At 46.6% G+C, this 57,671-nt stretch carries 49 protein-coding genes, 1 tRNA gene, 4 pseudogenes and 1 riboswitch (2 of these 55 running past the window's edge); of the genes and pseudogenes, 26 read left to right on the top strand and 28 right to left on the bottom strand.

Going from position 1 to position 57,671, the window contains the following annotated elements:
• The 11 genes from rpoN to DYC63_RS12035 form a co-directional block, all read right to left on the bottom strand.
• Positions 1-1,324, bottom strand: the 5' portion of a protein-coding gene (gene rpoN / locus DYC63_RS12085) for an RNA polymerase factor sigma-54 (RefSeq protein WP_115219427.1). It extends 95 nt beyond the left edge of the window; 1,324 of the gene's 1,419 nt are visible here — the first part of the coding sequence; the start codon lies at positions 1,322-1,324; the stop codon falls past the left edge of the window.
• A 7-nt stretch (positions 1,325-1,331) separates the two neighbouring features.
• Entirely contained in the window at positions 1,332-2,060 is a 729-nt protein-coding gene (gene lptB / locus DYC63_RS12080; RefSeq protein WP_115219426.1) for an LPS export ABC transporter ATP-binding protein, read from the bottom strand.
• Positions 2,061-2,537 (bottom strand): lipopolysaccharide transport periplasmic protein LptA, encoded by a 477-nt coding sequence (gene lptA / locus DYC63_RS12075; protein WP_172459508.1) that lies wholly within the window; start codon positions 2,535-2,537, stop codon positions 2,061-2,063.
• Positions 2,515-3,090, bottom strand: a complete 576-nt coding sequence (gene lptC / locus DYC63_RS12070) for an LPS export ABC transporter periplasmic protein LptC (RefSeq protein WP_115219424.1) — start codon at positions 3,088-3,090, stop codon at positions 2,515-2,517. Before lptC ends, lptA begins: the two co-directional genes overlap by 23 nt.
• Positions 3,090-4,070, bottom strand: coding sequence for a KpsF/GutQ family sugar-phosphate isomerase (locus DYC63_RS12065; protein ID WP_115219423.1), 981 nt, complete (start codon positions 4,068-4,070; stop codon positions 3,090-3,092). Before DYC63_RS12065 ends, lptC begins: the two co-directional genes overlap by 1 nt.
• Positions 4,057-4,746, bottom strand: coding sequence for an SDR family oxidoreductase (locus DYC63_RS12060; RefSeq protein ID WP_115219422.1), 690 nt, complete (start codon positions 4,744-4,746; stop codon positions 4,057-4,059). The genes DYC63_RS12065 and DYC63_RS12060 overlap by 14 nt, the downstream gene beginning before the upstream one ends.
• Before the next feature lie 4 nt (positions 4,747-4,750).
• The gene (locus tag DYC63_RS12055; protein ID WP_115219421.1) at positions 4,751-5,413 is read right to left on the bottom strand and encodes an HAD-IA family hydrolase; all 663 of its coding nucleotides are present in this window, start codon (positions 5,411-5,413) and stop codon (positions 4,751-4,753) included.
• Positions 5,410-6,087, bottom strand: a complete 678-nt coding sequence (gene ubiG, locus DYC63_RS12050) for a bifunctional 2-polyprenyl-6-hydroxyphenol methylase/3-demethylubiquinol 3-O-methyltransferase UbiG (protein WP_115219420.1) — start codon at positions 6,085-6,087, stop codon at positions 5,410-5,412. Before ubiG ends, DYC63_RS12055 begins: the two co-directional genes overlap by 4 nt.
• 12 nt (positions 6,088-6,099) lie before the next feature.
• Positions 6,100-6,552, bottom strand: a complete 453-nt coding sequence (locus DYC63_RS12045) for a CopD family protein (RefSeq protein ID WP_115219419.1) — start codon at positions 6,550-6,552, stop codon at positions 6,100-6,102.
• Between the two features lie 329 nt (positions 6,553-6,881).
• Entirely contained in the window at positions 6,882-8,510 is a 1,629-nt protein-coding gene (locus DYC63_RS12040; RefSeq protein WP_115219418.1) for a ShlB/FhaC/HecB family hemolysin secretion/activation protein, read from the bottom strand.
• Positions 8,511-8,601: 91 nt separating this feature from the next.
• Positions 8,602-14,469, bottom strand: coding sequence for a two-partner secretion domain-containing protein (locus DYC63_RS12035; protein ID WP_115219417.1), 5,868 nt, complete (start codon positions 14,467-14,469; stop codon positions 8,602-8,604).
• A 1,015-nt stretch (positions 14,470-15,484) separates the two neighbouring features.
• Between DYC63_RS12035 and mnmA the strand changes: the two genes are divergently transcribed.
• Positions 15,485-16,597: a tRNA 2-thiouridine(34) synthase MnmA gene (mnmA, locus tag DYC63_RS12025; RefSeq protein ID WP_115219416.1), complete on the top strand. Its 1,113-nt coding sequence runs from the start codon at positions 15,485-15,487 to the stop codon at positions 16,595-16,597.
• The gene (locus tag DYC63_RS12020) at positions 16,594-17,241 is read left to right on the top strand and encodes a lysogenization protein HflD (protein WP_115219415.1); all 648 of its coding nucleotides are present in this window, start codon (positions 16,594-16,596) and stop codon (positions 17,239-17,241) included. The genes mnmA and DYC63_RS12020 overlap by 4 nt, the downstream gene beginning before the upstream one ends.
• Positions 17,242-17,244: 3 nt before the next feature.
• Here DYC63_RS12020 and DYC63_RS13880 read toward each other — a convergent pair.
• Positions 17,245-17,358 (bottom strand): annotated as a pseudogene (locus DYC63_RS13880) (IS30 family transposase); the annotation flags it as partial.
• Positions 17,359-17,597: 239 nt separating this feature from the next.
• Here DYC63_RS13880 and DYC63_RS12015 point away from each other — a divergent pair.
• Positions 17,598-18,272: a class I SAM-dependent methyltransferase gene (locus DYC63_RS12015; protein ID WP_218564630.1), complete on the top strand. Its 675-nt coding sequence runs from the start codon at positions 17,598-17,600 to the stop codon at positions 18,270-18,272.
• A 35-nt stretch (positions 18,273-18,307) separates the two neighbouring features.
• Here the strand turns inward: DYC63_RS12015 and tnpA are convergent, their stop codons facing one another.
• Positions 18,308-18,718, bottom strand: a complete 411-nt coding sequence (tnpA, locus tag DYC63_RS12010) for an IS200/IS605 family transposase (protein ID WP_115217511.1) — start codon at positions 18,716-18,718, stop codon at positions 18,308-18,310.
• A 60-nt stretch (positions 18,719-18,778) separates the two neighbouring features.
• On the opposite strand from tnpA, the gene DYC63_RS12005 reads away from it, so the two are divergent.
• Positions 18,779-19,906, top strand: a complete 1,128-nt coding sequence (locus DYC63_RS12005) for an RNA-guided endonuclease TnpB family protein (protein ID WP_115219413.1) — start codon at positions 18,779-18,781, stop codon at positions 19,904-19,906.
• A gap of 342 nt (positions 19,907-20,248) precedes the next feature.
• Here DYC63_RS12005 and leuA read toward each other — a convergent pair whose 3' ends face one another.
• A complete protein-coding gene (gene leuA / locus DYC63_RS12000; RefSeq protein ID WP_115219412.1) occupies positions 20,249-21,907 on the bottom strand; it encodes a 2-isopropylmalate synthase in 1,659 nt (552 codons plus the stop codon).
• 116 nt (positions 21,908-22,023) lie between these two features.
• Here leuA and DYC63_RS11995 point away from each other — a divergent pair, with 116 nt between their 5' ends.
• The 3 genes from DYC63_RS11995 to DYC63_RS11985 all read left to right on the top strand — a co-directional run bounded on the left by DYC63_RS11995 (position 22,024) and on the right by DYC63_RS11985 (position 24,392).
• Positions 22,024-22,497, top strand: coding sequence for an Lrp/AsnC family transcriptional regulator (locus tag DYC63_RS11995; RefSeq protein ID WP_115219411.1), 474 nt, complete (start codon positions 22,024-22,026; stop codon positions 22,495-22,497).
• Between the two features lie 136 nt (positions 22,498-22,633).
• Positions 22,634-23,404 (top strand): hypothetical protein, encoded by a 771-nt coding sequence (locus DYC63_RS11990; protein WP_115219410.1) that lies wholly within the window; start codon positions 22,634-22,636, stop codon positions 23,402-23,404.
• Between the two features lie 193 nt (positions 23,405-23,597).
• Entirely contained in the window at positions 23,598-24,392 is a 795-nt protein-coding gene (locus DYC63_RS11985) for an enoyl-ACP reductase FabI (protein ID WP_115219409.1), read from the top strand.
• An 85-nt stretch (positions 24,393-24,477) separates the two neighbouring features.
• Here the strand turns inward: DYC63_RS11985 and DYC63_RS13875 are convergent.
• Both DYC63_RS13875 and DYC63_RS13870 read right to left on the bottom strand, forming a co-directional pair.
• Positions 24,478-25,253, bottom strand: a pseudogene (locus tag DYC63_RS13875) (IS30 family transposase).
• Positions 25,250-25,360, bottom strand: a pseudogene (locus tag DYC63_RS13870) (helix-turn-helix domain-containing protein); the annotation flags it as partial. The pseudogenes DYC63_RS13870 and DYC63_RS13875, both read right to left, overlap by 4 nt.
• Positions 25,361-25,505: 145 nt before the next feature.
• Here DYC63_RS13870 and DYC63_RS11965 point away from each other — a divergent pair.
• The 4 genes from DYC63_RS11965 (at position 25,506) to DYC63_RS11950 (ending at position 30,471) form a co-directional block, all read left to right on the top strand.
• Positions 25,506-26,579 (top strand): hypothetical protein, encoded by a 1,074-nt coding sequence (locus DYC63_RS11965; RefSeq protein WP_115219405.1) that lies wholly within the window; start codon positions 25,506-25,508, stop codon positions 26,577-26,579.
• Between the two features lie 258 nt (positions 26,580-26,837).
• Positions 26,838-27,296, top strand: a complete 459-nt coding sequence (locus tag DYC63_RS11960; protein ID WP_115219404.1) for a hypothetical protein — start codon at positions 26,838-26,840, stop codon at positions 27,294-27,296.
• A 51-nt stretch (positions 27,297-27,347) separates the two neighbouring features.
• Entirely contained in the window at positions 27,348-30,368 is a 3,021-nt protein-coding gene (locus DYC63_RS11955; RefSeq protein ID WP_115219403.1) for a VWA domain-containing protein, read from the top strand.
• A 29-nt stretch (positions 30,369-30,397) separates the two neighbouring features.
• Positions 30,398-30,471: transfer RNA gene (locus DYC63_RS11950), tRNA-Ala, on the top strand.
• A gap of 66 nt (positions 30,472-30,537) precedes the next feature.
• Here the strand turns inward: DYC63_RS11950 and DYC63_RS13865 are convergent.
• Positions 30,538-30,707 (bottom strand): annotated as a pseudogene (locus tag DYC63_RS13865) (IS30 family transposase); the annotation flags it as partial.
• 249 nt (positions 30,708-30,956) lie between these two features.
• On the opposite strand from DYC63_RS13865, the gene DYC63_RS11945 reads away from it, so the two are divergent.
• Positions 30,957-32,219, top strand: coding sequence for a hypothetical protein (locus DYC63_RS11945; RefSeq protein ID WP_115219402.1), 1,263 nt, complete (start codon positions 30,957-30,959; stop codon positions 32,217-32,219).
• A gap of 215 nt (positions 32,220-32,434) precedes the next feature.
• On the opposite strand, the gene DYC63_RS11940 is transcribed toward DYC63_RS11945, so the two are convergent.
• Positions 32,435-32,893, bottom strand: coding sequence for a hypothetical protein (locus DYC63_RS11940; RefSeq protein WP_115219401.1), 459 nt, complete (start codon positions 32,891-32,893; stop codon positions 32,435-32,437).
• 403 nt (positions 32,894-33,296) lie between these two features.
• On the opposite strand from DYC63_RS11940, the gene DYC63_RS11935 reads away from it, so the two are divergent.
• Complete coding sequence (locus DYC63_RS11935) at positions 33,297-35,654, top strand: TonB-dependent receptor plug domain-containing protein (protein WP_218564629.1); 2,358 nt, start codon at positions 33,297-33,299, stop codon at positions 35,652-35,654.
• A 165-nt stretch (positions 35,655-35,819) separates the two neighbouring features.
• Here DYC63_RS11935 and DYC63_RS11930 read toward each other — a convergent pair whose 3' ends face one another.
• The 4 genes from DYC63_RS11930 to thiD all read right to left on the bottom strand — a co-directional run bounded on the left by DYC63_RS11930 (position 35,820) and on the right by thiD (position 39,121).
• Positions 35,820-36,746 (bottom strand): ABC transporter substrate-binding protein, encoded by a 927-nt coding sequence (locus tag DYC63_RS11930; protein ID WP_115219400.1) that lies wholly within the window; start codon positions 36,744-36,746, stop codon positions 35,820-35,822.
• A gap of 15 nt (positions 36,747-36,761) precedes the next feature.
• The gene (locus tag DYC63_RS11925; RefSeq protein ID WP_115219399.1) at positions 36,762-37,496 is read right to left on the bottom strand and encodes an ABC transporter permease; all 735 of its coding nucleotides are present in this window, start codon (positions 37,494-37,496) and stop codon (positions 36,762-36,764) included.
• The gene (locus tag DYC63_RS11920; protein ID WP_115219398.1) at positions 37,489-38,208 is read right to left on the bottom strand and encodes an ABC transporter ATP-binding protein; all 720 of its coding nucleotides are present in this window, start codon (positions 38,206-38,208) and stop codon (positions 37,489-37,491) included. Before DYC63_RS11920 ends, DYC63_RS11925 begins: the two co-directional genes overlap by 8 nt.
• Before the next feature lie 85 nt (positions 38,209-38,293).
• Positions 38,294-39,121 carry a bifunctional hydroxymethylpyrimidine kinase/phosphomethylpyrimidine kinase gene (gene thiD / locus DYC63_RS11915; RefSeq protein ID WP_115219397.1) on the bottom strand — a complete coding sequence of 276 codons (828 nt, stop codon included), beginning with the start codon at positions 39,119-39,121 and terminating at the stop codon, positions 38,294-38,296.
• A 14-nt stretch (positions 39,122-39,135) separates the two neighbouring features.
• Positions 39,136-39,223: riboswitch (TPP riboswitch) on the bottom strand.
• 103 nt (positions 39,224-39,326) lie between these two features.
• Between thiD and DYC63_RS11910 the strand changes: the two genes are divergently transcribed.
• From DYC63_RS11910 to DYC63_RS11855, 12 genes are all read left to right on the top strand, one after another.
• A complete protein-coding gene (locus DYC63_RS11910; RefSeq protein WP_115219537.1) occupies positions 39,327-40,457 on the top strand; it encodes an MFS transporter in 1,131 nt (376 codons plus the stop codon).
• A 27-nt stretch (positions 40,458-40,484) separates the two neighbouring features.
• A complete protein-coding gene (ssb, locus tag DYC63_RS11905) occupies positions 40,485-41,078 on the top strand; it encodes a single-stranded DNA-binding protein (RefSeq protein ID WP_115219396.1) in 594 nt (197 codons plus the stop codon).
• A gap of 30 nt (positions 41,079-41,108) precedes the next feature.
• The gene (locus DYC63_RS11900; protein WP_115219395.1) at positions 41,109-41,870 is read left to right on the top strand and encodes a hypothetical protein; all 762 of its coding nucleotides are present in this window, start codon (positions 41,109-41,111) and stop codon (positions 41,868-41,870) included.
• The gene (locus DYC63_RS11895) at positions 41,863-42,903 is read left to right on the top strand and encodes a bifunctional nicotinamide-nucleotide adenylyltransferase/Nudix hydroxylase (protein WP_115219394.1); all 1,041 of its coding nucleotides are present in this window, start codon (positions 41,863-41,865) and stop codon (positions 42,901-42,903) included. Before DYC63_RS11900 ends, DYC63_RS11895 begins: the two co-directional genes overlap by 8 nt.
• 30 nt (positions 42,904-42,933) lie before the next feature.
• Positions 42,934-43,575: a metallophosphoesterase family protein gene (locus DYC63_RS11890; protein WP_245888198.1), complete on the top strand. Its 642-nt coding sequence runs from the start codon at positions 42,934-42,936 to the stop codon at positions 43,573-43,575.
• A complete protein-coding gene (locus DYC63_RS11885) occupies positions 43,569-46,922 on the top strand; it encodes an exodeoxyribonuclease V subunit gamma (protein WP_115219393.1) in 3,354 nt (1,117 codons plus the stop codon). The genes DYC63_RS11890 and DYC63_RS11885 overlap by 7 nt, the downstream gene beginning before the upstream one ends.
• A 22-nt stretch (positions 46,923-46,944) precedes the next feature.
• Positions 46,945-47,343: a hypothetical protein gene (locus DYC63_RS11880; RefSeq protein ID WP_218564628.1), complete on the top strand. Its 399-nt coding sequence runs from the start codon at positions 46,945-46,947 to the stop codon at positions 47,341-47,343.
• An 83-nt stretch (positions 47,344-47,426) separates the two neighbouring features.
• The gene (fbaA, locus tag DYC63_RS11875; RefSeq protein ID WP_115219391.1) at positions 47,427-48,506 is read left to right on the top strand and encodes a class II fructose-bisphosphate aldolase; all 1,080 of its coding nucleotides are present in this window, start codon (positions 47,427-47,429) and stop codon (positions 48,504-48,506) included.
• Between the two features lie 199 nt (positions 48,507-48,705).
• Positions 48,706-49,872 (top strand): IS256 family transposase, encoded by a 1,167-nt coding sequence (locus DYC63_RS11870; protein WP_115219390.1) that lies wholly within the window; start codon positions 48,706-48,708, stop codon positions 49,870-49,872.
• A 7-nt stretch (positions 49,873-49,879) separates the two neighbouring features.
• Positions 49,880-50,209, top strand: a complete 330-nt coding sequence (locus DYC63_RS11865) for a cupin domain-containing protein (protein WP_115219535.1) — start codon at positions 49,880-49,882, stop codon at positions 50,207-50,209.
• Between the two features lie 251 nt (positions 50,210-50,460).
• Positions 50,461-51,600: an AAA family ATPase gene (locus DYC63_RS11860; RefSeq protein ID WP_115219389.1), complete on the top strand. Its 1,140-nt coding sequence runs from the start codon at positions 50,461-50,463 to the stop codon at positions 51,598-51,600.
• Complete coding sequence (locus DYC63_RS11855) at positions 51,597-51,932, top strand: type II toxin-antitoxin system VapC family toxin (protein WP_218564627.1); 336 nt, start codon at positions 51,597-51,599, stop codon at positions 51,930-51,932. The genes DYC63_RS11860 and DYC63_RS11855 overlap by 4 nt, the downstream gene beginning before the upstream one ends.
• 235 nt (positions 51,933-52,167) lie before the next feature.
• Here DYC63_RS11855 and DYC63_RS11850 read toward each other — a convergent pair whose 3' ends face one another.
• From DYC63_RS11850 to DYC63_RS11835, 4 genes are all read right to left on the bottom strand, one after another.
• Positions 52,168-52,407 (bottom strand): FitA-like ribbon-helix-helix domain-containing protein, encoded by a 240-nt coding sequence (locus tag DYC63_RS11850; RefSeq protein WP_115219388.1) that lies wholly within the window; start codon positions 52,405-52,407, stop codon positions 52,168-52,170.
• A gap of 75 nt (positions 52,408-52,482) precedes the next feature.
• Positions 52,483-52,869 carry a diacylglycerol kinase gene (locus tag DYC63_RS11845; RefSeq protein ID WP_115219387.1) on the bottom strand — a complete coding sequence of 129 codons (387 nt, stop codon included), beginning with the start codon at positions 52,867-52,869 and terminating at the stop codon, positions 52,483-52,485.
• 17 nt (positions 52,870-52,886) lie between these two features.
• The gene (argA, locus tag DYC63_RS11840; protein ID WP_115219386.1) at positions 52,887-54,179 is read right to left on the bottom strand and encodes an amino-acid N-acetyltransferase; all 1,293 of its coding nucleotides are present in this window, start codon (positions 54,177-54,179) and stop codon (positions 52,887-52,889) included.
• Positions 54,172-54,897: an endonuclease/exonuclease/phosphatase family protein gene (locus DYC63_RS11835; protein ID WP_115219385.1), complete on the bottom strand. Its 726-nt coding sequence runs from the start codon at positions 54,895-54,897 to the stop codon at positions 54,172-54,174. Before DYC63_RS11835 ends, argA begins: the two co-directional genes overlap by 8 nt.
• 114 nt (positions 54,898-55,011) lie before the next feature.
• On the opposite strand from DYC63_RS11835, the gene DYC63_RS11830 reads away from it, so the two are divergent.
• Positions 55,012-56,100, top strand: a complete 1,089-nt coding sequence (locus DYC63_RS11830) for a lipid A deacylase LpxR family protein (protein ID WP_115219384.1) — start codon at positions 55,012-55,014, stop codon at positions 56,098-56,100.
• A 16-nt stretch (positions 56,101-56,116) separates the two neighbouring features.
• Here DYC63_RS11830 and DYC63_RS11825 read toward each other — a convergent pair whose 3' ends face one another.
• Together DYC63_RS11825 and azu are read right to left on the bottom strand one after the other, a co-directional pair.
• Entirely contained in the window at positions 56,117-57,118 is a 1,002-nt protein-coding gene (locus DYC63_RS11825; RefSeq protein ID WP_115219383.1) for an MBL fold metallo-hydrolase, read from the bottom strand.
• 69 nt (positions 57,119-57,187) lie between these two features.
• Positions 57,188-57,671 carry the 3' portion of an azurin gene (gene azu / locus DYC63_RS11820; RefSeq protein WP_115219382.1) on the bottom strand. It continues 8 nt past the right edge of the window, so the window shows 484 of its 492 coding nt (coding positions 9-492); its start codon lies off the right edge, out of view; its stop codon occupies positions 57,188-57,190.

The following is a 57,671-nucleotide window of genomic DNA, read 5'->3' as shown; positions in this document are numbered from 1 at the left end:
CCAAACGATCGGCGATATTTTGATCGGACAAAGGTTTTTTCGGATTCTCCGCCGCAATCATTTCGGTGATAGTGGCTTTAATGGCGGTGGTGGATTGGTCTTCGCCGCCGTCGGTGCTTTCGAGCTGGGTGGAGAAGAAATAGCGCAATTCGTAAACACCGCGTTTGCAGCTGAGGTATTTGCCGTTGACGGCACGCGAGACGGTGCTTTCATGAATATCCAACATATCGGCGATTTTCTGCCGCGTCATCGGACGCATGGCTTTTTCGCCTTCTTGGAAAAACTCTTGCTGCAGAGCGACGATGACGCCTGCTACGCGGCGGATGATGTCGGCGCGTTTGTCAATCGCACTTAAAAACCAACGCGCTTCATTCAGCTGCGCCTGCAAAAGCGTTTTTTCTTGCTCATTGGCATGTTTAATCATCGCGGCGTATTCTTCATTGATGCTCAGCGAAGGGCTGAGCGAAGGATCGATTTCAATATAGCTGATATTGTTTTTCTCGCGTACGATGATTTCGGGTTGGATAAAATTGCCGTTTGAAGGGGTAAATCCCTGTCCGGGCTGCGGATTCAAACTTTCTAATAAAGCAATTGCCTGACGGTATTCCTGTTCGCTCAGGTTGAGGCGCTGCTGGATCAGCTGCGGATTTTTGCCGATAAACAGAAAATGCCGCGCCATAATGCGCTTGAGCGTGCCTAGATGCGGGGTTTTAGGTGGTAGCTGCTCTAATTGCAAGTGTATACATTCTTCTAAATCCGCTGCGCCGACGCCGGTGGGTTGGCAGTTCTTAATCAAGGCAATGGCTTTATTAACGGCATTGAGTTCGAGTTGATAGAGTTTGGCGAGTTTTTGAGGCGGCTCGCGCAGATAGCCGTCTTCGTCTAAATGATAAAGCAGCAGTTCTGCCGTACGGCGTAATTCCTCGCTAATCGGCATTTGTTCCAATTGCTCGAGCAGATAGCTTTCAAGACTATGGCTGTGGCTGATAAACTCTTCTAAATTGCTGTTTTCTTCCCGACGCGAGCCATGGTCCTGCCAGTCTTCGTAAACATCTTCCCATTCGCCGTCATAGGGCAGGTCTTCGCCGAGTTCCTTAAGCAGTCCGTCGTCAATGTCTTCGCTTTCTTCCTGCTCGCTGCGCTCTTCGCGCAGACCGTCGTCTTCAAAATTGAGCATAAAGTTTTGTGAGAGCATTTGCGAGACTTCCAGCGAAAGCTCTTGGGCATTCATGTTCAAAATCTTAATCGCCTGCTGGAATTGCGGGGTCAGGGCAATTCGCTGTTTGAGTTTTACGTCAAGATTTTGCTGTTGCGAGAATGCCATACGCTGCTCAGTTCAAACTAAAATCATCACCAAGATAGATTTGCCGCGCGCGTTCATTATTGACAATCGCCTGTGCATCGCCTTCGGCGATGACTTCGCCGCCGCCTAAAATATAAGCGCGGTCGCAGCTTTTCAGCGTTTCGCGCACGTTATGGTCAGTAATCAGCACGCCGATATTACGTTCGGTCAGATGGGTGATGATGTTGCGGATGTCGCCGACGGCTATCGGGTCGACGCCGGCAAAGGGTTCGTCCAATAAAATATAGCGCGGGTTACTGGCTAGGGCGCGGGCGATTTCGCAGCGGCGGCGTTCGCCGCCCGAAAGGGAGATGCCCAAAGTATTGGCGAGATGGGCGATGCCTAAGTCTTGCATCAGTTCTTCTGCACGCGCTTGGCGGGCGGCACGTTTGAGCGGGCTGCTGAGTTCTAATATCGCCAAGATATTGTCGCGCACGCTGAGTTTGCGAAAGACACTGGCTTCCTGCGGCAGGTAAGAAATGCCGCGTTTGGCGCGTTCATGAATGGGTAGGCGGGTAATTTCCTGTTCGTCAAGGAGAATTTTTCCGCCGTCGGGTTTGATGAGTCCGACAATCATATAAAAGCTGGTGGTTTTGCCGGCGCCGTTGGGTCCTAATAAGCCGACGACTTCGCCTTGCCGAATGTGCAGGGAGAAGTCGCTTAAGACGGTGCGCGCTTTATAGCGTTTTTGCAGACTGACCGCTTGCAATCCGCTCATTTAGCCGCCTGATTTCGGAGTTAGGGTCATCTTGACGCGTTTGCCGCTGACTTGCTCTTTGGCGAGGTTATAGGTGAGGGTTTCGCCGTGCGTTTCGTTTTTTTCTTGTTTGACATAGGCTTGTCCATTGATTTCCACGGTCGAGCTGGCGATGGTATATTTCATGTATTGTCCGCGTCCGTCAATCGGCGGTTCGTTTTTAGCCACATAGTGGAAGGTGGCGAGTTTGCCCCATGCTTCGATTAGGGTAACTTCGCCTTCGCTGATGTGAATGACGACTTTATCGCCTTTGAGGTTCATCTCGCCTTGGGTGATGTCCACATTGCCGGTATAGGTGGCGCGTCCTGCAATAGCATCGTATTCGCCTTGGTCGGCGCTCAGATTGATGGGGATTTCTTTGTAGTTGTCGCTGTTTTGTGCGATGGCGCTGTGCATGAATAGGGCAGCGCTAAGGCTAAAAATTGTGATGAGGCGCATAATAACTCCGTACATTTTGTTTTAGTATAAATAAATTCTGATTTAAATGCCATATTGTGCCGATGGCATGAGTTGTGCTGTCGGCGCTGCGAATCAAAACGGGTGCATCGCTTTCCGCTTGGTTTTTATCGATGCGATACAACATCTTATCTGTTGAAAATTCAAAGCGCGTGGCGCTGTCTTCTCCGTTTTGCCGCTCGGCAAAGACATTGTTTTCCAAATGCAATTCCGTGCCGGCTTCGTTTTGCTGTGCGTAATCGGCGCGGATATGGGTATGCATCTCGCCTTGCTGATGATGTAGGCGCGGTTGGGTAAATTCCGTGCCGCGTGCGTCTTGATAATAATGGGTAAGCGGCGCGCTGAGTTTCATATGGCTATTGCCCTGTTCGTCATAGCGATAGCTGATGCCTTCATGCACGACTAAGAGCGGCGGCGCCTGCGGCGATTCGTCTTTTTCCGCATGCTCGATTGTCTGATGGCGCAGCCAAATGCCGACAATGACGGCGCTGAGGGCTATCCATACGATATGGCGTTTTTGAAACCATGCTTGCATTAGGCGACTCCCGCTTGCAGGAGGTCGTGAATATGCACGACGCCGCAGAGTTTGCCATTTTCTACCACGGGCAGGGCGGTGATGTGGCGGTTTTGCATCAGCATCAGGGCTTGTGCGGCTAATGCCGCGCTATGGGTGGTTAACGGCGCATGGGTCATGACTTCAGACAGCGGCAGGGAGAGGGCGTCGGGATATTTGCCCAGACTGCGGCGCAGATCGCCGTCGGTGTAGATGCCGAGCAGTTGCTGCGCTTCGTCGCAGATAAGCGTAAGCCCCAAGCGTTTGTCGGTAATTTGAAAGAGGGCGGTTTGCACGCTGTCCTCGGCGCGATTAAGCGGCAGTTCCGCGCCTTTGCGCATCACATCGCCGATTTTGGTAATTAGGCGTCTGCCCAAGCGTCCGAAGGGGTGGGAGCGGGCGAAATCGGCACTGGAGAAATCGCGCGCCTGCATAATGGCGACGGCTAGGGCGTCGCAGAGCGCCAATGTGGCGGTGGAACTGGAGGTAGGCGCCAATCCCAGCGGGCAGGCTTCTTTTTCCACGCGCAGATGCAGATGAATATCGGCGGCTTGCGCCATTGCCGATTGCGTCCGTCCCGTGATGGCAATGACGCTTAGTCCCATGGCTTGTGCCAGCGGTATCATGGTCATGAGTTCGCCGCTTTCGCCCGAAAAAGAGATGGCGATGAGGGTGTCGGCGGCGGTCAGCATGCCCATGTCGCCGTGTCCGGCTTCGGTGGGGTGGACGAAAAAGGCGGGTGTGCCGGTACTGGCGAGGGTGGCGGCGATTTTCGCGCCGATATGTCCTGATTTGCCCAGTCCGCTGACGATGACGTGTCCGCGGGTGTTTAAGATGGCTTCGCAGGCTTGCACAAAAGCAGGCTCGACAATCAGGGCTTGCTGGGCAAGCACGGCTTCGGCTTCGATGCTTAAGACTTGTCGGGCATGGGCCTGCATTTGCTCGGGATTAGCATTGCTCATGGCTGATCTCCGTGAGTTGTCCTGCGGGGGCGTCGAGTATGCGGTCAAACAGCGGCATGATGTCTTCGGCTTGCCGCCAATGCGGGCGCCCGTCGGGAAAAATGTTGCGGCTTAGGCTGCTTTCGATCCAGCCGGTGTCGATGCGGCAGACTGCGAGATTCGGATAGCTGCCGTTTTCTTCGCTGATGTCGCGGATCATGCGATTTAGGGCGGCTTGGGCGATGCCGAAGCCGTGCCAGTAATGGGCTTGTTCTTCAAGGGTGTTGAAGACGCTGAAAGCGAGCTTGGGCGCGGCGGATTGCTGCAAGAGCGGCAGCAGATATTGGCTGAGCCAGAGCGGCGCGGTGAGATTGACTTGCAGGGCTTTCAGCCAGTCTTCGGCTTCGGTATTGAAGAGGGGGCGCAGATTGCCGCAGTAGGCGGCAAGATGGATGAGGCTGTCAAGACGGCCGTAGTCTTCGCGAATCATATCGGCAAGGCGTTGATAGTGTTGCGGCGGCGACAGCCATAAATCGAAGGGAATCAGCGTGTGGTCGCCGCCCAGTTCTTCGTCTAAGCGTTGCAAGGCAAGAGGGTCGGCGTCTAGCAGCAGCAGATGGGCTTTTGTATCCCAATGGCGGGCGAGGGTGCTGCCGATTCTGCCGCAGGCGCCTGTGATTAAACGAATGTCTTGCATAGTTTCATACTCCGATAATGTCAGCTAATTCGCTTGCTTGCTCAATGATGTAATCCGCCTGCCATGTCTCGATGCGGCTGTTGGGCGGCAAATAGCCGTAGCGACAGGCAACGCCGGGCATACCCGCCGCGCGCGCCGCCTGTATGTCGCTTTCGTTGTCGCCTACATAAAGACAGTCCGCAGGATTGGCATTGATATGGGCGCAGGCAAAGCGCAGCGGCGCCGGATGGGGTTTGTTCTGCGGCAGGGTGTCGCCGCAGACGAGGGCGGCAATGCGTCTGTCCAATTGCGCTTGGCTGACGACGGCTTGGGCAAAGGCGGTGTTTTTATTGGTAATGATGCCCCAAGGGATTTGCGCCGCTTCTATTTTGGCGAGCAGCGTTTCCATGCCGTCAAAATAGCGGTTAAGCAGGCGGCGTTGCAGATAGTGCTGATGAAAACTTGTTACCAGTCCGTCAAGGCGCGCGTCATCGGCGGCAAGGTTGGCGGCGTAGGCAATCATGGCGCGGCTGCCTTGCGAAATGCTGCCGCGAATGTCGGCAAAATCGGCGCAGGGCAATCCGGCGGCTTGCACGGTGGCGATAATCGCCGGAATGAGGTCGTGCGCGCTGTCGAATAAAGTGCCGTCTAAATCAAACCACACGGCGGCAAAGCGGGGATTGCTCATGATTGTTTTTGCAGGGCGAGAAGGTAATTGATGCGCAGATTGCGGCTTAAAAATGCCGTTTTGGCAAAGGGATGATAATCCATGCCCGAGAGCGCAATAGGCGTTAATCCCGCTTGTTCCGCCATTGCGACCAATTCTTGCGGACGAATGAAGTCGCTGTGGCGGTGCGTGCCTTTAGGCACGAGTTTGCACAAATATTCCGCCGCCACAATTGCGCCGAAAAAGGAAGTCAGGTTGCGGTTAAGCGTGGAAATAAAGGCATAGCCATTGGGTTTGAGCAGGGCGTGAATGTCGCGCAAAATGGCGGCGGGCGAGGGCACGTGTTCCAGCATTTCCATGCAGGTGATGTGGTCGTATTGCTCGCCTTGCGCCACGCATTCTTGGCTGCTGATGCGGCGGTAATCCATGTGCAGATTGCTGCCGTCGGCGTGCTGATTGGCGGCATTTAATACCGCCTCGCTTAAATCGATGCCGCTGACAATCGCGCCTTTATGCGCCATCGCTTCGCTTAAAATGCCGCCGCCGCAGCCGATATCCAGTATTTTCTGTCCGCGCAAATCGATAAAGCGCTCGATAAACTGCAAACGCGCGGGATTGATGTGGTGCAAACTGCGGTAAGGACCTTGAGGATTCCAAAAGTCTTCGCCGTGTAAATCGAATGAAGTGGCGCTCATAACTGCTCCTGATTAAAAAGGTTTGAGACTGGCGAGAAGGGCGATGATGATAAGAAGAACCGCAGGAAACTCATTGAAAAAGCGGTAAAAAGTTTCGCTGTAGCGGTTTTCGCCGCGCGCAAAGGCTTTCATGATGCGACCGCAGAAAATGTAATAAGCGATGAGCAGCGCAACAAGCAGCGCCTTGGCATGTAACCAGCCTTGCCCCTTAAACCAAGCAAATTGATTGGCGGCGATTAAGAACAGGGCGAATATCAGCATCAAGCCCATGCCGATGTGTCCGATAATATAGAGTTTTTTCTCCATAACGCGGAAATACGCCATCGCTTGCGCATCATTTCTTTGCAAAGCCTGCGTGTGGTAAACAAAAAAGCGCGGCAGATAAAAAAGCGCGGCGAACCAAGCAACCATAAAAATCAAATGCAGGGATTTCCAAAGAAGATAATGCGAAGCGATGAAGCTCATGATGATGTCCTATTGTAATGCAGCTGCACATCATACCGCTAAGCGCGATAAGTTTCAGCCTTTGCGCTCGAAGGTTTATAAAATTTTAGCAGGGGTTTTATCATTCAAGGATTAGAAAAACGGGCTTTTATTATCTTCGATTAATAGTTTATAACTATAGTCGGAGAAGTGAAAAAGTAGTACAAGGCGGCGAGCCGCAGACAGTACAGATAGTACGGCAAGGCGAGCCAACGCCGTAATACTTTTTCAATTCTTCGACTATAGAGTAAATTTCATGGCTGAAGGGCAAATCACATTCACCCTTCAGAATTTGTCGGATTGCTTTAAGATTAAAAATTATAACCCACTTTCAGCCAAGCCCGCGGATTCCTATCATTGCTAAATTGCCGATTGCTTGCGCGCCATGCAATTTTTCCTTGCAAATAAAAATCCTTATATTGGCTATAAAGCCCGATGCCGCCGCCGTGTAAATTAACCGTATTATCGCCGCTTACAAAAGGTTTGGCGCGTAATTTTGCGCGTCCCGCATCATAAAAACCGCTTAAGGACACATAAGGCGTCAGTGCATAACGCAGTTCCAAACCGCCTTGCAAAGCGATATCTGCAGACACGTCATTGCTATGATAAGCCGCAACGGCATCATTGCCGCCTAAGCTCATTTGCTCGGCAGGATCTAAATTTTTATTTGCCCATTGCCCGTTTAAGGATAAGATCGCGGAGAATTGCGGAGAAAAATATTGCGTGCGCGAAATATTGGCGGCAATTTTATAATAAGCACCCTCTGTTTTGGCGGAAAGGCTGTCGATGGCGCGTGCGTCGGCGCTATCGATAGTTAATCTGCCGAAAGTATTATCTACGCGCCATTGCGTATATCCGCCCATTAGCCAATCATCTTGATGGTAGCCGTTCGCTCCCAAATGAAGGGTTTTAATCGATTTATCGGTAACGGTATTGGTACTGCCGATTTTGTCCTGTAAATCCCGATATTCGCCGCTTGCCGAAAGCCATAAATTATTCCGATTGCTGCGGATTAAAGGATAGCGTGCGCCGATATCAACCGTATTTGCCGTGCCTGTGGCATTCAAATCTTTAAACGCGCCGCCTAAATCATAGCGCGTATGCCCTAAACTGCCGGAAAACATCAATCCATCAGCGCCGACAGGCATATCGGCTGACAAATTTACATAATCTACACCTTTAAAGCTGCTCATCGCCTGCACGGATAATTTCTCGCCACGCCCAAAGGGACTGTTGAGATTGACGCCTGCACGCGTGCGTATTTCGCCGGTGGATTTGGAACCATAATTATCCGCTTGCACAAAACCGGTAACAAGCGGCGCTTCGCCTAAATCCACCGCCAAATCCGTACCGTTATTACCGCCTTGCAAACGGTAATTGACGCTGTCCGTCCCTGCCAAATCTTTGATTAAGAGCAATGCTCGTTCGCTGTCGGCTTGGCGTAAAGGCTGACCGCTCTGCATGCCTGACAAATAGCTTTGTACTACTTCATCAGAGAGTCGCGAACGGTTCTCTACGCTTACGCCTGCAATCTGCCCTTCTAGCACTTGAAGCTGTACCACACCGCCGTCTATCTTTTGGGGCGGAATGATGACGGTGGCTAGGGGATAACCTGCCTTGTGATAAGTGTCGGTAATTTTACCAGCCAATGTCTGCAATCCGCCAAAGGTGGTGGTTGTGCCACGCACGCTCGCCAACTCGGGTTCAAGCTGGGCGGTGGATAATAGCGTGTTGCCCACCAGAACCACATCACGCACGCTAATGGGCGTGGTGTCGGTGCTGATGTCGCCCTGCTCTGCCAGCGTCAAAGGGGTGATGGTGGCAGGCGGTGGGGTGGTGGTTTGGGTAGCGTGGCGTAAGGTAGTGCCTGCGTCTGTGGCGTGGGCGAGGTTGGCGGATAATATACCAAATGTTAATAATGTGAGTGTTTGGGATTTCATTTAAAATTTCCTAAAATTTTAGTAAAACTAGTTGATGGGTGTAGATTCGTACTATATGCACCACTTTAAGTATAAGGTGGTGCAATTCTTTCTACTGCTCATTTTGGCTCAATACCTCATCAATACTTAAACCTGCTTGAATTAAATCATTGATTAACCCCAAGCTATCTGCAAGTATCTCCTTGGTTGCAGCTGCCTTATTCGCTTTAAAACTTCCAGATAGAACTTTTTGCATGAGTGGGTTTGATAATAGTATCTTTTGCTGTTCTGGTGGAAAGCTTGATATAGCTTTACCAAACTCCTCCAACTGTTGATAGGTCTGTTCTGCCAAATGTGTAGTAAATCTTTCATTTGCTTGTTCATGTGTGCCTATTAAATCAACATGCTTTGAACTGGCAACAGAATAATAAATATTAATCAAATCAACCGTTAAATGGGCAATTTTTTCATACGATTCAGCTTGTTGTTCTGAAAGTCCTTTTACTTTTTTAGTCTCATTGATCCCAGTGGAAATTTGTCCTTTAACAAAAGTAAAAGGATAAGAGACTACGTTGCCCACAGTTGATGCACCATCGCCTAACAAGGCAACACCCCATAAAGCAGTTGACATGAAAGGATGGTTTTTAAAGTCAGCATCATCTATTGCCTTTTCCGAATAATCACTAGACAAAAATCCTTTTAATTGTGTGGAAAGGTCTAATTTTCTAGTAGAGAAATACATTATATACATATAATTTTCCATATGTTCATTTACTGCTGTCATTGTATCCGTTTTCATACCACAAGCACTAGCAATAAAACATAGAGCTTTGCCACCAAAGGTTCGTGGAGTTATTCTTCCTGTTACATTACTACCAGCTTCAGTGTAATTTTTAGCATACTGTCCGCTAATGGACCAATCAACTGAAACTGGTTTATCATCACCAGCGTATGGTTTCTCAACATATGTAGCAGAATGAATTGTTACATCAATTGTATCATTACCTTGTAATCCAATTAACTTCAAGCTATCCATATCAATCTCAGCATTGTAACAATTAAACATACAACCCTTTAAAGAATCAATATCAGATGGTGATTCAATATCTTTTGCCTTGCCAATCAATTTTAACTCTCTTGGCTCAATCGTTCCCTTTGTTTTTTTGGTGTAAATGGAATAGTTATTGCCATTATTTCCATCTACAACATTGCCATTGGCAACAGATATTTCAGATTGGTTTTCACCTCGAACATTTCTATCATCAAAGCGTTGCCCGAACTCTGCCGTATCATTACCTTTTAGCCCTGTAATGACTGGTTTTTTATTAGAGTTATGTGTGCCATCATAAGTCTTTTTATCACTAACAGCGGTTATGGTCAATTCAGCAGGCGTAATTGTACCCTTTGCATTTTTGTCAATAATGGTATAGTTTTTACCATTATTGCCATCAACAATTTTACCATCAACGATAAATAACTGAGTATTGTTTTCTCCCTGAACATTTTTATTAGTAAAGCGTTGCCCAAACTCTGCTGTATCACCATCCTTCAATCCCACAATAGTTGGTTTTTTATTAGAATTTTGAGTACCATCATAAACTTTTTTATCGCTAACTGCAGTTACCACTAAATCAGCAGGCTTAATTGTCCAATGACTATTCACCAAATCTAGCTCATAGTTATCCATTATTGCTTTATCTGCTGGCGTTAAGGCAAATAATTTTAAAGTACCAGTATCAGAAACTTTAATCTTATCCCCAGCATTTTTTGTTGATAAAGTGCCTTGCCCGACAATTGTAACAGGATTGCCATTGGATAATTTACCTCTATCGGCAGTTACCAATTTATTTTGCAGGTTTGTAATGATGGTGTTATTGTCTGCCTCTTCCGAAATAGCATTATTTGTGCCATCATAAATACGAGTAGCGGTAATAGCAATTGGCTTTTTATTGATTTGCCATTGTCCACCAACTTTACTAATTTCATAGTTTTTGCCCAATTCGCCAGCAATTACAGTTTCAGAAATACTCTGTAATTGATGTGTACCAACATTTGTACCAGTTAATGAGCCAGAACCATTAAAGGTGATTTTATCCAACTCACTATCCAAAATACCCTGTTGATTGGTGGTGTTGGCTTTTTCCAAAACTGAGATGGTGTTTGTGCCATCGTAGACTTTTTCACCTGATAGATTGAGTGTTACTGGGCGTTTATGAATAACCCATCGCCCAACGATTTCATCGCTCAATTTATAGTTACCCCCCAACTCACCTCCAATGAGCGTATTACTGACAGATTTTATCTGTTGAACGCCAGCATTTTTGCTGGTGAGTGTACCAGTGCCTTGAATGGTAACCTTATCCAAATCTTTATCCAAAATACCTTCTTGATTGGTTTTGTTGGTGGTAAGGGAAATTTCAACACTATCTTTGCCATCATAAATCTTTTCACCCGAGAGTGTGAACTTAACAGGGCGTTTGTCAATTGTTAATTTCCCTTCCCCATATTTAATTTCGTATTTTTGACCACCAGTCAGACCTGTGGGTACAAGGGTATACGTTCCTGCATTTACTGCATTAACCCAATTACTACCCTTACCGTCAAAACGCAAACTACCCGAAAATACATTTTTATTATCCAATGTATCGCCATCTAATAGACCTGTTACACTTACGCCATTACCATTCCACCCTTTTAAATTGCGCAATGGAGCATTTGGGTCATTAGCATCAGTAATTGTTAAAGGTCTGCCGTCATAAACTTTACTTAGATCATTTGCTTTTATTGCCAAATCTGTAGTTTGACTTGGTGGTGTTGGATTACCTGGCAAATTAGGCGTTGGTGCAATCACAATGGTACCCTTTGTAAGCATTTTCAAACGTGGGTAATCATTATTTTCATCAATCCGCCAAATTTTATTAAAATCCCAATCTTGAAAATTAGCTTGCTTTTTCATATCGCTGGTAGATAAAGCCTCCCCACCTAACGGACTTTCTAATACGCCAACAGTATCTTTGTCAAAATAGCTATTTTCTACACCTGCCAATTTCTTGCCATTTAATGAATAAGAGTTGTAAGATATTAAACCTCCTGGTTTATAAAAGTTTTTATAACCCACAAGATCTTGAATATGAATAGAACCAGTCGCATAGGTATTACTAATGGTTGATTCAAGGTCGCTCACTTCTCCAACCAATCCACCAAATTTTGCCCTCGTTGTCCCGCTAGACGACAACGAACCTGTAGCATAACTGTTTTCAACATTGGTCTTTTGATTTAATGTACCAATCAATCCGCCAGCAGTTACATCTATATTTTTGGTTTCAATATTTCCAGTAGCATAACTTTCTTTAATATCAGCAGCCCGAGCATATCCCACTAAACCACCTGCTATTACGCTATTTGCACTGGTGATTTTTGCGACATCAACACTTAAATTACCTTCTGCATAGCTACGTTTAATTTGGGATCCTGATAATGAACCAACCAACCCACCAATGCTATTATTGGGTTTATTAGCCGTTACATTACCTGTTGCATAACTGTTCTCAATGACTGATTTATCATATGCATCCCCTACAAGACCACCACCATAGCTACCACCAGACACGTCACCAGTTGCAAAACTATTTGATATATTTGTTTTTTGCAAGCGTCCAACTAAACCGCCAGCCAAATATGCACCTTCTACTTTGCCTGTGGCATGACTATTTTGAATAATGCTCTGCTTACCATTTTGCTCAATATAGCCAACTAAGCCACCTACGCCGCTATAAGCGTTTGGTGCAATCACATTGCCTTTTGCAGAACTGTCAGACAAAAAATGACTTCCACTACCAGTAGTTAAATGAATTCTTCCAACCAATCCTCCTGTACCACCGTTCAAGTTACTACTACCTGCAACATTAACATTGCCAAATGAAGTGGCATGATGAATATTCATATTCGGTGCATCATAACTACCAACATCAATCATACCAATCAAACCACCAATATTGTGATCAGTAGAAGCTTTAACTCTAATATCGCTGTGTAAATACGATAATTCACTGGTAACACCTAGATTCACACCAGCATAACCAATCATGCCACCGACATTTTCTTCACCTGAGATGCCACCATTATTAACAATAACATTATTAATTTGGCTATTTGTAGCAACACCAATTAAACCACCAACATTTCTTCCGCCTTTAATTTGACTATTATGCAAACTTAAATCACGAATTTCGGTCGTTTGTGCTTTTCTAATTAAACCAACATCATTTTGATTGGGAGCGTCAAGAGTGAGATTTTCAATAATATGCCCTAAACCGTGAAAACGCTCACCACCCAATAAATTATCGCCCGTTTTATATTTTTGTTTTAATGTCCAACCTGCAAAACCATTATGGTTTTCTGTATGAGATAAATCAATGTTTTTACCAAAAGCAATGTTTTGATTTGAAAAAGCTTGTGCATTGGCTTCTGTGCCACCGTTTGTAATTTCAGGCATTTGATGAATGACATCAAACACCACCGTTTCGCCATTACTGCCTTTTTTGACGGAAAAATTCTTTCCCTCTGGTAGATTGACCTTGACAGTGCGGTCTTTTAGTGGGGTGTTTTTATCAAGATAATAATCACTACTCCCACCATTATCCGTACTCTGCCCATACTCCAACGCCAATTTAGCCGTCCCACTACCATTCATCGTCTTATTGATATGAATGTCATTATTCGCATTGAACGTGAGCGTGTTTTTATCCCAGTTGATTTCATCGTTGATAATCACATCGCCTTTGCCCTCTTTTGCCCCATCACGGCTTTTTAGGGTTATGTTATTGCTTTTCAATCCTGTAGTGACTTGAGCGCCTGTCATATCGCCGCCGCTTTTGGCTACGGTAAAGTCTTTGGGGTCAATCAGCCATGTGCCTGTTTGTCCGTTTTGGGCTTGGGTGGAAATATGGGCGCTATCGGCAAAAAAGAGTGATGCGGCGCTGGTTTCAATAAACCCACCATCACCACTTGCTTTGCCTTCCGCCTTTAACGAACCACTCACATTCAAAGCCGAATTATCCAAATCGCCCAACAACTCAATCACGCCATTTTTATTTTGTACGGTATTGGCTTCTATCACGCCTGTGTGTTTAATCAGCGATTTTTTAACGCTGTCCACGCCTTTGGCGGTCAGTACCACTCGCCCGCCGTCTGCCAAGATTGCGCCGCCATTATCAACGAGTCCTTGTAGCGTGCCTTTGTCTAGGGTGTAGGCAAAATTGGCGTTGTCGGGCAATGTGATAGAAAAGCTATCAGCACTTGCCAGCAGGGTATGGGCTTTGGGAGCGGTGATTGTGCCACTGTGTTTGACGATCGGGGCGACTAGGGCAACCACGCCGCCTTGCGGTACGGTGATGTTACCGAGATTTTCTATTTCGCCTTTGGCATTGGTGAACTGATAGCGACCGTTCATAAAGTCGTCATTGCTAATCTGTGCGGTGGTGGCGACAAGGCTTCCTACGTTGATTTGGGCATCTCTGCCGATGAGCATGCCGTTAGGGTTGGAAATGAAGACTTTGCCGTTGGCATTCATCGCGCCGTCGATAATGGAGCGTTCGTTGCCAATCACGCGGTTTAGGGTCAGAGATTGGGCATTAGGCTGATGGAAATTGACGGTTTCATGAGCGCCGATGCTGAAGTTTTGCCAGTTAATGGCGGCGTTTTGGGAGCTTTGCCGGATATCGGTAATATTGCCTGCTTGATGAATAGCGGCTTGTCCTGCCGATACTGCGCCGCCTGTGGGCGCAGCAAGGGCGAATGGGCAGGTGAGCGCAAGAAGGGCGGCGCAGAGCGCGCGGAGTTTGCCGGCAAAAGTTGGGGTTTTGCTTGCTGCGGCGCTTGTTTTTTCGGCGCAGCTTTTGTGTTTGCCTTTGCTGATTTCCGGCACGGCTTGATAGGTTTGGCTGGCAGTATTATAAACAACGCGGTAGATGTGATTCATACGGTATTTCCTGTGAGTAGATGCAAAAAATATGTCTATTGAAAAGATTAAGTTAGCCTGAGAGCTTTGCAAGATTTCCGAATTTATTTAGGTGCTGTTTCTGTTCGGATAAATAGCATGGCGATCTCGTCCTCTTATTTTAGACCAAAAGTACAGAGCATTTTGTCTGAAAAGTCGACATTTTTGCGTTCGATAAAAAACGGATTTTTTTTGCGCTGTCTTGCATTTTTCAGAGCTATAGTCTCTTAACTTCAAAATGAGATTATTTTAAGCGCTTCTCCTGACAAAATGCGTATCTCTAAGTCTCTGAAGTTAAGGTACTATATTTTTTGTCTATAGTCGGAGAAGTGAAAATTAGTACAAGGCGGCGAGCCGCAGACAGTACAGATAGTACGGCGAGGCGAGCCAACGCCGTAATATAGCCATTCAACCCAAAAATCTATTTATGCTGAAAACGTCCAGATTTCTGGCATTACTTAATTCTTATGATTTATTTTTAACGCTGCGCTGTGCCGTACTTTCTTTGCGCTGCCAAAGAAAGTACGCAAAGAAAGGCAGCCCCTTGCCTTGCTCCGCTACGCGGAGTTCCCTTGCCAGCTTGAATTTTTCGGCGCGCGTCAAAACGCTTCGGACTTCGTTAATCGCTCAAACAGTGACGCGCTTGTTCCCGAAAAATCCTGCGCTGTCTGCGGCAAGGCAAAAGGGGATTTTGAGTGCTCCGTAACTGGTTTTGTGGGAATTTGCAGTTTCGCCAACTCTGCGTAGCGAGTTTTGCTCAAAACTTTGCTTTCTTTGCTCTTCGTAGGAAATTCCGTCTTGTTTTAAAGTTTAACGGCTATACTTTTTCAATTCTTCGACTATATAGGCTGAATCGCGCTAATGCTGCGTTATAGTCTCTTAACTTCAAAATGAGATTATTCTAAGCGCTTCTCCTGACAAAATGTGTATCTCTAAGTCTCATTTTGAAGTTAAGGTACTATACAATAGGCGCGTTTTATCGATTAAGGACGAGTACATGGCATTTGCTGCGTTTTTGCCGCCTAAGGGTGCAAGAATTGCCGTCGGGATTTCCGGCGGTGTGGATTCTTCGGTGGCGGCTTATTTGTTGAAATCCCAAGGCTATGAAGTGTTTGGGATTTTTATGAAGAATTGGGAGGAGTCTTTTTCCACCGGCTATTGCACGGCGGCGGAGGATTTAGAAGATGCCCGCGATGTCTGCGAGACTTTGGGGATTGAATTGCATACGGTAAATTTCGTGCAGCAATATCATGAGCGGGTCTTTGAATTGTTTTTGGCGGAATATCGCGCCGGACGCACGCCGAATCCGGACGTGCTTTGCAATCGCGAGATTAAATTTGCGGAATTGGCGGATTATGCGGCGCAGTTCGGCGCGGATTATCTTGCTACGGGACATTATGCGCAGCGTTTTCAAGATGGCGGAGAGGCGGCTTTGTTTAAGGGTATCGACGGCAATAAAGACCAGTCGTATTTTCTGCATCAAATCACGCCGCAGCAATTGGCGCGGGCGATTTTTCCTTTAGGCGGCATGGAAAAAAGCGCGGTGCGGGCGATTGCTCAAGCTAATGATTTGATTACTTTCGATAAGAAGGATTCCACAGGGATTTGCTTTATCGGCGAGCGTCCTTTCCGTGAATTTCTGCGCCAGTATTTGCCTGCCCAGCCCGGCAAGATGAGAGACAGCAGCGGTAAGGTGATTGGCGAGCATATCGGGCTGATGTATTACACCATGGGGCAGCGGCAGGGCTTGGGCATCGGCGGTGTGGCAGGGGCGAGCGAAGAACCTTGGTATGTTTTGGATAAGGATTTGAAGAATAATGAATTGATTGTGGGGCAGGGTGAGCATGAGGGTTTATATCATCGCCGTTTGCGCGCCGGTCAATTGTCTTGGCTCAATGCGCCGCCTGAAGAAGGCAAAGTCTATGCGGCGAAAACGCGCTATCGCCAGCCGGATCAAGCGTGTCGGATTATTTTTGAGGGCGATCAATTGATTGCGGATTTTGTCGAGCCGCAAAGAGCGGTGACGCCGGGGCAGTATTTGGTGCTTTATGACGGCGCGCATTGTTTGGGCGGCGGCGTGATTGAGGAGAGAATGGAGGCAGGCAAATGAGTCGGATACGACAGGAACAAGCCGATCAGATTTGGGCATTATCCGCTATGTTTTTTGCGGCGGAGGGCGTGACGGCTTTGGCGGAGAAAGGACAATGGGCGGAGGAGAATTTTGCCGTGCTGCTGCCGAGTTTGGCGCGCATGAATTGCGAGACGGTGCGCGATTATTATGATTGCCCCGAACGCTTAGCCAAGGGGCGCGACGATTTGCTGCATTATTTCAGCCATACGCAGCCGGACAGACGTTTGGCTTATGTCTTGCAGATGATGCGCGTGGCGCGGCGTTTGCAGGGCAATGCGGAATTGTTGAATGTCTTGCTCAAGGGCTTGCAGGAAACGCGTGAGCATATTCCGCATTTCGGCATGCTGCATGAGAATATTTTTGCGCGTTATTCTGCGATTTATCAGGACAGCGCCAGTAAGGCGGCAAAGCGTATTCAAGTCTTTGGGCAGGCGAATTATTTGCGCCAGACGGAGGTGGTTAACCGTGTGCGTACTTTGCTGCTGTGCGGCGTGCGTACGGCGGCATTGTGGCAGGCAAACGGCGGCAGTCGTTGGCAGCTGATGTTTGGACGCGGCGGGATTATTGCGCTGGCGAAGGAGTTGGATATGGGCGCGCCTTATCAGGAAAAAGAAGAATATTAAGCAAGTATAGTCAAAGAATTGAAAAAGTATTACGGCGTTGGCTCGCCTTGCCGTACGCTCTTGTACTGTCTGCGGCTCGCCGCCTTGTACTACTTTTTCACTTCTCCGACTATATAGTCTCTTAACTTCAAAATGAGATTATTCTAAGCGCTTCTCCTGACAAAATGTGTATCTCTAAGTCTCATTTTGAAGTTAAGGTACTATAGTGTTCGACTACTGCTTAACTTTTTGATAAATATGTTTTTTATGCGAATGACAGATTTTTCTAATGCTTTTCCTGCATTTTCTTGAAATTTCTTGCATCGAATGCCGAAATAAGTTCTAAAATAGAATGCTTCTTATTTTGGAAGCCTATGATGTCGGACAACGCTGTTTCTCTACAAACGATAGATGCTTTATCTAGCACGATGCTCATTCCCTTATGGGCGAAGGCAGTGGAATCAAGAAAAGAAAATCCTTTGCTTTATGATGCGCAAGCATTAAGTATGTTTCAATCGATTGATTATGATTTTGCCAAATTAAAACAAGCAAAGTCTTCGCAGATTGGCTGTTGCGCTCGTGCCTTGGTCTTGGATGAGATGGCGCAAGACTTTATTGCAAAGCATCCTGATGCGATTGTGGTGCATTTAGGGGCCGGATTAGATGCTCGCTATGAGCGTTTGGGACAGCCGGATGTGAGCGCATGGTATGATGTGGATTTGCCGGATGTGATGGCTTTAAGGCGTCAATTACTGCCTGAATCCAATAATCATTATTTAGCGATGTCATTATTTGATCGGGATTGGATCATTAAAATACAAAACGAAGCGAAGCCTGTGTTGCTGATTGCAGAAGGCGTGTTGATGTATTTCACAAGCGAAGAATTGCGTAATTGGTTTGCAGAGATTGCCAAGGCTTTGCCGCAAGCGGAAATGATTTTTGATGTAATACCAAATGCATTTGTCGGACGAGAAAAACGGCATGCCGCTTTGCGCCGAATAGGCGAAAAACCGCCGGCTTTTAACTCATCGTGCGTAATTCTCCACCTATAATCTTCGATTTAGATGGAGATGTAAGCACAGGCAACCTAAGCAGGGCGTTCTTGTTTTTCGATGTACTGTCTAATGGTATCAATCGTAGCACCGCCAGTCGTCAGCAAACAATACGCTCTAGTCCAAAGTACAGGCTTGTAGTAAAACTCTGCCAAGTGCTTTGCAAATTCCTTTCGCATCAATCGGCTCGTTACCGTTTTTAGATTATTGATAAACTTACTTAGCATGATATTAGGATGCATATCAAGCAGTAAATGCACATGGTCGGCTTCCCCATTGAATTCTAACAGCTCAACTTCCCATTTTTGGCAAAGATCGGTTACGATTTCTTTTAGCCTATCGAGCATAGCTCCAGTAAAGCATTTTCTGCGGTATTTTGTGACTAGCACTAAATGGTAAGTAAGTTTATAAACGCAATGATAATGGGATTTTAGTTTGTTATTCATGATTGACACTAAGTAGGATTTACGCTAAATTATACCTACATTCAAGTTGACTAACAACCCATGCTCAAAGCCTACAAATACAGAATTTACCCAAACCAACAACAAGCCATAGCGTTTGAACAACACTTTGGTTGTGTTCGTTTTGTTTATAATTGGGCATTGGCATTACAAAATAGATATTACAAAATCTTTGACAAATCATTATCCCGTACTCAAATACAAAACCAATTAGTCAAGAAAAAGAAAACAGGCAAATTTGCATGGCTAAATGAAGTCAATAGCCAATCGTTACTTAATGCCTTGCTAAATGTGCATACCGCCTTTAGCAATTTCTTCAAAGGTCGTGCCAAGTTTCCACGCTTCAAATCTAAAAAAATTCCACAGCGAAGTTATCAATGCCCACAACATTGCACCATAAACTTTGAACAAGGCATCATCAACCTACCCAAAATCAAAGGCATCAAAACCGTATTTAGCCGTGAATTTATTGGCAATATCAAAACGGTTACCATCACTAAGACAGCAACAGGCAAATACCATGCAAGTATTTTAGTAGAAAACAATGAAATTGTACCAACACCAACCACAATAGAGCCTAGTCTAACTGTAGGTATTGACTTAGGCATCAGCCACTTACTTAACTTATCAGACGGTAGCAAGTTTGATAACCCAAAACATTTATCTAAAGCAAGCAAACGCCTTGCAATACAGCAAAAAATTTTTGCTCGCAAACAAAAGACCAGCAAAAACCATCAAAAGCAAAAATTAGCCGTTGCTCGTATTTATGAAAAAGTACGCAACCAGCGTTTAGACTTACACCACAAAATCACGCATAAACTGATTTGCGAAAACCAAGCTACCAGTTATGCACTTGAAGATTTAGCGGTGAAAAACATGGTAAAGAACCGAAAACTTGCCAAAGCCATTAATGATGTCGGTTGGGGGCAGTTTGTTACCCTGCTTACCTACAAGGCGAATTGGTATGGTAAAAACATTCTAAAAGTGAATCGATTCTTTGCCAGTAGTAAAATTTGTTCGCATTGCCATCACAAATTAGACAGTCTGCCGTTGTCAGTCAGAAATTGGGCATGTCCTAGCTGTCAAACACACCATGACCGTGATATCAATGCAGCAAGCAATATACGCCATCAAGCGTTAGCTGATGCACTAGGACTTAGTGCTGTATAAAGAGTTCCCCCAGTATAATACTTATCAGCGTAAGTGTACTGGCGAAAGGTAACAACTCAATCTAGGTTGAGGTTGTTATGGGTCGCAAGGATTCCCCCTACCATAACCGCTAGGTTTGGTGGTGGGAGTGTGTCAAGCACTTACTGTCGCAAACGCTATCCTTGGCATTTACGCCTGATGTATCTCAGCAACTGGGCAAAACGTCATTTAGATATGCAGATTATCCATGCACGTTTTTAGAAGCTGTTTATAGTTAATTCCTAATTAAAATTAATTGTTTTTCAATATCTTAGGTCGGATACCAGTATCCGACTCGTTTTTAGCTATGTGCTTGTTAAATCATCATTTGCCAAGTGCCTGATTCAATCCCGCTAAGGTGGCGCGCAGCATCGCGGTTACCGTGTCGTGGCTGTAGGCAATGCCGATGTAGCGTTCTTGCCGAATCAGCAATTCCACATAGGCGACTGCTTGTGCATCGGTGGATTGCGAAAGGGCATGCTGGGCGTAGTTGACGACGCTGATCGGCATGGCAAAGGTTTTTTCCAGCGCTTGCACAAAGGCGCTGATAGCGCCGTTGCCTTCGCCTTGAATGGCGGTTTCGCCGCTGCTATGGCTGAGTTGGGCTTCGAGTTTGTCCGCGCGGTCGTGGCGGCTGATATGGTAGTCCAAGAGTTGGTAGTCGCCGCTTTGCAGATAGTGTTCTTCAAAAATCTGCATGATTTCTTGGCTGCTGAGTTCTTTTTGCGTTTTTTCGCTTTCCAGCTGTACTTTTTGGGCAAAATCCACTTGCAGCCATCGCGGCAGGTCTAAGCCGTAATCGCGCGAGAGGATGTAGGCGATGCCGCCTTTGCCGGATTGACTGTTGATGCGCACTACGTCTTGATAGCTGCGCCCGATATCTTGCGGATCAATAGGCAGATAGGCGATGTCCCAAACGCCGTCGGTGCTCGGTTTTTCCAAAGATTTTTTAATTGCGTCTTGGTGCGAGCCTGAAAAGGCGGTGAATACGAGTTCGCCGATGTAGGGGTGGCGCGGATGTACGGGCAGATTGTTGCATTCGCTGACAATATGCACCATTTCATTCATTTTGCCGAAATCGAGTTTCGGATCGATGCCTTGTGAGTAAAGGTTCATCGCCATGACCATGATGTCCATATTGCCGGTGCGCTCGCCGTTGCCGAGCAAAGTGCCTTCCACGCGATCCGCGCCCGCCATGACCGCCAATTCGGAAGCGGCAATCGCGCAGCCGCGATCATTATGGGTATGCACGGAAATGCTGACGTGTTTGCGGCAGGAGAGGTGGCGGCAGAAGTATTCGATTTGGTCGGCATAGAGATTGGGCGTCGAGGCTTCCACGGTCGAGGGCAGGTTCAAAATGACTTGCTGCCCCTGCCAAGGTTGCCAGACTTGGCAGACCGCTTCGCAGATTTCTACTGCAAAATCCGGTTCTGTTTGGGAAAAACTTTCGGGCGAGTATTGGAAAATCCATTCGCTTTGCGGATATTGTGCCGCCAAGTCTTTGAGCATGTTTGCGCCGAAGACGGCGATTGCGGTGATTTCTTCGCGCGATTTGGCATAGACTTTGTCGCGCTGCACGCGGGAGGTGGAGTTATACACATGCACAATCGCGCGTTTGACACCCTGCAAAGCCTCAAAGGTGCGATGAATCAAATGCTCGCGCGCCTGCACCAAGACTTGCACCGTAACATCGTCGGGAATCAGCTGTTCTTCAATCAGGCGGCGGGTAAAATCAAATTCGATTTGCGAGGCGGCAGGAAAGCCGATTTCGATTTCTTTGAAGCCGCAATCCACTAATAATTTGAAAAAGCGCAATTTTTGCTCAATCGTCATCGGGTCGATCAATGCCTGATTGCCGTCGCGCAAATCCACGCTGACCCAGCGCGGCGCTTGTGTAATCTGTTTATTCGGCCAAGTGCGGTCGGGCAGATGGGGGGCAAAGGCAAAAGGGCGGTATTTGCGGTGGTCAAAGGGGCTGCTCATGCTGGAATCCTAATTCTGAAAACAGCGCATTATAGCGGTGTTTCGGGGTATAAAAACGCTAAATTTGTCGTATAATGCGCCTCTGTTTAATCTTATTCTCTACAAAAGAGGGAAAAATGAGTGAAAAAGAAACCGGCTTGGATGCTATCGACAAAAGAATTCTGCATATTCTCAGCGAAAACGGACGCATCAATAATCTGGCATTGGCGGAAGCCGTGCATCTCTCGCCCACGCCTTGTGCCAGACGCGTGAAAAGATTGGAAGACGAGGGCTATATCGACGGCTACGGTGCAAGGCTGAATCGCGAAAAACTCGGCTATGATTTAAGCGTCTTTATTGCCGTAACGATGGACAGACACACGCCGGAACGCTTTGCCGAATTTGAGGCGGCGGTGGCGAAATTTCCCGAAGTTATCCGCATGAGCATCGTTACAGGGCGGGCGGAAGACTATTTATTGCAAGTAGTCGTGAAAGATATGCGGGCTTTCGAGGCATTTTTGCTCGGCAAATTAAACCGCTTGGCAGGGGTGGCGAATGTGCATTCCAGCTTTGAAATGCGCGCGGTAATCGACCGTGAAGCACAGCCCTAAATCCAGTATAGTACCTTAAGGTCAAAATGAGATTTAGAGATGCGCATTTCATCAGGAGGAGCGCCTGAAATAATCTCACTTTGACGTTACAGAGACTATAGAATAGGGCGATTTTCACATAAGCAAAGGAGTTTTTATGTTATCTGTCAAACAAAAATCATGGTATGCCTTGCTGATTGCGGCATGCTTATCCGCCTGCACTGCCTATGCACCGATTGAGCACAACAGCGCGGAAAACAGCGCAGAAACATCGTCCGAGATGCTGAATATGCAGAGAAAAATGACGGCGGAACAAAGCATCAGCCAAGATGAAAAATTAGGCACGCAATGGGGCGACGAAGTCCAATCGGTAGTGAAAACGGTGAATTTGCGCCGCATCAGCCAGCAAAGCCTTGATGAAAATGTTCTGCGCTATGCCGCGAAAGATTTTTCGGGACGCAAGCTGAACGCCATCTCATTGGTGGCAGGGAAAATTTCCTTTTCCGTGCAAGATGATCAGGGACGCGGCTTGCCCTTATTCCGCGATAAAGGCGCTTATTATCTGAGCGGCAAAGAAGGACAGGCTTACCAACTCAGCTATCAAAACCATTCCGACCAAACCTTTGAAATTGTTGCCAGCGTGGACGGATTGGACGTGATTCGCGGCGTGCCGGCAAGCCGTGCGCATTCCGGATACGTCTTAAAGCCGCAATCCCGCTTAGTGATCGAAGGCTTTAGAAAAAGCGACAGCGTCGTCGCCTCGTTTATTTTCAGCGCAGCCAAATCCGCTTATGCCGCCAACAACGAACAAGGCGATGCACGGCATATCGGTCTTATCGGTACGGCGATTTTCGAGCTGCACGACCCGAATGCCGGACAAGCCAATCCTTTCCCTGCGGATAATGGCTATGCCAAAGCACCGCGCTAATCTTTGGCGGCATGTGTCAATATACAGGGCAACAGATAAAGCATGACTCTAGCTCTTGCCCTGAATAAGAAGAGTTTACCCCTCTATCCTCCCTACAGGAGAGAGTTAAGCGGCAAGGAATTTTTGATAACAGCAGCGGCGCGGTTACAATAGTGCCGCTGCAAATTTTGCATATACAACATAAGGAACAATCATGGGATTTTTACAAGGTAAGAAAATTTTAGTCACAGGTTTGGCAAGCAATTTATCTATTGCCTACGGCATTGCGCAGGCAATGCACCGCGAAGGCGCGGAAATCGCCCTCTCTTATCAAAACGAAAAACTCAAATCGCGCGTGGAAAAAATGGGCGAAGAATTCGGCGTGAAAGTCTATCTGCCCTTAGATGTTGCCGATGAAGGACAGGTAGAAAACGCATTCGCCGTTCTCAAACAGGAATGGGGCGTGCTGGACGGCTTGGTACATGCCATTGCCTTTGCGCCGCGCGAAGCCATCGAAGGACGCTTTTTAGACGGTTGCACACGCGAGAATTTCACTCTGGCACATGAAATCAGCGCCTATTCCTTCCCGCTCTTGATGCGCCATGCCTATCTTTTGATGAAAGACCGCCAAGCGGCGGCATTGGCGCTAACCTATCTCGGCGCTGTGCAAGCCGTGCCGAATTACAACACCATGGGACTTGCCAAAGCCTCATTGGAAGCCAGTATCCGCTATTTGGCGGCGGATTTGGGACAAGACGGCATTCGCGTCAACGGCATCTCCGCCGGCCCGATCCGTACCCTTGCCGCCTCGGGCATCAAAGACTTCCGCAAAATGCTTAAAGGCTTTGAGAAAACCGCGCCGCTGAAACGCTGCGTTACCATCGAAGAAGTGGGCAACACCGCCGCATTCCTCTGCTCGGATTTGGCTTCGGGCATTACAGGGGAAATTACCTATGTGGACGGCGGCTATAACATTTTCTCGTCCGTACAAATGAGCGATGATGAATAAAGCCGTGCTTTTGCAATAGTGATGAAAAAAACGCGGGCAACAGCTCGCGTTTTTTATAATTGTTAAGATTTATTTGATGGCAGATTCAAATATGAAGTGCAACGCACCCAAAGCTAACTTTAACCTCCAATGGCGTCATAAAGCCTAGCACCTTACGAGGACGATTATTCAAATTGTCCTCTATCTCTTTAATGTATTCAGCGCAGAGATTATCAAGTCTCACAGACTTCGGCAAAAATTGCCGAATCAATCCGTTGAGGTTCTCATTACTCCCTCTCTCCCAAGAGTGATAAGGTCTGGCAAAAAATATCTCGGCATTGAGTGCTTCAGCTATTTGTTCATGCCGAGAAAATTCTTTGCCATTATCAAAAGTAATCGTGCAAACCTTTTCAGCATTAAGTATCTCTATACAAGCTTGTGCCACTTGTTCGGCTTTACGATGCTTCAATGCTTTGAGTTTGACTTCTCTCGTTGCAGATGACGATATAAGTCTGCGCCTGATTTCTTGTCTGCATAAATATAGCGATAAATGCTTTCATGACTGGGAACATGTTGCCAATCCAGTCGTTTAAGATGCCCTGTCATCTGTTCGGGAGAATATTTTCTCTCAATCAGATGATTGATGTAGGCTTTGGCAAAATCACTGAGTTGATAAGCGTTTTGCTTTTTACGATCTTCTGCCATTTCTTGAGCTTGTAGCGGTCGATAAGCTCTTTTACCTGTATTGCGTTTGATCTCTCGGCTGATGGTATAGTCAAAGAAGTGAAAAAGTATTACGGCGTTGGCTCGCCTTGCCGTACGCTCTTGTACTGTCTGCGGCTCGCCGCCTTGTACTACTTTTTCACTTCTCCGACTATAGATTTATGGCAGCCCACGATATCGGCTATTTCGCTATATGAATAAGCGCTTTTCTTAAGCACGGATATTTGATACCTTTGTTCTTGTGTAAGATTGTTCTTGTGTAAGATGTGTATAGTGTTTCATAGCGTTCTGATAGGTAAGAGTTGATGAGCAAGTGCAACACCGCACATCTTACATCTTCTCTCTTGTCTATTAAACGTTGCACTTCAAGCTTGAATCTAAGCTGTGATTGTTTTTAATAAGGAGGAAAATATGAAAAAATCTAAGGGAATATTATTGTTTAGTTTTGTGATTTGTCTTACTGGAGTATTAACGGCTTGGTTTTTGGGGGTATTTGAACCAGAATGGAAGAAATATAGCTTGGAAAGTCCAATGGAAAAAATCTATAAGACGGATACAAAAAATGGAATTAAACATAAAGAAGTTTATAGGCTCAAGGAAGAATACGCTAAATTAGGATTGAAGGGGCTGGTTTATCATTATGAGATTAAAGAAAATCTATTTGAAGAAGGGCTTGAGCCTTCTAGAGAGCAACCTATTTTGTTGTGTAGTGTAGATGTCTATTCCTTATCTAAACCTAAAAAATTATCTGAGCTAAATCAATATGCTTTATCTGATGATATGGAAAACGCCATCAAGCAAAATCCGCAAATTGACTTTTATGTGAAAGAAAAAATCCTAAAAAATGATGATTTCTATAAAGAAACTGTTAAAGAAACGCACATTCATAGCAAATGGTTGCCTGCAAATCTCGTATTCGCTATCAATGCGGAGAATGTTTTTGCAAAAATAGATAGCGACGGCATTATTATTGACAGAACCACCGCTTCAGTGCCTAGACAATGGAAGCAGTTGGAGATATGCCTAAAGGATGTAGAAAGGAAAAATGGTAGAGAATTCGTTAATCCACCAGAATATTGGAATAGTATCAGTCCATCCCGACGCTATGCAGTTGTGGAACAATTTCACCCAAAAGATAACCAAGCTGAGTTTAAGGCTGGACTTATGAGAACTATTTTCTCTGATAAATCGTTTATTCGTATGGATGATAGTATAAATTGTAGTTTTCAATATGATCCACTGGGCTCTCTTGATAATCAATATAGTGATACATATTGGAAAGATAAACCTAAACCTGATTTAGAAACTGACTTAAAAGCAAGGGATCATGCTAGATATATAAACTACAAACAGTATGGAAAAGTTTTCACCACTTGGCAAAAAACTTTCATTGATATTTATAATATTGATGAAAATATGTATGTAAGAGTGTTTTCTGAGTATAGCAATGGATTGCCTTACATACAAAGGTACTGTGAAGAATAATTTTCTTCATATTTGTCTAACTTTTTTATGGAGTTATTTTTATGAGTTACTATGAATCAATTACAGCTACACAAATGTGGTCTTTGTATTTGTTCAATAAAGACACGCCCAAAACAGGTCTTGAATTATCGGTACAGACGGTTGCCAACCCGCGAGGGGGAGCTAATCTGAGAAAGCCGATCGTAGTAGCTTAGTAAGATTGTGCAGACAACTGCATTAAGTAGAAAGAAAAACATAGTTAATAAGGAGTTGGAAAATATGGCTGGTGTTGGTATGATGATAGTTCTTTTTATGTTAATCATAGGTGCATTTATTTATTTATTATTTTCCTTTTTTATATCCAAAGGATTGACTGAAAATAAAAGAAGACAATTATTATATTTTGCATTATTTTTGCTATTTCCATTGTTAATTGGCATGCTTAATTATTACGGTTTTTGTTTTAAGAAAATGCGTTTTTTGAATGAACAAGATATATACACAATATTAGATAATAGTAAATATAAAGAACAGTCTAATGATTATTATGGAGCATATATTTTTACAAGAGAAAAAATGTACGGAAATTTTGAAACAGATTTAGAAGGGGGACATTTGTATGAAGATTGGGGAACTTTTTTAGAAAAAATACTTGGTTGGCGATATGCAAGAGTACAAACGAAAAGAAGCTCCTTCATTATGACAAATTGTGGAAATCTATATCCACCTGAATTTTAATTTTTTTCTACAACAGACTTTTTTTATTTTAAACTAATTAGGAGTGTAAAAATGGCTGACAAAATTTCAACTTTGCCTACAATGGCACAGATAACTTCAATGTACTTATTTGGTCAATTAGAAAAACCAAATAATTTACTTGATGGAAATCTCATTAGACCAAAAGATTTAGTAGTGGATTATCCTGTAAAAATCAATATCAATGAGTATATGACAGATGGAGCAGGCAGATTTGTTAGTGCAAAAGATTTTAAGTTTTTAGATGAATTTTTTACTAAAAGCAGTACCGCTTCTGAAAATTTAGAAGCTGGAAGATATACTAAATCTGAAATACTTCAAGCATTAAAGATTAAATTTGCAGGAGTAACTCAAAGTACTGCTGAATATGATGATGGCAAAGATAACTTGCTTGAGAGAGCATATATTTGGAATTCTGTTGCTTTTATGGTAAATGATGATGCGATTTTTGTTGTTGATGAAGATGGGAATCGTTCAATTGAAAGTTTTGCCATTGTTCCTTATTCTAATAATGAGCCAGGACTTCGAGATGAAAACGGAAAACCAATGGAGAACTTTGATTTTGAAGGTGGTACTACATCTCAAATCGCTAATTCTATGATAGAGTGGAAAATTGATCCCTCAGGAATTGGTAGAACAGTTAATATTAAATTTGACTGGGATAATGTTAATACCAAAACATTGTCATATCAGGATTATCAAAATGAAAAAACAAGTTCTAATTTTTTAACTAACAAATGGAATCAGGCATCTGTTGGCTTGGATAGTGTATTGACAAACAATCTTGTTCAAAAACTGTGGGATAATGGTATTATCCGATTTTTGGATGAAGATGGGCGAATTATCTTTTATGGAACGTGCGATTATGAAAATTCAAGTTCAAAATTTTATTTAATGAATAATACTTATATTTATATACAACTCCCTAAATTGTATGCTGATTTAGGTGCTTCAGAACTTAAATCAGGAGTGGTCTTTATTTCTGGTAATGGGGATGACAGTGTTATCGGCTCTATTAATAATGATAAAATTATTGGGAATTCTGGTTCAGATACATTAAATGGAAATAATGGCGATGATGTTCTCATCGCAGGAAGTAATAAATATGACACTTCCGACACATCTATTAATACCCTCATTGGCGGTAAAGGCTCGGATGAGATTCATGGGGCAGCTGGTGCTGATATTCTAGTTGGTGGTTATTATTTATTTGGTGATGTTGTTTTGAAGGACGACGGAGAATCCGACCGCATGGAAGGCGGAGATGGCTCTGATACATACTATGCAGGCGATACTGATGTAATCAAGGACAAAGACGGTCAAGGTGAAGTGCATTTTGGCGATGTTGTTCTAGGCAAAGCTTATCGTGATACTTCAGTATCTGATCAGCAGGTATATTTGCAGGGAGAAAATATCAAGTATACGCTCAACGGCAAGAACTTGACAGTTGAGTTAATCAAGGAAGGCAAAACTCTCACGATTGAAGAGTTTAATAAAGAAAACTGCGATTTGAATATCCAGCTTATAGACAAAGCTGGCAAGGATATAGTTTTTGTTATTGATGTAACTGGGTCAATGTCAGAGGATATCAATACGGTTAAAGCTAATGTAAAAAATATGATTAGCAAATTATTTACTAATACCAATGATGAGAATCTTGATACAAATATCGGGATTATGACTTACACTGATGGTAGTTTGTCTTGGATTGCTAAGAATGCCGATACTCCGCAAAAGGCTTACTCTGCCATTAACGCAGTATTTGAGCAAGGTGGCGGGACGGAGCTGGTGGCTACTTCTCTTAGCAAGGCTCTTAATGAGTTTGATTGGCGAGCAGGTGAGGAGTATGCCAAGCAAATTTGGCTTTTCGGTGATGAACCAGGCGACGATTTGGATGGTCTGTCTAAGGTTTATGCGCTTTCGCACAATAAGAAAGTCGAACTTGACGGGGAAAAAGAAGGTGCATTTGAGTATATTCCAATCAATACTATTGCTTTGTCTAGTGGTTCTACGGCATCGGTGTTCCAAAGTATTGCAGAAAATACCAAAGGAATGTATTTCTATGGTCGGGCAGATTTGGATACTGCCTTGAATGACATTGCTAATCTGGGAACTAGTGCCGATGAAACTATCAATGGCACTGATGCGAATAATACCATTAACGGCATGGGCGGCGATGACACCCTAAGCGGCGGCTTAGGTTCTGACACCTATGTTGAGACGGGCGATTTCGGTCATGATACCTTAAATGAAACCAATCCTGATGGTAAGGACAAAAACAAAGTTGATTTTGCTGATACCTCGGTTCAGGATTATGGTTTTGAGAATGATAACGGAAATTTGGTAATTACTAACGGCAATAATTCCGTAAGCATAAGTGATTTCTACGGTGATGAGAATAAAGTCGATCAGTTTGTATTTAATGATGCAGTGATTGACAATGCATTAGCTGCATTTTACGGCAACAATCAATCTGGCAAAAATGTAAATTACACCGAAACTGCGGAAAATGTGCAAACGGGCATTTTTGGAGGTCGTCAGTTTGTTGTTGCATCAGACGATGCCGAAGTTAATACTTCATGGTTTCAAGATGCGGTTGTTGTCAATGGCAACAATGTCAGTGTTGATACGGGTTTGAATAATGATCAAGTCTATGTCCAAGGCTCTGGCAGCGTTAAAACTGGTGGCGGTTCGGATAAGATTTTCATCGGCTCTGAGTTCGGATCGGTTAATGTTTATGACAGCTCTGGCGTGAGTGATGAAATAAATTTCACCGCTCATAATTTGAAAGATTTTTATGTCTCTCAAGATGGCAAAAACTTTAGCTTTAAGCTCCTAGGCAGTCCTGAAAGCAGTATTACAATCGAAGGACAAAGCTCTGTGTTGCATCGGATGGAAAATTTCTCATTCTCTGACGGCACAAATATCAGCTATAAAGATTTGGGAGCACTGGCAAAAATATATGAAAACCATTCATATGAACAGATTGCAACTGATGCAAACATTGCAAAATCTATCGAAGAGCAGTTGAGTTCCCAAGGCTTTTTGGCTTAAATAATATTAAACTGCGTTTAATGCTAAAAGGACGTGGCTCAGCTGGGAGAGCGCCTGCTTTGCACGCAGGAGGTCAGGAGTTCGATCCTCCTTGGCTCCACCAATATCTGATAGAAAGGCAAGATAAATTAAGAAAAACTCACTAAGGGAGAAAACTTAAGAGGCAGATTCAAATATGAAGTGCAACGCACCCAAAGCTAACTTTAACCTCCAATGGCGTCATAAAGCCTAGCACCTTACGAGGACGATTATTCAAATTGCCTCTATCTCTTTAATGTATTCAGCGTAGAGATTATCAAGTCTCACAGACTTCGGCAAAAATTGCCGAATCAATCCGTTTTCTTAAGTGCTTAGTTATCCGTGTCTTAGATTGTTTTGATAGTAACAATTGAAAAAAGCGCTTGCATTATTATCTGCTGTACTAAATAATAAGCTGACAATAGTATGTTGATGCAATATGCTGTTGTTGTTTAAAAATTTGTATTTTTTATCATCCATTCGCGACTGTTGCAGTGTTCGTACCTGTTGCGCAGACTGTATCAAGCAATATTCTGTATATCTTTTCTGTAGATAACTCTAGAGGTTTGTATGAAGATGATCAATAAGCAAAATGTCTATTCTGTATTAGGCGTTTTTTCCTTGGCTGCTGCATTGCCGGCTTTTTCCGCTACGCAAATCAACACCTATCCTCAAACGGCTGCTATTGATGCCAAACTCCCGATTATTCACACATCGCATGGTTCCACGCATCTGAAAGCCAATGTGTTGAATCCTTTTCCTGTCTGTAATGCTTTGGAAGACCGCCGCACGGTGGTGTATAAAATCAATGAGTCTTGGTTGCCGGTAGGCACTATTTCCGCTAAAAACGAAACCGAGATGAGCATTCCTTTAACGCAAAACACCTCCCGCGCTCAAAGCATTTCTTTTTCGGTTAACGGCAGTCGTACCGAAAAAATCGATGTAAATTTGGGATCTAATGGTTCGTCTAAGCAGGGGGATAGCTCTATCGGCGGACAATGGGGCATTGCTTTTTCTTTAGCACAGCAAATAGGAGCGAGCGCCAGTTATTCATTGTCTTGGACGGTGGGACAAAATATCGGACCTTATAGCGTGCCTGCCGGCTATACGGGAGAGGCGACTTACGGCTTCCGTGTGGTTAATATGATTGGTACGCAACAAATTTGCGGCTCTAACGGTTTATGGACCACACCGACTATGTGGCGTGCTTTTGTGCCTTTAAAGAGCGAGGTGCGCGTCAAGTTATACGATAATTTGGCCGATTCTGTGGATAAAAATACGCATCTTCCCAATAAGGCAATTGCGATTTTGCCCGAAAAGCCGAAAAATCCCGATATGCGTCAGCCCGGACAGCAATTGCCTTTGGATCTTGAGCCTTATTTGACGGTTTCAAGCGCTAAAGCGGCAGGTTTTGCAGGTTCGGTGGCTTTAAGGCTGAGAAATACGGGAAGCGAAAGTTATTACGGCGAGTTTCCTGTCGTAAGCTTTTTGGTAGAAGTTTATACCGAAAGCGGGCCTAAGGGCGTGGATCGTTTGATTACGCCTCGTTGGTATAATGGCGCTTATGTGCAGGATTTGGGCTTTGATCGCGAAAAATCCCTGCGCCGTTTTTATGTGAGCCTGTCTAACCCGATTGAAGCGGGGCAAGAGCGTTTGATTGCATCATTTAGCTTTAATGACGGCAACACACGCGCCGGACGTTTGAAAAACTTTATCCGCGTTAGCCAAATTGGTCGCGTAGAAAATGATAAGAGTTTCTATAATGACCAAGAGGTGGATTCGCGTAAGAACACCTTAGATGATTTTGGCAAACAAATTCAGGGAATTTTTTAAGAAATTATCTGAACATTAATATCAAAAGCCGCTTGCTCTGCAAGCGGCTTTTGCATTTTACAGCGCAAATATATAGTCTCTTCAGATTAAAATGATACGCCTTAAACAACATATTGAAATATTTTTCAATATGTTGAAAATTTTTATTGTCTCATTTTAATCTGAAGAAGCTATAATATTTGCTTAATTCTTCTGCTTAAACATGCGCGGTTTATTTATTGATCCTGACAGAGTTCTTCAATCAATTGCTCGATTTTTTGCCGGTGAGCGGCGATTTCTGCTTGAGAGAGTTTGACAGGATTGCCATCGGCATCATTTGTATAAATTCCTTCAGTATTTTCTTGGCTGTCTAAAATCGATAAATCGTAAAAAGCGGCATTGCAGCGTTCTATACTGGTAATAATGATATTTTCAGGATTTATATCGTTTATTTCCGCATGTTGGATATTGGGTGATGAGGGAATGTCCGATATTTTTTCTTCATCAATTTGCATACCTTGTTCATTTAATAAAATATAGTTTTTTATGCCGCGCGGCGGAACTTTGGCATAATGCACAATGCCGTTTTCTATCCATTTATATACGATGATTTTTTCTGCACGCGGCGTGTTTTGCGCCGTTATATGCGTACTCAAAAGGCTGCTTAATAATAAAATCATTCTGTATTTTTTCATAATATTATCCCTTAAAGCATAAAAACAGAATTAATTTACCGTGAATGTATGTTCGTTTTCAAGAAAAATCATGTGTTTTTTATAAGTGCGATAGAAATTGTTGCAGATTACATCTAGGGTATTTTCTAAGGTGCTGTTATGTAGGTTATTTTTCAAAGCTTAAGAATGTTGTATGCCTGTGTCCGATGTCATACTGAGTGATCAAAATAGTTTAGTCATGTATGGTGGTGAAAATCCATTTAATAAAATAAAAACATATAGTTATGTTGTTTGTTGATTATCTAAATAATAGTTACTTTTATTCAATGAATTGTTTATAATATGCGCTTCTCCGATATAAGAGGCCTTTATGATAACTCCTTCTTTTAGCAGGAAAAATTTAAGTGCGGCAATATTCGGCGCAATGATGGGATTTGCCGCAATGCCGCTGTTTGTGAAAGCGCAAGATTCTAATATTTCTTCAGAAAATTCTATTTTACAGCTGCGTTATGTGCAGGAAACTGCGCCCATTTTATTGTCGGAAATCGTGGTTTACGGCGAACGCAATAAGTCTTTAACTTCCGCACAAACGATTGACAATGACGATATGCAAATTATGCCGGTAGGTAACGGCAATATCAGCGATTATGTAAAAAGCAATGTGCATGTGCGCTATGAGAAAAGCGACAGCAATGGTGTGCAGCGCGGCGAGATTATGCCGGAATGGCTTTCGATTAATGGTGCAGATGCCAATCAAACCGCTTATTTTGTAGATAATGTTAATGTGAACAATGAATTGACGGTAAGCGATATTTTTGACGGAGCGATGCAGGTTTTGCCCAATATCAGCCATACGCAGGGATATTTTTTTGATGCGGATATGCTGTCGGCAATTGAAGTGCAAGACAGCAATATTTCCGCCAGTTTAGGTGGTTTTATGGGTGGCGCCTTAATCGCGAAAACCAAGCGGTATTCCGGAGAAGACAGGTTTAAATTCCATTACCGTACTACGGCTTCGGATTGGGCGGCGCTTAATGCCGGCAAATATGCCGGCGATGTTTTTGCGCGCGTTCGCCCTGAAAGTAATGGAATTGCCGCTTTGCAGCCTGAATATCGCAAACAAGATATGAATGTGATCATTGAAAAAGGCATTAGGGATAATATGGGTATGGTTTTTGCTGCAAGCCGCCGCCATTCCCATATTGCGCAAAACCGTTTGATCGGTCTTATGCCGGATACGCAATTGGTAAAAGAAAACCACAAGCGGCAATCGGATAATGCTTTATTGAATCTTAATTGGCAAATAAATGATAATAATCGCTTGGAATTATCATGGCGTTATTCTAATTATTTCGAGAATAAATATTTTGCCGATAATATCGATGGCAATGCCAAAGATTATCATCAGGCTTACGGCGCTACTTTTGCGTGGGTGCACGAGGCGGAAAGCGGAACATGGACAAATACTTTGGCTTATGATGTTTTTACGGATAAGCGCCAATCTAATGCGCATAAAGCGGAAATCATATCGGTATTAGATGAGAATACTTTTGATCCTTTATACAATTATGAGAAGGGCGGTTATGGCGACAGCCGCTTAAAACAGCATAATCTGCATTTTTCGACGGAATATGCTTTTCAGCCGTTTTTTATAGGCGACAGCGAGCATTCTGTTTCTGTGGGCGGGATTTATCAGAAAACGGATTATGATTTTTATCGCCCGCAGGCGGTCGATGCGGCGGTGAAGACTTATCTTTCCGACGGTTCGCTCTTATTTGCCGATGCTTTGCATACGCCGGCAGGTAGGGCGAAAACCGATTATCAGAATGCGGCGCTTTATGCGGAAGATTTAATTTCTTGGAAGAATTTTGAATTTCGCGCAGGATTGCGTGCGGAGCGCGACGATTATTTGAAAAATACCAATATTGCTCCGCGTTTGGTGCTGCGCTATCAGCCGAATGCGCAAAGTCAATGGACAATCGGCGCGAACCGCTATTACGGTCGCTCTTTTGCAGCCTTAAAGCTGACTGAAGATATTTTAAAGATTCATCAAGATGCTTCTCGTCAATATAAAGACGGCGGTCGTTTGAAAACGCCTTATGCCGATGAGTTTTCTCTGGGATATGAGCAAAAGATTTCTAATTTGAATGTGAAATTAGGCTATATTTATCGTCAGAATAATGATCGGATTATCATGAAAAAAGATGATAAAGATTTTAATTATTATACTAACGGCAGGGATTTCAGCAATCGGATTTATACGGTGGAAATAGAAAATAAAGAGCCGTGGCAGATTGGCAATACTTATTGGAAAACTACATTGGGCTTGGATTGGTTGGATTCAAGTCGCGCCGATGTGGGGAATCCGAATCAGCAGGTTTATTTGGATGGTAAATTGATGAGTCGTGCGGATATGGTGAGAAAAGTCAATAGCAGTCGGGAAGATTGGCAGCTGCATTTGGGTTTGAATATGTATATGCCTGATAGCGGTATTGATTGGTCGAATGATGTATATATTAAAGCGCCGATTAAAGGTTATGAAGATATTGATGATCCTTTAATGGGAATTGACCGTTACCGCAGTTATGATTACGGCAGTCATGTGCAATGGGATAGTGCTTTGCGTTGGCAAAGCGATATATATAATCATCGGTTTTATATACAAGGCAATGTGTTAAATGTATTGAATCATGTACGAAAAACCCATTATCCGATTTCTTCAAGAGATAATGCCTATACTGCAGGTCGGGAGTTTTGGTTGAAATTTGCTTATGAGTTTTAAAAATGATTTTTTAGATTTTTTATTTTTTATCGTTGTTGATGTGGATTTTGTATCGGATATAAATGCTTGGCCAGCATAATTGATATTCCGAATGCAATTTATTTAAAAACCGTCGGCATGTTGTCATGCGACGGTTTTTAACATGAAAGGTTTGTATTTTATGGTTTAGGGCTCAAGGGCGATGTTTTCCACCGCAGGGGCTTTTTCAATCAAACCGATGGATTGCATAAATTCTCCGTAGCGGCGGTAGCGGTTGTTATCAAGAGCGGCGGGGCGCAGGGCTAGGCGCGGCAGGGTTTCCTGCCATGCGGCACGGTTGGTGTCGTCGTCGAGTTCGCTTTTATAACTGATGTAGCTTTGCCATGCCTCTTGGGGGTGGTTGAGGATGTATTGCGCGGCTTGCTCCAGTGCTTGGTTGAAGCGGCGGATGCTGTCGGCGCGGGCATGGTCTTTATGGGCGATGATGATGAGTTCGTCATAGCTCGGTATGCCGTGTTCTTCAAGGTAGAAGGCGCGTCCTTTATGTCCGTGGCTTTGCATTTCGTAAAGTTCGAAGTTGCGGTAGCCGCCGATGACGGCATCGACTTGTCCGCTCATGACAGAGGGTGAGAGCGAGAAGTTTACGTTCACCAGTTCTACGTCTTTTAGGCTGAGCTTGGCGGTGGCAAGTACGGGGGCGAGCATGGCTTCGTCAACGCCGGCGACGGAGTAGCCGATTTTCTTGCCTTTGAGGTCGGCAATGCTGCGAATGTCGCTGTCGTCTTTGACGATGATGGTGTTCAGCGGGGTGGAGATGAGGGTGCTGACGCGCATGAGCGGCAGTCCTTCTTGGGCGTGGAGGTAGAGTTGCGGTTGGTAGTCCACCGCCAGATCGATTTTGCCGGCGGCGACCATGCGCGGCGCAATGGAGGGGTCGGAGGGTTCGATGATTTCCAGTTCGAGGTCTTGGGCGGTGAAGTAGCCTTGTTGTTGAGCGACGATGATGGCGGCATGGTCGGGGTTGATGAACCAATCAAGCATGAGTTTGAGGCGGTCGGCGGCTTGAGCGGGCAGGGCGGCGCTAAGAGCGGCGGCTAAGAGCAGTTTTTTCATGGAGTGTCTCCTTGTTTACCAGTTGATGAATTTTTTCAAAATAAAGTCGATGCTGTAGTAGATGATGAGGGTAAGGGCGGTGATGACGAAGAGGGCGGCGAAGGCGAGGTCGGTTTGGCTGCGGTTGATGCCGTATTGAATAAGGTAGCCCAGTCCTGCGCTGCCGCCGACGTATTCGCCGATAAGTGCGCCGATGGGGGCGATGGCGGCGGCAACGCGAATGCCGCTGGCAAAGGCGGGCAGGGCGGCGGGCAGACGGATATGAATGAGAGCGGCAATTGCGCCGGCGTTTAAGGTTTTGCCTAGAGCGAGATAGTGCGGCGGTGTGTGGCGCAGTCCGTCATAGGCGGCGGTGGCGATGGGGAAGTAGATGATGATGACCGTGATGATGATTTTGGGCAGCAGTCCGTAGCCGAACCAGAGCATGAGGATAGGCCCGAGGGCATAGACGGGTATGGCTTGGGAGATGAGCATGAGGGGCAAAAACCATTGTCGCAATAGGCGGCTGTATTGCAGGACAAGGGCGGTCAGCAGTCCCAAGATGATGCCGATAAAGAGGCTGAGCAGGATTTCCAAAGCGGTGATGCCGCTGTGGTGGAGGAGTTGGCTGCGGCTGTGCCACAGACGCGTTAAAACGCGTTCCGGCGGCGGCAGGAGGTAGCTTGGAGTGTGGCTGAACCAGATGATGATTTGCCAGAGCAGCAGCAGTCCGGCACAGGTGATGAGGGGGCGTAGAAGAGACTTAAGCATGGCGGAGTTGTTGTATGAGTTGTTCTTGCAGTTGTGCCAAGCCTTGCGTATCGAGGGCGCGTGGCGTGCGGCTGTCGGGCAGGGCGACGGGCTGTAAGGCGGCGGGCGTGAGTATGTGCAGGCTGTTGGCAAGACGCAGGGCTTCGGTAGGGTCGTGGCTTATCATGATGACGGTTTTGCCGCTGAGCAGTTGCAGGGCGAGGTTTTGCAGTTCGTAGCGCGTAATGGCGTCTAGGGCGGAGAAGGGTTCGTCCATGAGTACATAGGGGCGGTCTTGCATCAGGGTGCGGGCGAGGGCGGCACGTTGGATTTGTCCGCCCGAGAGTTGGCGCGGTTTAGCGGCGGCATATTCTTCCAGTCCGCAGGCGGCAAGTAGGGCGGCGGCACGCGGATAGTCTTTGGCTTTGCCTTGCAGTCGTGCGCCGAGCAGGACGTTTTCTTGGAGAGATAGCCAAGGCAGGAGATCGTTGTGCTGCGCCATGTAGGCGATTTTGCCTTGCAGGGCATCGCCTGCGGCGGTAGTAATGCTGCCGCTGATGTCGGCATTGTGCGGCAGTAGATCGGCGATGGCATGCAGCAGAGTGCTTTTGCCCATGCCGCTGCGTCCGAGAATGAGATGCCATTGGGCGGCGGCAAAGCAGTGGCTGATATTGTGCAAGATGCAGCGGTTGCCGTAGCGGATGCTGAGATTGTTCAGGCAGATGGCATTCATCAAAAATTCCTTCATTTATGGTGCTAGAATTTCATTGGAAGCAGCAGTAAGCGCTTCCAATTCAGGGCAACACTAGGGCAAGGTTTTATGTGTCGTCCTGCGTGTTGAAACATGACCAGTAATGATGAAAATGATGCACAGGTCCGTGTCCGCTGCCGATGTTTAGATTGTCGGCTTGGGCAATGGCGGCGGCGAGGTAGCGGTGGGCTTGGGCGACGCTGTCGGCAAGCGGCAGTCCTTTTGCCAGTCCTGCGGCGATGGCGGCGGAGAAGGTACAGCCGGTGCCGTGGGTGTTTTTAGTCGGCAGACGCGGACTGCTGAACGTTTGTTTGTCTTGTGCGTCGAGAAGAAGGTCGCTTAAGGTGTCGCCGCTTCCGTGTCCGCCTTTAAGCAGTACGGCTTGGCAGCCCAGCTCAAGCAGGGCTTTTGCGGCTTCTTCGTCGCCCGAGGATACGCTGTCGCGCCCGAGGAGCACGGCGGATTCGGGCAGATTGGGCGTGATGAGGCTTGCCAGCGGAATCAGACGGCTTTTTAAGGCGCTGATGGCTTGTTGATTGAGCAGGGTATCGCCGCTTTTCGCTACCATCACAGGGTCTAAGACCAGCGGCAGCGGGGCAAATTCAGCCAAGGCATCGGCAACGGTATGGATTATCGGTGCATCACCGAGCATGCCGATTTTAATCGCCTGTGGTTTGATGTCTTGCATCACGGCTTGAATTTGTGCGCGAATGCTTTCGGCGGAGAGCAGCTCGATATGGCTGACGCTGCGGGTGTTTTGGGCGGTAACGGCGGTAATCACGCTGGCGGCATATACGCCTAAGGCGGAAAAGGTTTTGATATCGGCTTGAATGCCTGCGCCGCCGCCGCTGTCCGAGCCTGCAATGCTTAGCGCGATTGGATGAGAGTGGTTCATATATCCTCCGTGCAGGAGCGGAGAGGCTTGTTCCCTCCGCCAGTATTAACTGAATCAGGTTCAACGGGTATTTCTCAGCATAAAGCACCCCGACAAGTCGCAGCTTATGGTATAAGCTTGCAGCCTCTTTGTCCAGTCTTGGATGATTATTCAGGAAAAATCGCAAATTTTGTTAGAATGCGGCGTTTTGACTCGGGGAGCAGGCATGGACACGAGAAATTGGCGGCGCGGTTTGGGCATATTGACAGGCATTTACGTCTCAAGAATGCTAGGCATGTTTATGATTTTTCCGGTATTTAGCCTTTATGCCACGGAATTACAGGGCTCGACGCCTTTTCTGATCGGCTTGGCATTGGGTGCTTACGGGCTGACGCAGGGGCTTTTGCAAATTCCTTTCGGACATTTGTCCGACCGCTTCGGCAGAAAAGGTATGATGTTAATCGGTTTGGGTTTGTTTTTGCTGGGCTCAGTCATTGCGGCGTTGGCGGATTCGATTGCGATGATGATTGTCGGGCGCGCCGTTCAAGGTATGGGCGCGATTTCTTCCGTTGCGCTTGCCTATGCCACCGACATTTCGCCGCCTGAAAAACGCGGTTTCGTCATGGCGGTGATCGGCGGTTCTATTGGCATGGCATTCGTGCTGGCCTTAATTCTCGGCCCGATTGTCTCGAATTGGGTCGGCGGCGTTGACGGCTTGTTTTGGGTGATTGCCGCCTTAGTCATTTTGGCAATCTGTGCCGCTTGGCGTCTGCCTGCAATCGGCACGGCGCACATCAGCGGCGAGCAATATGCGGGCAAAAAACTGTGGCAGGCATGTTTTGCGGTGGGGATACTGCACGCGACCTTTACCGGTACCTTTACCGTCCTGCCCTCCGTTTTAGTTAATGACGGCGGCTTGGAGCGGGTGCAACATTGGTGGCTCTATCTGCCGGCAAACCTGATTGCCTTGAGCTTTATGCGCTATAAAGCCGATCCGCATCCGCTGAATTTCGGCGTTTCTTTCATACTCATGGCAATCGGCTATGCCTTGCTGGCATGCGGCTTCGATTTCTGGGGCTTGGTCTTGGCGCTGACGATTTTCTTTATCGGTTTTTATCGTTTGGAAACAGGCTTGCCGCATTGGGTCAGCCAATTTGCTGATGCCGATAGTCGCGGCAAAGCCATGGGGATTTTCTCAACCGTACAATTTCTCAGCAGTTTTATCGGGGCGGCATTGAGCGGCTGGCTTTTGCAGCACAGCCATGCCTATGCGGTATTTGTCGCCTTATTATTCATCTCCGCCCTTGCCGCTTTGGTTTTACTTTGGGTGGGTAAACGCGATACACTATCGCGTTAAATTTAACCGGAATACATAGGGAAAAATATGGCTTCAAGAGGCGTTAATAAAGTGATTTTACTTGGCAATTTGGGCGCAGACCCGGAATGCCGTACTTTTCAAAATGGTGATTTGGTTGCCAATTTTTCTTTGGCGACCAGCGAAACATGGCAAGACCGTAACACCGGCGAAGACCGCGAAAAAACCGAGTGGCATCGCTGCGTGGCTTATCGCGGTTTGGCAGGTGTGGTGCAAAAATTCGTGCGCAAAGGCAGTAAATTATACATCGAAGGCAAACTGCAAACCCGCAAATGGACGGATCAAAACGGTATCGACCGCTATTCCACCGAAATCATCGTCGATAATATGCAAATGTTGGATTCGCGCTCCGGCGGTTCGGCACCGCTTGACGATGCCTATCAATACCATGCGCCGCAAGGCGGCGGTTATTCGCGCGGCAACGCTTCTCAGCACAATGATCAGGGCTATCAAGGCGCGCCTTATTCTGATGATTATGCCCAAGCGCCGCGCCAATCCGCGTCCAAAGCCAGAAATAATGCCGTGCCGCAAAGCCCTGTTGCACCGCAAAATCCCGATGCCGGTATGAGCGGCAATTTTGATGACGACGATATTCCTTTCTAAGACTGCTTATATTATGGGATAACAACCGCTATGAATACCGCTACTGATGCACGCAACATCATTCTGCTTTATGAAAGCGAAGTGATTTTTAACCGTTTCCGCCAAGCCTTCGGCGACCGCTACCGCATTCACTGGGGCAAAGACCTCAATACCACCATGGAAATACTGGCGCAATGCGATGTCGGCGTGATAATTTGCGATGTGCATTTTCATCAGCAAGATATCTATCCTGTGGTCTTGGCGCTTAAACATCTACATCCTGATTTGGTGACCATGATAGTGGCGCAATCGCAGAGCAAAGAAGAAATCGCCGAATTGGAAGCGCAGGAAGAAATTTTTGCCGCCTTGGTGCGCCCGATTACCCAAATGCAAGTTAATGAAACGCTAGATGCGGCATTTAATTATTATCTCAGCCGCCGCAAAGCCGAAGCCGAACAAATTCGCGCCGCACAACAAAAAGCCGATGCCGCCGCTGCGGCGAATTCGCCTTTTGCCGGCATGAGCCTGATTGAAGCCTTGGCGGCGAAAGCGGAAATGGCGGAATCTACATCGGAACAATCGACATCGTCGCATAGCGAGTTTGCTTTTGCAGAAGAGCAGTTGCCGGAAGATATTTTGGCATTGGACGATTTATCCTCAACAGAGAACGCCGAAGCAGAAATGGGCGATGCAAGCAAACAAACAGAGGAAAAAGAAGATAAAACAACATCATTCTATCCCTCAAGACGCAATCAAATTGACGAAAATTCCGTAGATTTTATGTTCTTCGAAGATATGGAAATCGATGACTAAAGCTTTCCGCCTCGGCATTTTTATCGGGCGTTTTCAGCCCTTTCATCACGGGCATGAGCAAATGGTGCGGACGGCTTTGGCGCAGGCCGAGCAACTCTTGATTCTGCTCGGCTCCGCCAATACGCCGCGTAGTTTGAAAAACCCCTTCAGCCTTGAAGAGCGCGAAGAAATGATTCGCGCTACCCTGCCTGCCGAGCAATCGCGCCTGCATTTCGCGCCGTTGGACGATTATCCCTATGACGACCATAGCTGGATGCTGCATGTGCAAACGCAGGTGCAAGGCATTGCGCAGTGCTTGAACGTCGCGCAGGAAGAGATTGCCCTGATTGGACACCAAAAAGACGCCAGTTCTTTTTATCTCTCGCTCTTTCCGCAATGGCGCTACATCGCCTTGCCGAATTTTGACGGCATCAGCGCTACGCCTATCCGCCAAGTCTTTTTTGCGCAAGATGCGGAGGCAGCCTTAGCGGCGGATGTGCCGCTGAAAGCGCCGGCACGCGAATTATTGCAGCGCTTTCGACAAAGCGCGCATTTTGCCAATTTGCATGAGGAATATCAGCAAATTCAGCAGGAAAAAGCTCTGTGGGCGCAAATACCTTATCCCGTGAATTTAGCCACCGTGGATGCCATGATCGTGCATCGCGGTCGGATTTTGCTGGTAGAGCGCGGCAATCCGCCGGGCAAAGGCTTGCTGGCATTGCCGGGCGGTTTTTTAGAAACTCATGAAACGGGTTTTGAGGGCTGTCTGCGCGAATTGCGCGAAGAAACGGGCTTAGGAGTTAATCCTCAAGCATGGCGGCATTTTCTGCGCCATCGCGGTATTTATGATGCGCCGGGACGTAGCGCACGCGGACGCATCATTACGCAAGTCTTTTATTTCCGCATTCCTGACGATATCGATTTGCCGTCGCCGCTTGGTACGGATGATGCGGCGCAAGCCCTGTGGCAGGATGTGCAATCATTAGACGCACGCTGTTTTCATGACGACCATTTCCATATTATCCGCGATATATTGAGTAAAACCGCCGATTAATCCGTCAGCACATGCCGATAGGCGAACTTAATGTTATCATGGCGCAAACATAGTAAAGGATTTGCCGTGCGCCTGTTTTTCACCTCCGATACGCATTTTTTTCATCGCAATATCATCAAATATTGTCAGCGGCCTTTCGCCTCGCCCGAAGAGATGAACCGCGCCATCATCAGCATTTGGAACCGCCAAGTGCAGAAGGGTGAACGCGTTTATCATTTGGGCGACGTATCTTTCGGCGGCTTGGCGGAAACCTATCGCGTCTTAGCCGAGCTGAACGGCGAGATTTGCCTGCTGCGCGGCAATCACGACGATGCTTTGGCCGATGACCCTTATCTGCGCGAACGCTTTGTGTGGATTAAGGATTATCATGAACTGAATTGGAACGGCCGCCGCATTGTGCTGTGCCATTATCCTTTGGCGCAGTGGCGCGATGCGCAGCGCGGCGCTTGGCATTTGTACGGACATACCCACGGCAGCATTGCTTTACCGGGCGCGGCACTGGACGTGGGGATTGACGCGCAGCCGGAATTCCGCCTGTGGACGCAGGAAGAAATTATCCGACGTTTAAGCCGCAAAGCCGCCTTGCCTTATCCGGGCAAACCACATTATCCGCAGCGTCGCTTTGATCAAGACTGGCAATTGCTCAGTCAGGAAGACACGCCATCATGTTAAGTATCCGCCAAGCAAATGATCTCGAAACATTAGCCGATGAATGTATCAAGATTTATCAGCAGAACAATCCTTCCGTCTTTGCGAACAGCTTTGTGATTGTACCCAATTTGAGCGTGGCGGATTGGTTGGAACAGCGCTTTGCGCAGCAACAAGGCATTGCCGCACGGATGCGCTATCTGCTGTGGCGGGAATATGCGCATCAAGCCCAAGAAGCCCTGTTTCGCGCCCAATATCCGACGAAGACCCTGCCGCCGCCATTATCCAATGCCATGATGCGTTGGCAGCTGTTCGCCTATTTGCTGAATGAGGCGCAAAATATAGTGCAAGATGAACAACATGCTTTACATCCTGCTTTGCAAGCCTTATTTAACGGTTTGGGACGACAGGCGGCGCTAAGCGACACGCAGATACAGCGTCTATGGGCTTATGCCGAAGAAACGGCAAAAATTTTCAATGATTACCTTGCGATGCGTCCGCAGTGGCTGGATGATTTTGTGCAGCATTCTTCCTTGGATTTGGCAGATTTCGCCGATGCCGAAGCCATTGCCGCCATGCCCGAGTGGTTGCGGGCGCATTATCAGCAAGTCTTGCAAGCACAAGCTTTTTTGTGGAAAAAATGCTTTGTCGATACTGCTAAACAACATGCCGAACTGACTCAGGCATTTATTGCGGCGGCGCAAGAGCAGCGTTTGCCGGCGCATATTCTGACCGAGCAACTTTTTATTTTTATGCCGCGGGATGTAGACCAATCCATGTTGGATTTTTTGCAGGCATTAGGGCGCTCGCGCGATGTTTATGTGTTTTTATACGGCGTGAGCAATCAGCGGCTCAGCGATATTGTCGATAGCCATTGGCTGCGCCATCTGTCTGTGCAACAACAGGAAGAGCAGCATTTGAGCAGCGGACATGATCTTTTTTCCCGCTTCGGCAAACAAGAGCGGCAACGCTTCAAACTGTTAGAAGCCAATCAATTGGCGGAGCAAATCGACTATCTGCAATCTCCCGAGTCGCAAAGCGCGCATTTGTTGGGACAATTGCAGGACGACATCCGCCGTCTCGATGATGCGATCAGCTTGAATCCCAATCCCTCGCCTGAAGACGATTCTTTAAAAATCCACGGCTGCCACGGCTTGCTGCGCCAATTGGAAGTGCTGCGCGGCGAGATTGTGCGTTGGCTGAATGCGGACAGCAGTCGGCGATTGGACGATATTGTGATTCTTCTGCCCGATGTTGCCGCTCATCAAGATGCCTTGCGCGCCGTTTTTCCTCAGCAAGGCAGTTATGACGGCTACACCCTGCCCACACGTCTGACGGGAATTAATACGGCGGCGGTGGAAAATCTATGGCAGGCACTCAGCGGTATTTACACCTTGGCGGACAGCGATTTCAGCTTTCCGGCGGTCAAACAATGGCTGCTGCTGCCGGATAATTGCGCCGCCTATGAGCTGAGCCATGAAGACATGCTTTATTGGCTGGATAAATTGGCGCAGGCAGGCTTTCGCCGTGGCTTTGACGAAGCGCATTTGCAGGAAACGCTCAGTGATAAGGATTACCGCTTCAGCTTCTGCTATGCCCTTGACCGCTTAGTCACCGGCTATGCCATGCCGACAGTGCCGCTGTATGCCGGACAAGTCGCGCCCGATAGTACCATCAACAATCAGGCTTTTGCCGCCTTAAACGCCTTATGCCGCTTCGCCGAAGAAATTCATGCCATTCGCGCCGGCAAAGACGAACGCATAAACCCCTGCGATGGTCTGAAAAAACTAGAAGAACATTTGCATAAGCGTTATGCGCATGCCTTTGACAACAGCGCCTATCAAGCGATAGACAAGCATATTCAGCATATGAAATCACAACTTATCAGCGAGGCGGCGCGCACATTACCGGATCTGCCCTTTAAATTTATCTTGCGCACGGTAGCGGAATCTTTAAGCGGTATGCAAATCAGCGCCGAACCCAGCGGCGTGATTACCATTGCCCAGCTCAATGCCTTGCAAGCTCTGCCTTATCGCCTGATTGTCTTTCTCGGTGCGGAAAACGGCGCATTCCCCACGCCGGTGCAGGACCGCCGCTATAATTTGCTGGATATCGCGTCACCGCAATTAGGCGACCGCTCACGCCGCAATGAAGACCTTGCCGCCTTCTTACATTGTCTTTGTGCGGCAAAAGACGCCTGTTGGCTATTCTATACCGCCGTTGATCCCATCGACGGCGAAGCGCGCATTCCGCCTGCGCCGATTCAGGAACTGCTGAATTATTTAAGCGAAAACCAAGTGCCGCAGGCGCATATCCATATCGCGCACAGCGCCGATCCTTTTCATCCCGAGCAAGAAAAAGGCAAAGCGGCGGCGCCTTTATGGCAGGAATTGCAGCACATTCTCTTGCAAGAAAAAAGCCTTGATGCGCACAGTTGGTTGGATTTCACGCACTATGATTTCAGCTGCCTGCCTTCTATCGCCGCCGAGAATAAAATAAATACGCGCCACAGCCTTGATTTTCAGCGCATCGTGAAAGCCCTGCAAAAACCGCTAAATCACTATTTGCGCGAACAAAACATCCGTCTGCCTTCCGTCCAACATCAAGATCTCGGCAGAGAGCCGCTGTTTCTCGATTCCTTAGAACAATGGCAATTGCGCCATCGGCTGATTCATAGCGAGGACAGCCCGGAAAATCGAGACATCATAGCTGCCTTGCCTATTCTGCCGATCGGGCGTATGGCGAGAGCGGAACATAGGCAAACGCAGGCACAGATAGCGCAGCGCAAAGCGGCTTTATTTACCGCTGCGGCTGCAACAACAGCGGATAATCCTGTTCGCACGCAGGAATGCAGCTGTGCCGACATCAGCATTGCCGCTGCTTTACCCGTTCATGCCGATCAAGCTTGGCTTCGTCTATTGGCAGGAAAGAGTAAGGCAAAATACTGGCTGGAAGCATGGCTGTGGCATCTCTTATGGCAAAGCAGCCATGATATTCCGCTGACGCAGAAAGGCGTTTGCTATGTGAATTTTAGCGACGATAAAAAAGACGAAGGCATGACACTGCGATTGGAGGCGATGCCCCAAGCCCAAGCGCAAGAAATCTTAGCGCAATGGCTGAAGGTTTATCACAGCATGAGCGTGCAGCCCTGGCTGTGGTCGCCCGAAAGCGCAGAAGCTGTTGTGAATAAACCTGATAAACCTATAGTGCAAACTGTGCAAAAATATCTGAATTATGAAGAAAAAAACGCATGGGAATTCTTATTCCATGATACGGATACGGCGTCTTTGACAGAAGCCTTGAATCAGAGTTGGTCTATTGCCAAAACGCTGTATCAATCCTTGTTCGAGATAGTAAAAAAGCAAATATAACTACATTGATAACACAGAAATGATGCAAAAAATCCTGATCTTTCTTTTCTGCTTATGCTTGCCGGCATGGGCGCAGAGCCGCAGCGAAAAACTGGTGAAAGCGCATTTTGAATACGTCAAAATGGTGCATGCGGTGGCGGAGAATTGCATGCAGACGGCGCAGGATTTAGCCGCCAAACCCGATGATAAGCAATTAATTATTGAAGGTATGCGCTGCTATTCCTTCTTGCTGGAAAAACGCGAAAAACTGGAAAACGACGTCTTTAAACTGCTGCGCCGCCTGAATTTTCCGCAAGGCGAATTGAGCGAACGCGATCGGCAATTCGTGTCGATGGTTTATCTGATTGATCTGCATTTGGAAGAAATCGGCGGCAAAATTGAGCCTGTGGTCAAGCGGCATCAAAGCAAGGGAAGAAAATAAATCAGGTTTTGCAAAGCCTTCAACATGAATATAGTAAAAGCGTTATAATGGCGGCTTCTCAAACCCTTCATTAAGGAAAAACCATGACTAAACTGTTAGATATCGTGAAACCCGGCGTAGTTACCGGCGACGACGTGCAAAAAATCTTTTCCTATGCCAAAGAAAAAGGCTTTGCCATTCCGGCGGTCAATTGCGTCGGTTCTGACTCCGTCAATGCCGTATTGGAAACAGCCGCCCGTGTTAAAGCGCCCGTGATTATCCAGTTTTCGAATGGTGGCGCCGCCTTTTATGCCGGCAAAGGCATTAAGCCGAGCAGCGGCGCGCGCCCTGATGTTTTAGGGGCGATTGCCGGTGCTAAACACGTGCATACTTTGGCGGAAGAATACGGCGTGCCGGTTATCCTGCATACCGATCACTGCGCGAAAAAATTATTGCCGTGGATTGACGGACTGCTTGAGGCGGGCGAGAAACATTTTGCCGAAACGGGCAAACCGCTGTTTTCCTCTCATATGCTGGATTTATCGGAAGAATCCATCGAAGAAAATATGCAGATTTGCCGCGAATATCTGGCACGCATGGACAAAATGGGCATGACGCTGGAAATTGAAATCGGCATCACCGGCGGCGAAGAAGACGGTGTGGACAATTCGGACGTGGACGAGTCGCGCCTATACACCCAGCCGGAAGATGTGCTGTACGTCTATGACCAATTAAATCCCATCAGCCCGCGCTTTACCGTGGCGGCGGCATTCGGCAACGTGCATGGCGTGTACAAACCCGGCAATGTGAAATTAAAACCTTCTATTTTGGGCGATTCGCAAGCATTTGTGTCTAAAGAACGCAATTTGCCGGAAAAATCGATTGATTTCGTCTTCCATGGCGGTTCCGGTTCCAGCCGCGAAGAAATCCGCGAAGCCATCGGCTACGGCGCGATTAAAATGAACATCGACACCGACACCCAATGGGCGGCATGGAGCGGCATTTTAGACTTCTACAAAGCCAATGAGGCCTATCTGCAAGGACAATTAGGCAATCCGGAAGGACCTGATGCGCCGAATAAAAAATACTACGATCCGCGTGTTTGGCTGCGCAAAATGGAAGAAGCCATGTCCAAGCGCTTGGAACAATCTTTTGATGATTTGAATTGCCGCGATGTGCTGTAATTCTTAAGTTCGTAAAAAACCGCCTGTTTGACATCAGGCGGTTTTTTTATAACCGATTAAAATAAAAATGAAAGGAGCAGAAATGCAAATATTCAGATACCGCCCCATAAAGTGTGTCTGATGAGAGGCAAAAGAAAAGGTCTCTCAAATTTTTGTAAGAATGTTTTAGCAAACGCAATCCAAAAAAGAGAGAGACCCTATGAACAGTTTACAACTAAGCCCAAAGCAGCTACAAGAAATTTGTCATGATTTTACCAACAAGCCCAATGGCATCAATACGCTGCTATCTATTATGCTCAACAGCCTAATGAAAGCCGAGCGTAAGGACTTCTTAACTACTAGCAGTAGCGGTAGCAACAAAGCCAATGGCTATCGTAGTCTGCGCGGACTGGGTATTGGTGAGCAGATTGAGTTAGCGATTCCTAGAGATCGTTTAGGACAATTTAAGCCTCTTCTGCTAGAAGTCATGCGTGAGCAGCAGGATATGCTGAATGAGCTGTGTTTTGAGTTATATGCCAACGGCTTAACTACCCGTCAGATCGAAGGCATTACTGAAAACATCTATGGTAAAAAGCTTTCCAAAAGCGCGGTATCACGCATCACCGAAAGCCTGTATGAGGACATGAAAGCCTTTCGAGAACGACCGCTAGAGCCCCATTATCCCATCATCTATTTGGATGCCACCTACGTCAAAACCAAACGTGAGACCGTCTCTAGCGAAGCGTACTATGTTGTGCTCGGCGTGAAGCTGGACAAAACCCGCGAGGTGCTCGGTATCTACAACGCCCCCACAGAATCTGCCAGCACTTGGGACAGCATCTGCCAAGACCTAAAAGAAAGAGGCATACAACACATTCAGTTGGCCATCATCGATGACTTGAAAGGGCTGGATCAGAGGATTGAAAAACACTTTGCCTGCCGCATACAAAAGTGCGTACTGCACCTGAAAAGACGCCTACTCAGTCAAAGCAAAACCAGCCATAGAGCGGAGCTGGCACAAGATTTAAAAGACGTCTTCTGTGTGGGCAAACATGACAGTTTATCGGCATCTACTGAACGTGCTAAAGCCTGTTATCAGAAATGGAAGAAATACTACCCGCAAGCTCTTGCCATATTAGCTGATAAGGACAAGCTAAGTTACTATTTAACCTATCTGCATTATGAAAACGAGGTACAAAATATGATTTACACCACCAATCAAATTGAGCGGTTGAACAAATCCTTTAAACGCACTTTAAAGATACGCAACAGCATGCCCAATGTAGATTCTGTATTAACGCTGATGAGTAAAACTGCTATTGATATGGGTGAAACAACTTACCGTTATCCATTGAGCCGTTTTGCAGATTCATTACTTTTTAGCTAAACTGCCTATGCTGACTTTCTTGCAAAAAGACACACTTTTTGGGACGGTATCAATATTCAGTATAGACCCCGAAGCCTTTCTCGGTGGCATTATCGCGCAGGACGAACGGCAGGAATTGGTACAATTAGTCATGCAAAAAGGCAATGAAATGCAGCCTTATCAGGTAGATGCCATTGTACTCTTGATTATGCTGAGCGGGCGGGCGCAAATTCGCAGCGACGAAGACAGTCAGGAGCTCATTCCCTACCAAATTGCGCGTTTAGAAGCGAACGAGCGCCATATTGTCCGCGCTTTGGCGAATAAGACGCTGATATTGGCGGTGAAGCAATACGGCTAAGCGGAAGATTAGTTGAGTGGAATGGCGGTAAATATAGTACCTTAACTTCAAAATGAGACTTAGAGATACACATTTTGTCAGGAGAAGCGCTTAGAATAATCTCATTTTGAAGTTAAGAGACTATAACACGCTAGGTGGCGAGTAAACAATTGAGTAATCATAATAGGAACGTGCAATCGGAAGAAATATCTATTGATACGCTGATTGTTGTAAAATGGTTTTTTAAATAAAATCCTATAGGAGAGAAGATAATGGAATTTTCTTTAGATAAAAAGATACGCTTTGAGCAAGTGAAAGGCGTGGGCACAATAGAAGCTACATTGCTGCCTAATCAGCGGGTATATACTTTTATTGGTGAAAATGGCGTAGGGAAAACGAAGTTTTTAGAAAGCTTATTTAGTACATTATTGTTTAGTAGTAATATTGTAAAAAATAAGATTTCTTGGGTGGATCCAAATTTTATTCCATTCAAATTATTGAATTTAGATGGAAATACTTTTGAAGTAATAAAGGGTTTTAACAAAGATAGTAATCCTTTTAAAAATATAGAATATTCATTGCCCTTTGTATATCTTTCTGCACAGCAGCGAGGAAGAATTACCAGGCATGGACAAAGTATCAGTCATATTGGTAATAAAAAAGAACGTTTGGAAAATTATATAAAATATATATTGAATGGATTTAATAGTAATCCTGAAATTTTGAAAAATTTGAATATGGATGTTGATCTTGAAGAATGGATCGTGCAAAGAGCGCAATCTGCTAATCCTTATCAAGCAAAAGAAGATAATCGAGAAATTGAATTGACTACGCTTTTGTTCTTATTGAATAAGGTAGATGACAGAATTGATTCCAAATTTATTCAGATATCCGGTGATAATCGTGTTTTTATTCAAATAGAAGGACAGAAAAGAGAGTTGTCTGAACTTTCAAGCGGGTTTTCATCAATTTTAAAAATAATTCAATCAATTATTGCCGGTTATAGCTATTTTACTAATGAAAGCCAAATTGCTAATGTACAGGGGTATGTATTAATTGATGAAATTGAAAGCCACCTACATAATCAATGGCAAGTGAAGATTATTCCTTTGTTAAAGCAATTGTTTCCAAATACAACATTTTTTATTACTACTCATTCGTCATTGGTAATCAGTCAGTTAAATCATGGTGAAGCCTATCGTTTGCAACGTTATGAAGATGGTATAGTTTATGCAAAATTAATTGATTACCCAAGTACAGTTTCATTTATTGATTTATTAGACGATACCTTTGATGTTAATTTAAATAAATTAAAAATCAAATGGATAGAGGATGAGGGACAGCGAGAAGCCAAACAAGCATTATTACAATTAGTGCAGAAAGAATTGGTAAACTTGGAGAGTGGTAAATGAAAAGGTATTTATTAGATACAAATTATCTGATTTATTTGGCAGATCCTAAAGCAGATTCAAATAAAAAAGCCGAGGTGTTGCGTGATTTCGAAGATAAGTTGCAAGCCTCTGAGGCGCTGTTCTTTTTAACACCTTTAATTCGTCATGAAGTTTTGCGCGGCGTAGATTGGAATGATACAGATAGATTAAAGAAACTAAAAGAAGCATTAAGACGAATTCAAACTATTGAAATAAATAATGATATTTCTGATTTGGCTAGAAATTTATTTCGTTTGGATAGGGCAAAACAAGAACTAGTAAAGCAAAAGCAGAGTGGTGAAAAAAATATTTAAAAATATCAATTTGATATGTTTCATTTTGCTACGGCAAAAATATATAATTTAGAGATTCTTTCAAAAGATCGTGATATGAAAGCAATAGGCGCTTTATATGAGCAATATGAACGCGAGAAAAATGATAATTTTTGATAATATTTCTATTAACTATTTGTTTTATATATCAGTAAATAGCGAGAAATATCGGGCTGCGGGCGTGAGGGTTCTGAGATGACATTGGTATCGAGCAGAATCATTCGAATGAGACTGCCGCTTCGGTGCTGTTGTCGCGCAGATTATCCCAATCCATGCCGCCTGATTCCTGACCGATGGCGGAGAGCATCGAGCCTAATTTTACTTTGTGCTGACTGAGGGCAATATTGTCCAAAATCAGGCGGATTTCCGTTTCCGTGCTGTGACCGGCGGCACGGGCGCGCATTTTGATGGCATGGCGGGTGGCTTCGGACAGGTTTTTGATGAAAACAGAGGGCATGGCGGCTCCTGATGGCTGGCAGAGCGTCTTATGCTATCTTTATTCAAAAGTGCTGGCAATATGGCAGGGCGATTCTTAGCCGAACAGGGCAATCAGCCACAGGATGCCGATTAAGCACATTGCCATGAATTGCGCGGCGGAGCCGACGTCTTTGGCGCGTTTGGCAAGCGGGTGTTTTTCCAAGGAAATGTAGTCGATGGTCGCTTCAATGCCGGTGTTGAAGAGTTCGACGATGATGGAGAGAAAGGAGGCGGCGATGAGCATCATGCGTTCGGCGGCGCTGAAGTCGAAGCACCATACGGCGATGAATAAAACGGCATTGCCGATGCTGAGTTGGCGGAAGGCGGCTTCGTGGCGAAAGGCGGCGATAAAGCCGTCTTTGGAGTAATGGGCGGCGTTGATGATGCGCTGCCAGCCGTCTTTGCCTTTCATGTCGTTGGTTTTGATGTCTTTGTCTTCCATGAGTTGTCTATCCTTGTTCAGAGTGTTTTGCGATAGGGGCGCGAGTTGCGCGCGCGGTTGTAGTTGTCTTGTTTTTTCTGCGGCAGTTCACTGATGTCAATCGGCGTGAAGCCGCGTTCTTCAAACCATTGTCCTGTTTGGGTGGTGAGTAGGAAGAGGCTGCGTAGTCCTATGCTACGGGCGCGTTTTTCCAGTTCGGCGAGCAGGTAGTCGGCGCGGTGGTGTTGACGGTATTCGGGAGCGACTGCCAGACAGGCGAGTTCGGCGGTCTGTTCTTGCGGATAGGGGTAGAGGGCGGCGCAGGCGATGATGGTGTTGTCGCGCATGAGGACGTGGAAGTGTTCGATTTCTTGTTCCAGCGTGGCGCGGCTGCGCGGTACGAGTATGCCTTGTTCTTCCATGGGACGGATGAGGGCGATGATGTGGTTGATGTCGTCGGCGGTGGCTGGGCGCAGTTGGTCGTAGTGTTCGGCGGTTACCATGATGCCTTTGCCGTCACGGGTGAAGAGTTCTTGCAGGAGTGCGCCTTCGCGTGCGTGGTCGATGAGATGCACGCGGGCGATGCCTTGTTCGCAGACATTAGCGGCGAGGTTGAGGCGTTGGCAGAGCCATGTGTCGGGGTATTGGCTGTGACGGGCGGCGGCGGGGTTGAGTTGGTGCGGGTATTGGGCGGCAAGGTAGTTTTCGACTTGGGCGCTGAGGTAGATGAGTTTGTCGGCTTTGACGGCGGCGGCGGTGGCGGCAGCGATTTCGTCGCTGTTGAGGTTGTAGCATTCGCCGGTGTTGCTGAAGCCGATGGCGTTCATGAGGACGATGGCGTGGTCGGCAAGGTGTTTGCGGATGGCTTCGGTGTGGATTTTGCGGATGCTGCCGGTCATGGCGAAGTCAATGCCTTTGAGGATGCCCAGCGGTTTGGCGGCGAGGTAGTTGCCGCTGCTGATTTGAACGGCGGCGTCTTGCATGGGGGAGTTGACCGCGCCCATGGAAAGGGTGGCTTCAATGGCGAGTTGTACGCTGCCGGCGGCGTTGATGATGGCGGGCATATGGGCTTTTTCGCTGATGCGGTAGTTGCCGCTAAAGCGGGATCTGAGTCCTGCGGCGGCAAGGTTGCGTTCGATTTGGCGGCGAATCGCCGGCACGAGTATGAGGCGAATGCCGAGGCTGTGCAGGAGGGCGCAGTCGTGCAGCATGGCGGTCATGTGCGGATTGTCGAAGTCGGCTTCAAAATGCAGGACGAAGGTTTTGCCGCGGTGGCGGTGGATGTAGGGCGCGGCTTGGCGGAAAAAGGAGAGAAAGTCTTGGCTATTCATGGTGGATGGTGATGGCTAGGGGAAGGTGGTCGGAGGCGCGAAAGGGCAGGATTTGCGCATCGGCTGCCAAGCGGCTGTTAAAGAGCGCATGGTCGAGGGCTTTCTGCGGTTTCCAGCTGGGAAAGCTGGCTTGCTGTCTGCCGAGCAGGCGGTAGCCGTGTTCGGTCAGAACGCGCAGCGCGCTGCTGTCGGGGCGGCAATTCAAATCGCCGCAAATCAGAATGTTGTCATGGTTTTGCAATCGGGTGCGGATAAAACGCAATTGGCGGTGTTGGTCGAGTTTGCCGAGGCTTAAATGGGTGTTGGCAATTATAAGCGTGTCTTGGGCGTTCAGGTCGATGCTTGCCGCCAATACGCCGCGTCCTTTGATTTGCGAGGGCAGAGGGCTGTCTAGGATGATGTTGAGGGGGTAGCGGCTGAGAATGAGATTGCCGTGCAGGGACAGTTGTCCGACGCGGCGGTTGGTTTGCACCGCATCATAGGGAAAATCGGTCAGTTCCAGCAATTGTGCATGCTGGCTTTTAAAGCCGTTGCGCAGTCCGCCCAGTTCGATTTCCTGTAGGCAGACGACATCGAAATCGCGCAGAAATTCGGCAATCCGCTCAAGATTGCGCTTTTTGGCGGGAGTGGGCAGGAGTTGCCGTGGCCATTGGTAGCTGTAGCTGAGGTAGCTGTTCGAATGAATCGCGGCTTGGATGTTGTAGCTTAAAATGCGCATGATAGATTGGGTAAAATCCTGAATTATATAGTGGCATTTGCTTGAATGCCATATGCCGCAAACGCCGCCATACGGCTTATGCGATAATAAGCGTTTTTGACCTTTGGGGAAGATATGAAAAACCCGATGATTTTTGCATGGCTGTTCTCGTTTTCTGGTCTGATTTGGGCGCAGACGGCAAGTCCTTTATTCTCTGTTACGCCGACTCCGGCACCCGTACCGGAAGGCAGACCCAGCAATATCGCGGCGGAGATTCCGGCGGATATTTTGCGTGAGAACGAGCGTTTTTTCACGATTAGCTCGGAAAACGATTTGTTCGGATCCGGACGCGACCGCGATTATACCAACGGCATCCGTTTGACGTATTTTGATGTAGGGCGCGATCAGCCTGCCTTAATTCATTGGCTGGACAGGGTATTGCCGATGTTCCAAGTCAATAAAACCACGACCAGCTATTATTCGCTGGGGCAAAATATTTATACGCCGCATGATATTTCGGCGGCGGATGTGATTGAGGGCGACCGCCCTTATGCCGGCTTTTTATACGGCTCGATCGGCGTGAGCACGGCGGTGGATAATTATATTGATGATGTTGAATTGACGCTGGGCATGGTCGGTCCTTCTGCTTTGGGCAAGCAGGTGCAGACGGAGTATCATAAACTGATTGATGCGGAAAAACCCGCGGGCTGGGCGCATCAGATTTCTGACGAGCCTGTGGCGATGCTGTCTTGGGAGCGTACTTATCCGGGACTGTGGCGCAGCAAAATCGGCGATAGCCTGTACACCCGCTTTAATCCGCATTTCGGCGTCACTTTGGGAACGGTGTACACCTATGCTAATGCGGGATTCAGTCTGGATTTGATGCCGCAGGATATGCCTTGGCAGACCCGTCCTATGCGCGTGCGTCCCGCCATTTCGGGCAGCGGATTTTTTGAAACGCCGGAGAGCGGACATTCTTGGATGCTGTTTGCCGGCTTTGACGCCCGAGCGGTGGCACGCAATATCTTCCTTGACGGCAACACCTTTAAAGACAGCTATAGCGTGAAAAAAGAACCGATTGTCTATGATGCGGAAATCGGCGCGGCCTATACTTATCAGCGCCTGCGCTTAAGCTATACCTTTAACTGGCGCAGCAAAGAATTCAAATCCCCGCACAGCAAAGAATCGACCTTCGGCTCGATTTCCTTGAATTACCGCTTTTAAATGTCGGCGGCGGGAATTACTCTTTATCGCGCCACCATGAGCGACTAGGACTGTGGGCGGAAAAAATCTCGCCTATCAGCGGCGTCAGCATATCCACGCCTGCTCTCTGCGCTTCTGCGCTGCTGGCGATTACAGGGGCGTTCCAAGCATGCGGCGATAAGGCGTAAGCGCCCCAATGTATCGGCATCAAGCGGCGGGCTTGCAGGTCAAGTGCCGCTTTGACGCTGTCTTGCGGCTGCATATGATTGTCGCGCCAAGCCGCGTGATATTGTCCGTTTTCAATAAAAGCCACATCGAAGCCGCCGAATTTTTGCCCGATTGCGGCGAAATGCGCGCCGCCGCCGTAGAAACTGTCGCCGGAAAAATAGAATTTTTCCTGTGCATCGCACAATGCATAGCTACAACACAGCGAGCGGTTGCCGTCAAACAGATGCCGCCCCGAATAATGCAGACTGGGCAGGGCATGCAGGCGCACTGCGTCAGATACATCTAAAAACTGCCACCAATCCAGCTCCTGTATGCGTGCTTTGGAAACGCTGCATTGCGCCAACCATTTTCCCAAACCCAGCGGTACGGCAAATCGACACTGCTTTTGGCGGGCAAAAAAACCTATAGCGTGGCGGTCAAGATGGTCATAATGATTGTGGCTGATGATAATCCAATCCATTGGCGGCAGGGCTTTTAGCGGCGCAGGCGCTGCCTGAAAACGTTTCGCCATTATCGGAATCGGCGAGGCATAGCGGGCAAAAACCGGGTCAAAGAAAATCTTTTGTCCTTGCATCTGCGCCAAAAGGCTGGAATGTCCGAACCAAATGAATTGCGCCTGCGGATTGGGTGCAAGAAAATCCGCCCAATTCGGCGAAGACATGGGCAGCGCCTCGGGCGGGCGGTAGCGTTGCGGCAAAAAAATCAACTGCGCCATTGCCCGACAAGTGCCGAGCGGATGCAGCGGTGCTCGTTTAGCCGTCGGGAAACGCCGTTTGTGCTGTTGAGGCGCTTGCGCTTCTAGGATGTTCATTTAAGGCAAAGTTTTTAAGGACGGGTATGAAAAAAGCCTCGCATCGGCGAGGCTTTGTCAGTATGGCGATTACTCGCTGACAGTAATGCCGCCTTTCATCACAGCATAGTGACCGGGGAAGCTGCAGAAGAATTCGTATTCGGTACCGGCTTCCAAACCTTCGGTTTTGAAAGTCACAGAATCTTCTTGACCGCCGCCAATTAATTTGGTGTGGGCAACAATGCGCTCATCACCTTCTTTGATGTACCCTTTAGCAGGACCGGCAGCAATAGCGTCTTTAGCGACGGCTTCCATATCGGCTTTTTTGGTTACTACCACATTGTGTCCCATTGCCACCGCAGGCAATTTACCGACATGTTTCAAATGTACGGTGAATTCAGGGCATTCGCTTTTATTGATGCTGAATTCTTTCACGTCGAATTTCATCGCATCGTCACCAGAAATAGTGATAGCGCATTTGTCAGCACCGGCTGCTGCAGCTTCTTCGGCTTTTGCAGCCTCTTGCGCCATCGCGTTCATGCTTAAAGCAGCCAATAATGTTGAAATCATCAAT

This window comes from Suttonella indologenes (assembly GCF_900460215.1).
Classification (GTDB): Bacteria; Pseudomonadota; Gammaproteobacteria; order Cardiobacteriales; family Cardiobacteriaceae; genus Suttonella; species Suttonella indologenes.
Note: the sequence above shows the minus strand (reverse complement) of the source record. Positions and strands in the feature narration are given on the sequence as shown.

What these genes read in the sequence shown, in the direction of transcription:
- lptB (WP_115219426.1), bottom strand. Translation starts at nt 2,060, where the DNA reads ATGAGCGGATTGCAAGCGGTCAGTCTGCAAAAACGCTATAAAGCGCGC.
- lptA (WP_172459508.1), bottom strand. Translation starts at nt 2,537, where the DNA reads ATGCGCCTCATCACAATTTTTAGCCTTAGCGCTGCCCTATTCATGCAC.
- lptC (WP_115219424.1), bottom strand. Translation starts at nt 3,090, where the DNA reads ATGCAAGCATGGTTTCAAAAACGCCATATCGTATGGATAGCCCTCAGC.
- DYC63_RS12065 (WP_115219423.1), bottom strand. Translation starts at nt 4,070, where the DNA reads ATGAGCAATGCTAATCCCGAGCAAATGCAGGCCCATGCCCGACAAGTC.
- DYC63_RS12060 (WP_115219422.1), bottom strand. Translation starts at nt 4,746, where the DNA reads ATGCAAGACATTCGTTTAATCACAGGCGCCTGCGGCAGAATCGGCAGC.
- DYC63_RS12055 (WP_115219421.1), bottom strand. Translation starts at nt 5,413, where the DNA reads ATGAGCAATCCCCGCTTTGCCGCCGTGTGGTTTGATTTAGACGGCACT.
- ubiG (WP_115219420.1), bottom strand. Translation starts at nt 6,087, where the DNA reads ATGAGCGCCACTTCATTCGATTTACACGGCGAAGACTTTTGGAATCCT.
- DYC63_RS12045 (WP_115219419.1), bottom strand. Translation starts at nt 6,552, where the DNA reads ATGAGCTTCATCGCTTCGCATTATCTTCTTTGGAAATCCCTGCATTTG.
- DYC63_RS12040 (WP_115219418.1), bottom strand. Translation starts at nt 8,510, where the DNA reads ATGAAATCCCAAACACTCACATTATTAACATTTGGTATATTATCCGCC.
- DYC63_RS12035 (WP_115219417.1), bottom strand. Translation starts at nt 14,469, where the DNA reads ATGAATCACATCTACCGCGTTGTTTATAATACTGCCAGCCAAACCTAT.
- mnmA (WP_115219416.1), top strand. Translation starts at nt 15,485, where the DNA reads ATGGCATTTGCTGCGTTTTTGCCGCCTAAGGGTGCAAGAATTGCCGTC.
- DYC63_RS12020 (WP_115219415.1), top strand. Translation starts at nt 16,594, where the DNA reads ATGAGTCGGATACGACAGGAACAAGCCGATCAGATTTGGGCATTATCC.
- DYC63_RS12015 (WP_218564630.1), top strand. Translation starts at nt 17,598, where the DNA reads ATGTCGGACAACGCTGTTTCTCTACAAACGATAGATGCTTTATCTAGC.
- tnpA (WP_115217511.1), bottom strand. Translation starts at nt 18,718, where the DNA reads ATGAATAACAAACTAAAATCCCATTATCATTGCGTTTATAAACTTACT.
- DYC63_RS12005 (WP_115219413.1), top strand. Translation starts at nt 18,779, where the DNA reads ATGCTCAAAGCCTACAAATACAGAATTTACCCAAACCAACAACAAGCC.
- leuA (WP_115219412.1), bottom strand. Translation starts at nt 21,907, where the DNA reads ATGAGCAGCCCCTTTGACCACCGCAAATACCGCCCTTTTGCCTTTGCC.
- DYC63_RS11995 (WP_115219411.1), top strand. Translation starts at nt 22,024, where the DNA reads ATGAGTGAAAAAGAAACCGGCTTGGATGCTATCGACAAAAGAATTCTG.
- DYC63_RS11990 (WP_115219410.1), top strand. Translation starts at nt 22,634, where the DNA reads ATGTTATCTGTCAAACAAAAATCATGGTATGCCTTGCTGATTGCGGCA.
- DYC63_RS11985 (WP_115219409.1), top strand. Translation starts at nt 23,598, where the DNA reads ATGGGATTTTTACAAGGTAAGAAAATTTTAGTCACAGGTTTGGCAAGC.
- DYC63_RS11965 (WP_115219405.1), top strand. Translation starts at nt 25,506, where the DNA reads ATGAAAAAATCTAAGGGAATATTATTGTTTAGTTTTGTGATTTGTCTT.
- DYC63_RS11960 (WP_115219404.1), top strand. Translation starts at nt 26,838, where the DNA reads ATGGCTGGTGTTGGTATGATGATAGTTCTTTTTATGTTAATCATAGGT.
- DYC63_RS11955 (WP_115219403.1), top strand. Translation starts at nt 27,348, where the DNA reads ATGGCTGACAAAATTTCAACTTTGCCTACAATGGCACAGATAACTTCA.
- DYC63_RS11945 (WP_115219402.1), top strand. Translation starts at nt 30,957, where the DNA reads ATGAAGATGATCAATAAGCAAAATGTCTATTCTGTATTAGGCGTTTTT.
- DYC63_RS11940 (WP_115219401.1), bottom strand. Translation starts at nt 32,893, where the DNA reads ATGAAAAAATACAGAATGATTTTATTATTAAGCAGCCTTTTGAGTACG.
- DYC63_RS11935 (WP_218564629.1), top strand. Translation starts at nt 33,297, where the DNA reads ATGATGGGATTTGCCGCAATGCCGCTGTTTGTGAAAGCGCAAGATTCT.
- DYC63_RS11930 (WP_115219400.1), bottom strand. Translation starts at nt 36,746, where the DNA reads ATGAAAAAACTGCTCTTAGCCGCCGCTCTTAGCGCCGCCCTGCCCGCT.
- DYC63_RS11925 (WP_115219399.1), bottom strand. Translation starts at nt 37,496, where the DNA reads ATGCTTAAGTCTCTTCTACGCCCCCTCATCACCTGTGCCGGACTGCTG.
- DYC63_RS11920 (WP_115219398.1), bottom strand. Translation starts at nt 38,208, where the DNA reads ATGAATGCCATCTGCCTGAACAATCTCAGCATCCGCTACGGCAACCGC.
- thiD (WP_115219397.1), bottom strand. Translation starts at nt 39,121, where the DNA reads ATGAACCACTCTCATCCAATCGCGCTAAGCATTGCAGGCTCGGACAGC.
- DYC63_RS11910 (WP_115219537.1), top strand. Translation starts at nt 39,327, where the DNA reads ATGGACACGAGAAATTGGCGGCGCGGTTTGGGCATATTGACAGGCATT.
- ssb (WP_115219396.1), top strand. Translation starts at nt 40,485, where the DNA reads ATGGCTTCAAGAGGCGTTAATAAAGTGATTTTACTTGGCAATTTGGGC.
- DYC63_RS11900 (WP_115219395.1), top strand. Translation starts at nt 41,109, where the DNA reads ATGAATACCGCTACTGATGCACGCAACATCATTCTGCTTTATGAAAGC.
- DYC63_RS11895 (WP_115219394.1), top strand. Translation starts at nt 41,863, where the DNA reads ATGACTAAAGCTTTCCGCCTCGGCATTTTTATCGGGCGTTTTCAGCCC.
- DYC63_RS11890 (WP_245888198.1), top strand. Translation starts at nt 42,934, where the DNA reads ATGTTATCATGGCGCAAACATAGTAAAGGATTTGCCGTGCGCCTGTTT.
- DYC63_RS11885 (WP_115219393.1), top strand. Translation starts at nt 43,569, where the DNA reads ATGTTAAGTATCCGCCAAGCAAATGATCTCGAAACATTAGCCGATGAA.
- DYC63_RS11880 (WP_218564628.1), top strand. Translation starts at nt 46,945, where the DNA reads ATGCAAAAAATCCTGATCTTTCTTTTCTGCTTATGCTTGCCGGCATGG.
- fbaA (WP_115219391.1), top strand. Translation starts at nt 47,427, where the DNA reads ATGACTAAACTGTTAGATATCGTGAAACCCGGCGTAGTTACCGGCGAC.
- DYC63_RS11870 (WP_115219390.1), top strand. Translation starts at nt 48,706, where the DNA reads ATGAACAGTTTACAACTAAGCCCAAAGCAGCTACAAGAAATTTGTCAT.
- DYC63_RS11865 (WP_115219535.1), top strand. Translation starts at nt 49,880, where the DNA reads ATGCTGACTTTCTTGCAAAAAGACACACTTTTTGGGACGGTATCAATA.
- DYC63_RS11860 (WP_115219389.1), top strand. Translation starts at nt 50,461, where the DNA reads ATGGAATTTTCTTTAGATAAAAAGATACGCTTTGAGCAAGTGAAAGGC.
- DYC63_RS11855 (WP_218564627.1), top strand. Translation starts at nt 51,597, where the DNA reads ATGAAAAGGTATTTATTAGATACAAATTATCTGATTTATTTGGCAGAT.
- DYC63_RS11850 (WP_115219388.1), bottom strand. Translation starts at nt 52,407, where the DNA reads ATGCCCTCTGTTTTCATCAAAAACCTGTCCGAAGCCACCCGCCATGCC.
- DYC63_RS11845 (WP_115219387.1), bottom strand. Translation starts at nt 52,869, where the DNA reads ATGGAAGACAAAGACATCAAAACCAACGACATGAAAGGCAAAGACGGC.
- argA (WP_115219386.1), bottom strand. Translation starts at nt 54,179, where the DNA reads ATGAATAGCCAAGACTTTCTCTCCTTTTTCCGCCAAGCCGCGCCCTAC.
- DYC63_RS11835 (WP_115219385.1), bottom strand. Translation starts at nt 54,897, where the DNA reads ATGCGCATTTTAAGCTACAACATCCAAGCCGCGATTCATTCGAACAGC.
- DYC63_RS11830 (WP_115219384.1), top strand. Translation starts at nt 55,012, where the DNA reads ATGAAAAACCCGATGATTTTTGCATGGCTGTTCTCGTTTTCTGGTCTG.
- DYC63_RS11825 (WP_115219383.1), bottom strand. Translation starts at nt 57,118, where the DNA reads ATGAACATCCTAGAAGCGCAAGCGCCTCAACAGCACAAACGGCGTTTC.